Raw genomic sequence first — 55384 nt, forward strand, 5'->3', positions numbered from 1 at the left:
CTGGCAGTGTCTTCAATTACAACTGGCGCGGTGGCCTCAAATTGACGGGCTGCTGTAAAGAACATGGTGGGGTCGGGCTTACCGACGCCCAAAGTGTAGGCTGAAAACATCACATCCTTGAAGCGATCCCAAAGGCCATTCTGCCCCAGCGTGACTCGCATTTTGTCAGGCCCGCCATTGGACGCCACGCAGAAAGGAATTCCGCGCGCATCCAAGAGCGTCAGCAATTCCGCTACACCCGGAACCAAAGGAACACCCTGACGCAGTCGGGCGTCGGTTTCGGCATCGAATTCCATAATCCAGTTCTCGGGCAGGTTGGCCCCCAAATCGCGCGCGATATCCTGCACTTCCGGCATGGTCCTGCCGGTGAAAACCCTGTGGCACTCCTCCGCCGTCAAGGACAGTCCATGTCAGGCAAAGTTCGCAACCATCACCTGATTGGACAGGGGCTCACTGTCGACCAAAACACCATCGCAGTCGAAGATGACCAGGTCGTGCATGTCAGACCTCTGCCCGCCACATCAGCGAAATATGCGTGTCGCCGTATTTACGCGTATTGTGCAGGTCAAACCCTTCTGGCGCTTCCATGGGGGCGTTTTCTTCCCAGACGATCAAGGCGTCTTTTGCCAGCCACCCCCCTTGAGTGACCGTCGCAAGCGCCTTTTGTCCCAGGCTTTTGCCGTAAGGCGGATCAAGAAAAATCAGATCACAAGGCGTGCCCGTATTGTCACCCAACCGTGTCGCGTCGCGACGGATTAGATCGGTACGATCCTTGCTGTGGGTCAGATCAATGTTCTTACGGATCAGTCCCTGCGCGACACGCCCGTCATCCACGAACGTCACATGCGCCGCGCCGCGCGACAGCGCCTCAAGCCCCAATGCTCCGGTGCCGGCGAAAAGGTCCAGAACACGCAGCCCATCAAAGTCGATCTGATGGCTCAGCACATTGAACAGGCTTTCACGCACGCGGTCAGTGGTGGGACGCAGATGCGCCCCGGCATCGCCTTTGCCGACCGAGGCCAAGGCGCGGCCCCGGAATTCTCCGGCGATGATCCTCACGCTTTGAGCAGCGGTTTCAGGTCCGCATCTGGGTCCGCCACGACGGCCGGGTCGGCAGTTTTGCCTGCATCAATCAGGCGTTTGCCCACCATATAGGCACGTGGGTCATTCATCGCGTCGACCGCGATCAACTGATCGCCTTTGTAATACCAGAAGGACACCGTCTGCCCGTCGCCCTTGCGGGTAACCACGCGGTCATAGCCGGTGTTCAGACCTGCGATCTGTAGTTTGACGTCATATTGGTCCGACCAGAACCACGGCGTCGCCACATAATCCCTGGCGGCACCCAGCATGTTCTGAGCAACGATCTCGGCCTGATCGATGGCATTCGGTACGCTTTCCAGCCGGATACGGCCACCATCATGCGGGAACGACGCGCAATCGCCCGCCGCCCAGATAGCCGGATCAGATGTGCGACCATGGGCATCCGTTTTGATGCCGTTGTCCAATTCCAACCCGGCCATCTCGGCCAATTGGGTCGAGGGTGCGATGCCCACGCCAACCACGACGAAATCAACCTCAAGCTTGGTGCCATCAGTCAGAATGGCCCCGGTGACCTTGCCGCCTTCGCCGACCAGACGATCCAGCCCGACGCCTTCACGGATGTCGGCACCGTATTCGGAATGCAGAGCACGGAAATAGTCGCTGGTTTCCGGTGCCGCGACGCGTTGCAAAATCCGTTCCGCCATCTCGACCAGAGTAACCTTGACCCCGCGCTTGGCACAGACGGCGGCCGCTTCAAGCCCGATATAACCACCACCAACGATCAGGGCGCGGGCGCCGTCTTTCACGCGGGGCTCCATCTCGTCGATATGGGTCAAGTCGCGCACGACATGGACGCCTTTGAGATCACCGCCAATGGCAGCAGGCAGGTAACGCGGGTCGGAACCAGTGGTCAGGGCCAGTTCGTCATATGAAATCACCTCGTCACCTAGGGTCACGGTCTTGGCCTTGGGGTCGATCGCGGTCACGCGCTGACCCAGACGCAGGGTGATATTGTTTTCGGCGTAGAAACTTTCGGGGCGTAGGAACAGGCGTTCAAGCTCCATCTCTCCCAGCAGATAAGCTTTGGACAGTGGGGGGCGCTGATAGGGCAGATGCTGCTCGGCACCGATCAGCGTGATATCGCCTTCAAACCCGTCCTTGCGCAGCCTTGCAACAAGAGATGATCCCGCCTGCCCGGCTCCGATCACAACAATATGGCTCATGTTCGTCCTGCCCTGTCAAATTCCCGTGGTTTCATTCTCTGGCTCACCTATATTGCGGCTGAGGCCGACTCTGCAAATCCAATCGACAGGAGGAACAAGATGATTTCAACCGGTGATACGCTTCCCGACGCAACGTTGATTCAAATGGGCGCCGAGGGTCCAGAAGAAGTTCGTGTCTCAACAAAGACCAAGGGCCGCAAAGTCGTGATCTTTGCCGTTCCCGGCGCATTTACCGGTACGTGCACGACGGCCCATGTGCCAAGCTTTATCCGCACCAAAGATCAGTTCGACGCCAAAGGTGTGGATGAAATCATCTGCATTTCGGTCAACGATCCGTTCGTCATGGGAGCATGGGGCGACTCCACAGGTGCGACGGATGCGGGCCTGACCATGCTGGCCGACGCCGCATCCGAATTCACCAAGGCCATCGGAATGGATTTCGACGCCCCGCCCGTCGGCCTGCTTGCACGCTCAAAGCGCTATGCGATGTTGGTCGAAGATGGCAAAGTCGTTGCGCTGAACCTCGAGGAAAACCCCGGTGCGTGCGAGATTTCCGCGGGCGAAGGTCTGCTTGAGGCCATCTAGGTCACTCGGGCCCCGGTACAGCCGGGGCCACGTTAACCCTATTTCACTTGATGCGACTTCCTGATGGGTCGATACTTGCCCCATTCATTCAGGGAGTTTTTTTGATGAAGCTCAAAGTCATCACAGTCATTCTGGGTGCTGCAGGCTCGCTGGCAGCGTGTGGCCCGGCCCCGACACCTCAGCAGCAGCAAGCACGACAGCATGAGATCGCCTGCCTCGGCGGCACACTAGGCGGCGCACTGATCGGCGGGGCGATTGGCAATCAATTCGGTGGTGGCACCGGCAAGGACATCCTGACCGCAGCAGGGGCCGTCACGGGCGGTGTCTCGGGCCAGCGTTACGCGTGCTGAGGAGAGAATGATGATGAAAACAGCTATTCTAACGACAACGATCATTCTGGTGGCCAGTGCAACCTTGGCGGAAACAGTGTCTGAACTGCACGAAAAGGAACTGAACGCCATTGATTCCAACAACGATGGCTTCCTGTCCAAGGACGAGTTCAACGCCTTTTCGGACTATGCTTTTCAGGCCATGGACGAAGACAAGAACGGAACACTGGGTCTGGAAGAAGCCAAGCCGTTTCTGGACATAAAGCGGTTTCAAAACGTTGACCGCAACAACGACAGCTTTATTTCACGATCAGAGTATGACCAGCAGATGGGCGATGATTTTCTGGCCGCCGATCGGGACGGAAACGGCCAGTTGGATTGATCGCACGACCGGGTTGAACGATAGGAGCGTGGTATGAAAAAGTGGATAGCCCTCGGCATTCTGGGGTTTCTTGCCGCCTGTGATGCGCCGCAGGCCCCCGTGGTGACCGGACCGAACGGACAACCCCAGATCCAGATCAGTACTTCGGGCCTGACGTGCTATGATACGCGTTGTTTGGACATCAATCCGGCGGCGCGCAGCGTTCGTTCGGTTGGGAATCGGACAACCGGTATTCCACGAGACATCGACGTCAGCAACGGCACGGTCACACCCGCCGATTTCCGTCGTCTGGGTGAAATAGCTTCTCTGGCCGGCGGCATGGGATCCAGAGGAGACCGTTAAACGAGGCTGTCCATTTTACGCGCCAACTTGGCATCCAGCGCTGACAAACCGCCCACATCATGGGTGGATAGGACGACCTCGACCGTGCGGTACACGTTTGACCATTCGGGATGGTGGTTCCATTTCTCGGCAAAGATCGCCACCTGGGTCATCCAGCCAAAGGCATGAACAAAATCCTCGAATATGAAGGTCTTGGTAATTGCGTCCCGGTCGGTGACCATGGTCCAGCCGTTGTCGAACAGCGGATCAAGAAGAGGGCCGCGAGTTTCGGTCGACAATAGTTCCGTCATTGCTGTTCCTCCGGATTCGATTTTCTGAACGGACCGTAATCTGTCAGAATCTCGATCTCTTCTCCCACTGCGTGGGCCTCGGCGTCCAGATATTTCTTGATCGCATCGGCAAAGCCCGGGTCATTGACCCAATGCAAGCTATGCGTGCGCGTGGGCAAGTAACCGCGCGCCAGCTTATGTTCACCCTGCGCGCCTGCTTCTACCCGCGCCAGACCTTCCGCAATGGCAAAATCGATCGCCCTATAATAGCACAGTTCGAAATGCAGGCAGGCGTGGTGCTCAGTGCAACCCCAATACCGGCCAAAAAGCGTTTCGCGGCCGATGAAATTCAAAGCCCCGGCGATGGGGTATCCGTCCCTTTCAGCCAGCACCAAGGCCATGTCGTCCGCCATGGTTTCATGTGCAATATCAAAGAATTGGCGGGTCAGATAGGGCACGCCCCATTTACGGGATCCGGTGTCCTGATAGAACTGCCAGAAGGCATCCCAGTGTTCGGGACGCAGGTCATCCCCTGTCAGCGTGCGGATTTCGCCGCCAAAATCGATGGCCTGCGCCCGTTCTTTGCGGATATTCTTGCGCTTGCGCGATGACAACGCCGCAAGAAATTCGTCGAAATCTTGATATTCGTCATTCAGCCAGTGAAACTGCTGCGACTGACGCAGCATAAGGCCCATCTGTTCGCCCGCCAACGCCTCCGCTTCGGTGCAGAAGGTTGCGTGGACCGAAGACACCTGATTATCCGCAGCCAATTGCACCGCCCCCTGCACCAGCGCAGACATGCCAACCGAGTCATAGCCGGGGCGCACCAGAAAACGCCGACCTGTTGCGGGTGTGAACGGCACGGCGATCTGCAGCTTGGGATAATAACGACCCCCGGCGCCTTCATAGGCATGCGCCCAGTTGTGGTCGAAGATATATTCGCCTTGACTGTGGGATTTGGCATACATCGGCGCCGCCGCGATCAGCATCCCGTCCAGATAGGCCGTCAGGTATTGCGGTTGCCAGCCAGTTCCGCGCCCGACCGAGCCGCTGTGTTCAAGCGCAAGCAGGAACCGGTGGGTGGTGAACGGATCAAGCGGACGGCCGCCATCGGCAACCTCGGGACAGGCGCAGCTGTCCCATTCCGCCGCAGATATCTGCGACAACGAGCCCAGCACCCGAACCTCGATCTGTGCCTGATCCATTTGCCCTCCGCCTCTGATCTTTATCTGTGACGTTGCAGGGCTGGTTCAACCCGGTTGTACAGCCAGATACCCTTCGAAGGTCACATTGTCCGCAATTTCGCGGGCCTCTGCCTCTTGTTCAGGCGACCGCACGGTCCAGCACAGGATCGGTACACCGCGTGCCTTCAGTTCAACCACACGGGGGCGGTCAAGGTCTTCGACCTCATGGCTGATGAAACTGGCCCCGACACGGTCGAAATCCGGAATGTCGCGCAGGTGGTCACAAACACTCTGAGGTAAAAGCTCGACCTTGGGCTGGTACGATCCCGTCACGATGCCACGCGGCAGATGCGGTGCCAGCCGCGCCAGTTCAGCGACCGAGTTGGGGTTGAACGACATCAACGCCACCGGCCCATCGTAACCTGACAATGCACGCACGGCGTCTTGTTCCAGAGGGCCCACTGATGTGCCCATCGCGCCGTCCTGATCCTTGAATTCGATCAGCAGCGGTACTTTGCCTGACACGATGTGCAGCACCTCATCCAGCGTCGGGATGCCATCGTCCGCGTGCAACAGCGTGGTGCCTGATGCCTGAACCGACGTGATCAGCTGGATCGGGCCGGGCTGTCCGGTCAGGCGGGTCATGTCATAGTCATGAAACACCATGGCTCGGTTGTCCGAGGTTCGTTGCAGATCAATCTCAATCCCATACCCGGCGTCCACGGCGGCGCGAATGGCCGCCCGGCTGTTTTCCGGGCGGTTGTCCTGTTTATCGTGCAGCGCGCGATGCGCCAGCGGGACTTGAAGGAATACGTCAGGCAGCGCGGGCGTCATTGAACTTCGAAGATACCTTCGATCTCAACCGCGACGCCCAAGGGCAGTGCCGCCGCACTGACGGCCGAACGCGAATGGCGACCTGCATCGCCCAGCGCTTCGACCAGAAAGTCCGACGCACCGTTGATGACTTGCGGCTGCGAAGTAAAATCTGCCGTCGAGTTCACAAACCCGGTAAGCTTGATGACGCGCACCAGCTTTTCGATATCACCACCGCAGGCCGCTTTGACCTGCGCCAGAAGGTTGATCGCACATACCTTTGCTGCAGCAGCACCTGCTTCAACTTCCATGTCGTCGCCCAGCTTTCCAGTGATCAGATCATCCGCCTTCGAGATCTGCCCCGAGACATAGACGATATTGCCCACGCGCACGAAGGGCACGTAGTTGGCCGCCGGCGCAGGCGCGTCCGGTAGGTTGACACCCAGGCTTTCCAGTTTCGCCGCGATGCTCATGAGGTCTCCTCCCAAATTTGAGTCGGGGCGAAGCTAACCGGGAAGGCAAGGATCGAAAAGTGCGAAAACGGCGATGTGACCTGCACCGGTTGTGGGCGTAACTTTTCTTATTCTGAACTGTTGAACCTGTGTCACTTTACGTTGACCTATTCGGCAGGTTAAACGCTATCTGTTTCATATTGGTAGCGAAACGCCTATGTGACTTTGGGTAGGCCGGGCACAACGGCCGAAGCGAGTATTGATTAAGTGTTCGGGCACGGACTGTCCGAACGTTTTGGAGTGGCAAAGACCGTGTTGAGCAGAATCAGCCTAAAACCCCTGATCGTTGTGTCCGTATTGGCAGTTCTCAGCGCCTGCACCACACGCCCTCCGGAGGGTGTTCAGCAGGGTGAAGCATTTGATCCGTACGAACGCAACAACCGGGGCATCCACAAGTTCAACCTTGGTGTCGACCGATTTCTGTTTCGCCCGGCCTCGAAAGGGTACGTAAAGATCGTGCCCGACCCGATGGTGACCAGCTTTAACCATTTTGCCGAAAACCTGACGATGCCGGGCCAAGCCGTGGATTACCTGCTGCAAGGCAACCTTAAGCAGTCGGGCAACGCATTGCTGCAGTTTGTGATCAACACGACCGTTGGTGGTCTGGGGTTGTCAGCCCCTGCCGACGAACTGAACCTTCCGCCTGTGGATACCGATTTCGGTGAAACGCTGCACGTCTGGGGTTTTGGCGAGGGCGCTTATGTCGAGCTGCCGCTCTATGGTCCGTCAACGCAGCGGGACTCGATTGGCGTTATCGTCAACCTGTTCTCGAACCCGATCAACTTCTCTCCGGTCCGTCCGGTCGACAATATCGGTGTCTATGCCGAGGTCGTGCGCCGGATGGGGGATCGGGGACGTTTTTCGGACACGGTCGACTCGATCCTGTATGAAAGCGCAGACAGTTATGCGCAGGCGCGGACCATTTACCTACAAAATCGCCGCTTCGAACTGGCGAGAGACGACGAAGAAACCTATCTGGGTCTTTACGACGACCCTTATGCAGACAATGGGACCGACCCTGTCAGAGATCCCTATCTAGACCCATACGAGGACCCCTATGAGGACCCCTATGCCGAGTAACCATATGAACCGACGCGGTTTTGTCGCCACTGGCCTTGCCGGTCTGGCACTGACCGCCCTGCCTTTTTCCGCCTTTGCCCAGACTGAAGCCAGCGCCAAGGCTCTGGTCGTCAGTGTCGTGGATGACATCAACCGCATTATCGCCTCGGGCAAATCCGAAAAGGCGATGATCCGCGATTTCGAAAAGGTCTTTGTGCAATATGCCGATGTGCCGATCATGGCACGTTATGTGCTGGGGGCGGATGCCCGTTCGGCCAGCCCGTCGCAGCTGAAGCAGTTCACCAAAGCGTTTCAGGGCTATATCTCGAACAAGTATGGCCGACGTTTCCGCGAATTCATTGGTGGGCAAGTCACCGTCCGGAAGGCCCGGAAAATCAAGGCCGGTTACGAGGTACGCACTTCGGTTAAGCTGCAGGGCTCGTCCCCGTTCGAGGTGACATTCCTAGTTTCGGACAAATCAGGCCGCGACAAGTTCTTCAACATGTTCATCGAAGGGGTGAATATGCTGCTGACCGAACGAACCGAGGTTGGCGCGATGCTGGACGCCCGTGGCGGCGACTTGAACCGCCTGATCAAGGACTTGAGCTAGAACAAGGTCAGCTGACCCAGTTCAAACGCAAAGAAACGCCGCGCGAATTCAATCGCGCGGCGTTTTTTTCTTTTAATTCAGGCGCTCGCCGGTTTCTTTGGCGAAGTACGATACTTTGCTCATATCGAAGGCCAAGTTCAGCATCTTGCCCGCCTGCGCGCTGGTTTCGGCATGTAACCTTGCGGTCACCTGCTTGCCGCCCAGTTCTGATACGACATAGGTGTCGGCCCCTGCAGGTTCGACCATATCGACCATGCACGCCGCTTCCTGCACGCCATCACCCGCACGGAAACCCGCCTCGGCGATATCCTCGGGGCGCAGGCCCAGGATTACATCCTCGGGCAACGCCAGATCGCGCGCATCGTTCAGAACCAGCGTTTCGCCGGCATCGCGCGAGATGACGATTTGTGTACCCGACCCGTTTTTGGTGACCTGCGCAGGGATCAGATTCATCGCCGGCGAGCCCATGAAATCAGCGACAAACAGATTGGCCGGGTTGTTATAAATTTCGGCCGGGCTGCCGATCTGCTGCACGATACCGCCCTTCAAGACCACGATCTTGGTGGCCAGCGTCATCGCCTCAATCTGATCGTGGGTCACGTAGACGATGGAAGCGTCCAATGTCTGGTGCAGCTTCTTGATCTCGGTCCGCATCTCAACCCGAAGCTTGGCATCGAGGTTCGACAGCGGTTCATCAAACAGGAACAGCTTGGGATCGCGCACCAGCGCCCGGCCCATCGCCACACGCTGACGCTGACCACCGGATAGCTGGCTGGGACGACGGTTCAGCAGTGGCTCGATTTGCAACAGCGAGACCACATCGTTCAGCTTGGCCTCCTGCGTTGCCTGATCAACCCCGCGCACCTTCATGCCGAAAGTGATGTTCTTGGCCACGCTCATCGTCGGATACAGCGCGTAGGATTGGAACACCATCGCGATGTCGCGGTCCTTGGGGCTGACATGGGTCATGTCTTTGCCGCCAATCGCCAGTGTCCCGTCGGTGATTTCCTCCAATCCCGCAATGCAGTTCAGCAGCGTGGATTTACCGCAGCCCGAGGGGCCGACCAGCACCAGGAAATCACCCGGTTCGATCGAGATGTTGATGTCCTTCAGAATTTCGGTTGCGCCGTAATTCTTGTAGAGTTTGTTGATATCAAGGATGGGAGCCATGGGTTATCCCTTCACAGAGCCAGCGGTCAGGCCGCGGATGAAATACTTACCGGCAACGACATAGACGAGCAGCGTCGGCAGCCCCGCGATGATCGCGGCGGCCATGTCGACGTTGTACTCTTTGACGCCGGTGGTGGAGTTTACGATGTTGTTGAGCGCCACAGTCACGGGCTGCGTGCCCGCCTGGCTGAACGACACGCCGAACAGGAAGTCATTCCAGATCTGCGTGAACTGCCAGATCACTGTCACCACGATGATGGGCAGCGACAGCGGCAGGAAGATCGACCAGAAAATCCGCAGAAAGCCTGCCCCATCGACCCGAGCGGCTTTGGTCAGCTCGGCCGGAATGGTGACATAGTAGTTGCGGAAGAACAGCGTAGTGAAGCCAAGGCCATAGATCACGTGGACAAAGATCAGGCCCGGAATGGTTCCGGCGATCCCCATCATGCCCAGCAGCCGCGCCATTGGCAGCAGAACAACCTGAAACGGAATAAAGCAGCCAAACAGCATCAGCGAGAAGATGATGTTCGCGCCTTTGAACCGCCACTGCGCCACGACATAGCCGTTCAGCGCACCAATCAGGGTGGACAAAAACACCGCAGGCACCGCGATCAGGACAGAGTTCCAGAAGTAAGGCCGCAGACCTTCACACTGGATACCGGTACAAGCGCCGGACCACGCGGTTTTCCAGGCATCGAAGCTGACTTCGCGCGGCAGTGAGATCAAGGACCCAGTGCGAATTTCCTCAAGGCTTTTCAACGATGTGGTTAACATCACGAACAGCGGCATCAGGTAGTACAGCGCGAACAGGCCCAGCAGGACGTAAAGCAGCCAACGAAGGGCAATCTTGCCAGTGGCGCTCTGCGAGCGGGTTTGGGTTTGGGGCATCGACAGATCAGTCATTTTTCGCCCTCAGCTCTGAATAAAGATATGGAACCACGATGGCAAAGACGACCAGCATCATGATCATCGCGGAAGAGGCCGCCTGACCGATATCGCCGCGCGAAAACGCCATGGCATACATGTATGTGGCTGGCAGATCAGTCGCGTATCCCGGACCGCCACCTGTCAGCGCGATGACAAGGTCAAAGCTCTTGATCGCTAGGTGGGCCAGCACGATGAAGGCAGAAAGGAAAATCGGTGCCATCGACGGTATGATGATCGCCGTATAGATGCGCCATGTGGGGATACCATCGACTTGAGCGGCTTTGATGATTTCACCATCCACCGAACGAAGCCCGGCCAGAAACAGCGCCATAACAAAGCCCGAGCTTTGCCAGATCGCGGCAATCACAATGGTGTAGATAGCGTAATCGGGGTTCACCAGCCAATCGAATTCGAAATTCGGAAAGCCCCAGCCCTGCACCATGGATTCAATGCCCAGACCTGGGTTCAGGATCCACTTCCATGCGGTGCCGGTCACGATCATCGACAGTGCCATCGGGTACAGGTAGATGGTGCGAATAACCCCTTCGACGCGGATCTTCTGATCCAGCAGGATGGCCAGCAACAGCCCCAGCACCATCGCGATCACGATGAACAGCGCGCCAAAGATATACAGGTTGTTGATTGCCGTATCCCAGCGAGGGGAATCGAACAGGCGTTCATACTGAATGAAGCCATGGATCTCGTATTTCGGCAGTAGTTTCGATCGGGTCAGCGACACCCATGCGGTCCATCCGATAAATCCGTAGACAAAAATCAATACGGCGATGAACGACGGTGCCAGCACCACCTTGGGCAGGTGGTTTTCCAGCCATTCGGACATTTTTTCCTCCGGGGAAAAGTGCTCTGCCCCGCGGTATAGGGGGCAGAGCGTTTTGGATCAGTAGCTGTTGGCCACTGCGTCCGCCAGTTGCTGAACCGCGTCAGCCGAGGACATATCCGAGTTGAAATGTGCGGTCACAACATCCGTGATCGCACCAGACTGCGACCCGCGCAGCGCCATGCCATGGGCGTAAGACGGCAGCAGCGAACCACCTGCCGAGGTCGTACCCATGTCTTCTGCCGAGATTTTCGCACAGATATCAAAGGCATCCAGCGCTACGTCGGTCCGTGCAGGGATCGAACCCTTGTTCAGGTTGAACACTTCCTGGAAGTTCGGTGCGACGATCAGTTTGGCCAGCAGTTCCTGACCGGCGCGGTTGTCGTCACCTTCGACTTCGAACATGGCAAAGCTGTCGACGTTGTACAGATAACCGTCACCGGGGGTCGAGGCACACAGGAAATCTTCGCCGGGCTTCTTGCCAGCGGCCAGGAATTCACCTTTGGCCCAGTCACCCATGATCTGGAAAGCGGCCTCGCCATTCATCACCATGGCGGTGGCCAGGTTCCAGTCGCGACCCGAGAAGTTCTCGTCGACATATCCACGCATGGTACGCATCTGGTCAAAGACCTGTACCATTGTGTCGGACGTCAACGCTTCGGGGTCGAGATCGACCAGGGCTTTCTGGTAGAATTCTGGCCCACCAATACCCATGACAACCGCCTCAAACACGGTCGCGTCCTGCCAGGCCTGACCACCGTGGGCCAGCGGGATCACACCAGCGGCCTGCAGTTTTTCGGCTGCTGCGTTGAACTCATCCCATGTGGTGGGCATTTCGATGTCGTTTGCCGCCAGAACATCAGCATTCGCCCAGATCCAGTCGATGCGGTGCACGTTCACGGGTGCAGCGCACCAAGTGCCTTCGCACATCATATGGCCCGCGATCGACGCAGGCAGGACATCCGCCCAGCCTTCGGCCTCGGCAACGTTCGAAATGTCGGCCAGAACGCCTTCTTCGTACCATTCCTGAATGGCAGGGCCTTTCAGCTGAACGGCGGTCGGCGCATTACCGGAGAGAACCCGGGCACGCAGCGCGGTCATTGCCGCATCACCACCGCCACCCGCGACGGGCATGTCGGTCCAGGTGCCGCCGTTCGAGGCGAATTCTTCCTGCAGAACGGCAACCGACTTGGCCTCGCCACCCGAGGTCCACCAGTGCAATACTTCCGCCTGCGGCTCGGCCACAACGGACGATCCGGCCACAACGGCCAAAGTCGAAACGGTGGCAAATGCAAAACGCTTCATTTTTTGTCTCCTCCCTGAGAACTCAGTGACTGCCAAAGCAGCGATGGCGCTATTACTGTGGTCAGATCGCCGTCTGGCAAAGCGGAATTCATAGTAAAGTACGGAAACGGCCCAAATTTTCACCACTTCTGTTACAGCGTGTTACGTTGGCATTGAATCTGTTTCCATTCGTTACAATGGACGACGACAGAGGGAAAAGATCGGGAGGGAAGACAGAGTGAGCATTCCGCGGCTTCTGGTGGTGGATGACGACCCTGAGATGCGGTCGATGATGACGCAGCTATTGCAGCAAAACAGCTTCATCGCCCTACCCGCCAGTTCCGAGCGGGAAATCCGGGCGCACCTATCCAATGGCCGGATCGATCTGATTTTGTTGGACGTCATGCTGGGGGACGAGAACGGGATTGATATCTGCGCCCGGTTACGGCGCGAACAGGACGTCCCGATCATTCTGGTCTCTGCCCTGTCCGCCGACCATCAGCGCATGGCAGGGTACGAAGTTGGGGCAGACGACTACATTGCCAAACCGTTCAACCCCCAATTGATGCTGGCCCGTGTCAGGGCAGTGATGCAGCGCGCTCGGCGGTCGTCTTCGCTGGCGTATCGCCGAAGAACCCGCACCTTCCGTTTTGACGGCTGGGTCTTTGACGGAAAGCGTGATGATTTGCATTCGCCAGAAGGCTATTTGGTCGCGTTGTCACAGCGGGAAACCGCCCTGCTCAAGGTCTTGCTGGCCAATCCACATATTCCGCTTACGCGCGATGAAATCGTCACGGCACTGGATGTCACGGGGGACAGTGACAAGTCCGAAGCGCAGGGCCGCGCCATCGACATGCTCGTCGGTCGCCTGCGATCCAAGATCGAGACCAACCCGAAAGATCCGCAAATGCTGCGCACGGAACGTGGGGTCGGGTATATCTTTGCCGCCGACATTTCGGTCGAAGAATGACACTGCGCCTGCGCAATCTGGGGTGGCTTTGGACCCTTTCAGCCTTTGCTGCCGGTTTGCTGTCTGCAGGGTTATGGTTCGCTTCGGCGCGCGCCTGGAATGACTACCTGCTGCAATCTTTTGTAGCAGGGTTCACCGTCTACGAAGAATTGCGAACAGGCATGGCCCCCTCCGAAGGGTTGTCGATTACGCCCTTGCCGCCCCAGGATACGGCCCTTGCCGATAATGGTGAATTTCAGCGGTTGCCCGGGTTTTCAAACCGCCGCTTCGTCACCAACCTTTCGATCCTGACCGACAGTTCCTCGCCGCTCAGCGGGCGTGAATTAACCGTGGCGATCCTGTCCGACCGGTTGGTTTATCCGGTGTCGGACATTGTGTCAGGCAGTGATCAAACCGGGCCTGAAAAGATGGGAAACCTGACCCGGTTGCTGGCAACATATTGCAGTGAGCCGATCCTGATTGCGAAATTTGGACGCGAGGCCTGGCATCAGGTCGACGGGACACAGATATGGGGCTGTCAGGCGGCCCCAACGGATTTACGTCTGCCCGCAATACTTATGGGGATCGTCGCAATGGCGGTCATCTTATCCGCAGTCAGTAACGTCTCAGATACCTTCACCCGGTTTGCCCGCGCGTTGCGCGAACGGCAGCGCCTTGGGGGGCCGGAAAGCTACGAGGCGGATGGCCCGGATGAACTGCGCGATATCGTCTCGGCGGTGAACGCCCATCTTGAGGCCGAGCGCGCGCAGCTTGAAAAGCGGGCAACGGTTTTGTCCGGCGTCAGCCACGATCTGGGTACCCCTGCGACACGCGTGCGCCTGCGTGCCGCTCTGATCCCCGACGATGAACTACGCGAAAAGCTCGAGGCGGATGTGGATCAGATGACGGGCATGATCGAAAGTGTCCTGACCTATACGCGATCCGAACTGGATGTTGAGGAACCGCGCCAGATTTCTCTGACCTCTTTGGTGGAGGCTCTGGTCGCCGATTATCAGGATATGGACCTGCCCGTGACACTAAAAAAGACCGACCCCGTCGCGGTCGATGGGGTTACATCGGTTTTCATGTCCCGGCGCGGACACGGACAGCTGACCGAAACACGCCGCGTTCTGGTCATGGCGCGGCCCATATCGCTTAGGCGTGCGCTGACCAATTTGATCGACAACGCGTTGAAATATGGTCGACACGCCGAAGTGCAGTTGGCGACCGATGCGACCACCGCGACGATCACGGTCGAAGATAAGGGCACCGATCTGTCGGTGGAGGACATCGAAAACCTGATGGCCCCATTTCGTCGTGGGTCCAACACCGGATCTTCTGACGGCTATGGTTTGGGCCTGACAATTGCCGCCACCGTGGCCGAACAGCATGGCGGAGAAATGCGCTTTGAGGCCGGCGATTGCGGCCTGCGCGCCTGTCTGCAAATCGCCCGGCAGTAAAAAACTAGGTCGCATAACTGCGCACAAGCGCGCTGGCGATCAGGGACCACCCGTCGGCGATGACAAAAAACGCCAGTTTAAACGGCAAGGAAACTGTGGCTGGCGGCACCATCATCATCCCCATCGACATCAGCACCGCCGCAACCACAAGGTCGATGATCAGAAATGGCAGAAAGACCAGAAAACCGATCTGAAAAGCGCGCGCAATTTCAGACAGCATGAAAGACGGCATCAGGATGGACAGCGGCGCGTCGGGCGACAGCGTTGTGGCATCACCACCGGGGCGCAGGGCGGCCATGGCGTGAAACGTATCGGGGTCCAATCGCGCAGCCATGAAACCGCGAAACGGCTGTAATGCACGCTCTAATGCAGGCTCGACCTCCATAGTTTCATCGACCAACGGCTGAATTCCTGTTGTCCAGGCTTCGGAAAAGACCGGCTCCATGATGAAATAAGTCAGAAACAGCGCCAGACTGACAATCAGCATATTGGGAGGAGATTGCTGCAACCCGATACCCTGGCGCAGGATCGCCAAAACAGTGATCAAAAACGGAAAACAGGTGATCATGATCGCCAATCCCGGAGCCAGGCTGAGCACGGTGATCAACAGGATCAACTGAATCGTTCGCGCAGATATCGAACCGCCCTCGCCCAGCGAGACAGACAACTCCTGCGCCGTGGTCAAAGACGGGGTCAAAACCGCAAGCGCGACCGCCAGAATTAGAAATCGGCGCATCAGCCGATCCCGTTTTGCAGGTCCGCGATTTCGGTCAGACGCACAGCCAGCTGACCGGTCTGCTCGCCCTCCATCTCCTCTAGCAAACCGCGCGCGACAAGTTGGTCGCCGACATAAAGGTCAACCGGATCCTCGATGCGTTTGTCCAGCATCAGCACGGCGTTTTCCCCCATGTTCAGCAGATCACGGATCAAAGGGCGCGCCCGGCCAACCGATACGGTGACTTCAATCGGAACGGCCTCGAACGGGTTGGGCTTCTCGGATTTCGGGGTTTGCGGATCACTCATTGGTCACTGCCTCTTTTACCTGAAAAACATATGCCTGAAAGGCTTGATCGACCGCAGCAAGCAAGCCGCTGCAATCCACCTCGCGCTGGGAAACCCCGACCTTGAGCCGCGACTGCCCTACCTCAAGCGTCGGGTCTTCGATCACCTGCACAGGCGATGAAAGCTCGGCGGGGATCAGGTCCTCCACCTCGTTCACACGACCTGAGGGTACGAAGATTTGCATGGGCTGTCCGATCTGCCCGCGCGCCATATCGGTGAGCTGCTCGACAAGTCGAACGGCAAACCCTCGGTCCAGCATTTCAGGCAAAACCAGCTGTGTCAGGCTCTGAAACATCGGTTCCAGCGACAGGGCCATCCGGTTAACCGCTTCATGGTAGGTAAAAGACATATCTTCGAGCGATTTGGCCAATTCGGCCGAAACCTGCCCCCGGCTCTGCTCTTGCGCCTGGACCGCGTCTTCCCAGCCGGCGCTATAGCCTTGCTCGAACGAGGCCAGCCTTTGTTCCTCTAACGCGTCCTCATCCAGTACGTGCAGCTGTCCGCCGCCGACCTGTAAAGTGAAATCCTCAAGAAGATGGGCAATCGACATCACACACGCTCCTCACCTTCTTCCAGCCAGCTGCGCAGGATTTCGACCGTTTCTTCCTGCTTGTCGCCGATCATCGCCCTGAGCCGATCCACCGGGTCCGCCCCGGCATCGGTCGCAAGCGCCGGAACGTTCCCGGTGGGCCCCTGCCCCGGCAAGGTGGTGAATTGCCCGCCTTCTTCCGTCGCAATTTCGCCGGTCAGGTATGCGTCAGGTTCCTGGGCTGTACCTGCGGGCAGCAGTGCCGGAGCGGTTGCGGGTTGGGTCAGAATAGGGCGGATGACAAACACCCCAAGTACCAGGGAAACCAGTGCCAACACGGCCATCTGAATCAGCGACATCGCGTCGAAATGCACCTTCTGCCACAGCGAGGCGGTTGCCAGACTGCCCTGCGGCTCGACCGCCGGCAGATCCAGCGATTTCAGTGTTATAACGTCGCCCCGCTCGGCATCGTAGCCCACTGCCGAGGCCACAAGCTCCTGCAGTGCATCCATCTCGGCCTGCGGCATCGGCGTGAATGTTTCACTGCCGTTTGCGTCCACGGATCGCGTTCCGTTTACCAAAACAGCAACCGTCAGTCGCTTGATGGCGCCGGGGCCGTTGTGAACCTCAAGCTCGGTCTCGGAAACCTCGTAGTTGACCCGTTCTCGGGTCTGGGTTGCGTTAGAATTGGATTCGTCCCCGCCCGCGCCATCGCCATCGGGCAGGTTTGACGCAACCGTCACATCCCCGGATTGGTTGCGGGCACTGTCCGAACGCTCTTCGACATCGGTGCTGATGGCCACACGGCCATTGGGATCGAAACGCCGTTCGCGGATTGATTCTGTCTTGGTAACCGTATCGACACTCACCTCGACCACCGCATTTCCAGCTCCGACCCGGGCTTCGATCAGACGCAGAACCCGTTCGCGCAGCTGGCGCGATTTATCGTCAGCGGTATCTGCGGACACCGGGTTGTCCTGTGCTCCGATCACTGCGCCATTCGAATCGATGACGGTGACGTTCTCGGGCGCCAGTCCGCTGACTGCGGACGACACAAGAAACCGGATCGCCTTTGCCTGATCCGACGTGATGTCCGTGCCCGACGCGACCAGGTAGATCGATGCGGTTGGTGCAAAACTGCGTTGGAACGGATTGGCTGAACCGTTGGCAATATGCACACGTGCCTGGCTGATATGGGGGCTGCCGACAATAGTTCTGGCCAACTCTCCTTCTTTGGCGCGCCAATAGGCGGCGTCGAACATCTGCGACGTTGTGCCAAACCCGCTGAGCGAATCCAGCAGCTCGTAGCCCCGGTTTCCGGTTGCCGGCAGACCTTCGCTGGCCAGCGTCAAGCGCAGCTCATCCCGTTGTGATCCCGGCACATAAATGGAGCCGCCGCGAATCTCATACTGCACACCGCGCTGATCCAATGAACGGACAATATCCCCTGCAGCGCCGCTTTCTAAACCGGCGTAAAGCAGGGTCATCGACGGTGTTGTCACCAGACGCGACATCGCCAGGATCCCCAGAAACATCAGCACGACTGCACCCGCGACAATGATTTGTTTACGCCTGTCCAAACTTGCCCAGACAGTTCCGATCTGCTGCACGATCACCTCCGACTCGCCGACATTCTGTGCGACGCATCCCTTGTTTGGATGATTGCCCTTAACAATCGGTTAGTCCCTGTCGGGTTATGACGATTGCAGATTGAAGAAATGAGGACGTCATGACCGACGCGACTGCAGAACAGGCAGAAGTTCCGGAAAAATCTGGGAAAAAGGGAATGATAGTAGGCGCGGTTCTGGCGATAGCCGGTGCTGCGGGCGGGTATTTCCTGACCACCACCGGCCTGTTGCCGATAGGCGGAAAACCCGTCGTGCAGAACACCGAAGAAACAGAGAAAAGCAGGCCTGCCAAGGCTCTGCCAAAGGTTGGATTCGTTGACCTAACTCCGGTCGTCGTTTCGGTAAACACCAGCGACTCGCGACATCTGAAGTTTCATGCCCAGCTCGAGGTGAACGCGCCGTACATGGCGGATGTGGAAAAGATGAAACCGCGAATCATGGACGTGCTGAACGGATATCTATGCGCGATTGAGGTTTCTGATCTTGAGGATTCGCTCGCGCTCATGCGCATCCGAGGACACCTGTTGCGGCGTATCGAAATCGTCGTCGGCGAAGGCCGCGTTCGCGATGTTCTCGTCATGGAATTCGTACTGAACTAGGAGGCGAAGTTGGAGCTGATTGCAGATATTTTGCTGGTCGCAGGTGCCATGGGTGCGGGTCTTTATTGTTTCGTCCTGTCCAAGCGGTTGAAACGCTTTACCGACCTTGAAAAAGGCGTCGGTGGTGCGGTGGCCGTGCTGTCTTCGCAAGCGGAAGAGTTGAAAAAGTCACTGGAGGCCGCGCGGGAAGCCTCGGATCAGTCTGGCGTCGTTCTTAAGGAACTGACCGAGCGCGCCGAAACAGTGGCGCAGCGGCTTGAGTTGATGATGGCCTCGATGCATGACGTCGTGCCGGACGATGAAGAGGCGACCGAGATCCCTACACCAGAGCCTGAGCCGGTTGTTTCTGAAGAACAGTCCCAAGCCAACTCAGTGCCCGTCATTGAAGAAGACGCGCCAGCCGAGACTCAGGTCAAACGTCCGGGTGGGTTGATGTTCCTGCGTCACAGCCGCAGCGAGGCCACGACATGAGGCGGAAGCGGGCAGAAAACCGTCCCAAAGGCGGCGTTCTTGCGGTGATCGCGATGCTTATGATCGGTTCCGCCGCGATCAGAATAGGATTCGAGGCCGGGCCCGCGCTGGCTAAAGGATCCGATCCCGCCCCATCGCTGGCGAGGAGCAGCCAAGCCGAACAGCCCGGTGCGCAAGAATTGTTGACTGAATTGCTACGCCGCGAAGACGCGCTCAAGAAACGAGAGGCCGCGTTACAAGACAAAGAAAAGGCGCTGGATATCGCGGATCAGGCGATTGAAACGCGCCTGGCTGCCTTGCAGAAGGCAGAAGAATCGCTGCGACAGACACTGGCCTTCGCCGAAAAAGCCGCCGAGACCGATCTGACGCGCCTGACGGATGTGTATCAGAGCATGAAACCCAAGGACGCAGCCGCCCTGTTCGAAACCATGGACCCCGGCTTTGCGGCTGGCTTTCTGTCGCGGATGCCGCCTGATTCCGCCGCAGGTGTTCTGGCCGGTCTCAACCCCGAAGCCGCCTATACGATCAGCGTGATCATGGCCGGTCGCAATGCTGCGGCTCCGCAGGAGTAGCGCACATGTTTTTTACCCCCGCATCTGACTTTGCAGGAGACCACCCATGATCGGAATCATCGGAATCGTCGTCATTTTCGCCATGGTGTTTGGTGGCTATCTTGCCGCCGGTGGCAAGATGACGATCATTTTGAAATCGCTCCCGTTCGAGATGATGATGATCGGCGGCGCCGCCGTTGGGGCGTTCATGATCAGCAACGACTTGAGCGCTGTCAAACATACGATCAAGGACATGGGTAAAGTGTTCAAGGGCCCCAAATGGAAACCCGAAGATTACCGCGATCTGCTTTGCCTTTTGTTTTCTCTGATCCGCATTGCCAAGGCCAACCCGGTCGAGGTGGAACAGCATATCGAAGACCCCGAGAATTCGACCCTATTCTCAGCCTATCCGAAGATTCAGAAGGACAAGGAAGCTGTCGATCTGATCTGCGACACGATGCGATCCGCGTCGATGAATTACGACGATCCACATCAAGTTGAAGAAGTGCTGGAAAAACGGATGGAGACCAATTTTCACCACGCCATGCATTCCAGCCACGCGCTGCAAACCGTCGCCGATGGTTTGCCCGCACTTGGTATCGTGGCCGCCGTTTTAGGCGTAATCAAAACGATGGGGTCCATCGACCAGCCGCCCGAAGTACTGGGCAAACTGATCGGAGGCGCTTTGGTCGGGACGTTCCTGGGCGTGTTTCTCGCCTATGGCCTGGTTGGCCCGTTCGCTGGCAAGCTGAAAGCAGTTGTCGAGGAGGACAACCATTTCTACCAGTTGATCAAAGAGGTTCTGGTCGCTAATCTGCACAACCACAATGCAGCCATGTGCATTGAAGTTGGCCGCCAGAACACGCCGACGCATAACCGCCCAGCATTTTCTGAGCTGGAAGATGCGTTGAAGGAACTCAAACAGGCGGCGGCATGATCCGAACAGTTTTTCTTGCTTTGGCGCTAACCTCCGCGGCAACGCAAGTTCAAGCACAAGATGTGCAGGTACGCTCGGGCGAACATGAAGGGTATACACGGCTGGTCGCACAGGTTCCGCCGGGCACTAAATGGGCCCTGTCGCACAAGAAAAATGGTGCGCGTCTGACTGTCCAACTGGAAAAGGTTAACTTCGACACAGCAGCCGTGTTCCGGCGTTTGACGCAAAACCGCTTGGCCGCGATCTCTCAGTCCGAACCGGGCGCGGCACTTGATATGCAATTTGGCTGCGACTGTGTTGCCAATGCCTTTCTGTTCAAGGGCACGATGATCGTGGTGGATATTGCACCAGGCTCGGCGCTGCCCCCAATCAGCGCTGATATACCGTCGCCTGTTTTGCCCAAAGCGCCCAAAGAGAAAGACCCGTTGGTTGGGCAAAATTTACAGAGTCTCGAATTGCCACTGCTAAACCTGAACGCACAGCGCTTTGAAGAACAGCTCTCTACGCTGCTGCTGCGCGGCTCTGACCGGGAAGTCGTTGATTTGAGGATTGCTCCGGTTGGACCAAGGCTGTCGGTCCCCAAGAACGATCCCTTTAGCCCCTCAGACCTTAATGCCAATATTCATGTGACATCTGTTCTGGACGGCTTGAATGAACTTTTAGGGCCATCCCTGCCACAGCTTGAACAACGCCCACCCTGCATCTCAAGCGCTGAGCTTGGGTTTGACAGTTGGTCTGGGGCAACTCCCTTTCCAGAACAGGTGGCTTCGTTGCGCGCCGCCCTGTTCAAAGAATTCGATCATCTCGACGAAGAAAAGGCGCTGAAGCTGGCGCAGCTATACGCCTATTCCGGGTTCGGCGCAGAGGCTATTCGGACGCTTGAATTGCTTGGGCAGCATGCGCCAGACACAGATCGGGTTGCCTCGATAGCCCGGTATCTTGATGGCGCACAGCCGTCCCATCCGAACCCGTTTACCAATCTTCAGCGGTGTGAAAGCGACGCCGCGCTTTGGGCTCTTTTGATCGAAGGAGAGATGCAAGAAGAGGCCCAGTTGCAGTCGATCGAACAGTCATTTGCGCGCTTGCCCAACCATCTTCGCCGTCAAGTTGGGCCAACATTGGCGGAAATTCTGACCGATGCTGGGAAACTTGAACCAGCAAGGCGCGTGTTGCGCGCGGTCGATCGCGTTGCGACTGAGGACAGCGCCGATACGTCCCAAGCCAAGGCTAAAGTCGCGGCTGCCGAAGGCGACGGCCCGAAGTCAGAAGCATTGTTGAACGAGGTCATCGCTGCGTCGGGTGCAGAGTTGGAGGCACCGCTTGCACTTGCGCGACTGGTCGACAAGCGGTGGTCGGAACGTGGAGCAATATCCCCACAAGAGCTTGATCTTGCGGCCTCTTACGTCGTGGAGTTTCGACGGTCTGAAATCGGGCCGCGCATGCTGCAAACACAGATCGTCGCTTTGAGCCTTAGCCATGAGTTCGATAAGGCGATGGATCTGCTGGGCGCCCAAAATGCGCAGGACAATGCCGCCGAAACGTTGAACCGCGTCGCCCAGATCCTGACCGAACGCGCCGACGACGCGACATTTCTAAGGCGTGTCGTAACCCTGACACCAGAGCAGAAACTGGCTCTATTCACAGACACAAGCGTGGGATTGGCCGAGCGCTTGGTCACCCTAGGTTTTGCGGACGCGGCGCTGGAACTGGCCAGTCGGTCACAGGACAAGGCCCGGCGCGCAGAAAGGGCACGGTTACGTGCGCGCGCTGCCTTACTGCAACACCGACCACATCAAGCGATGTTGGAACTGGTCGACGATCCATCCGACGCGGCCCAGCTTTTGCGAGGGCAAGCATTGCAGATGACGGATGATTACGTGGCAGCTGGTCAGCTTTTGCGTGCTATTGGTGAGGATGAAGAAGCCGATCGGTTCTTTTGGTTGGCCGACCGTCCGGAAGCGGTCGAACCCGAACGCGATACAAAGTTCTTCGCAGTTCAGCAAACAACGCGGCTCCTGTCCGTGCCGCCAATACGAATGCAGGACAAACCCTTAGCTGACGCGAAGGGCTTGTTGGATGACAGCGCAAAAACACGCCAGCACATTCTGGATTTGCTTACGAAAGTGGACCAATAGCGGATCAGGTCGGCGCCACCTGCATTCACGATTTGTCTTTCATTAGGTGCCCACTGAGCGTCGGCCCGCAGCCCGCACCGGCCGCTTTTACGGATCAAAGACCAACGACATCAGGTCCGACAATCTGGATGTAGGTTCGACCCAACCCAATATGGCCGCGCGGATCGCGTCCGCGCGGTCCGAACCGACGACTGGCGCGGCAAACTCGGTGTACTTGGCGATCACATCTCCCCTGCTGAGCGGAGCCTCCGGCCCTCCGCGCGCGTGAGTGTCGCCGGATTCGAACACACGCCCATCGGTCGATTTCAAGATGACATCGGCCCACCGCCCCTGCGGGAAGCGTGCACTGTGGCGCGCATCTTCCAGAACGTGAATACGCGACACCAACTCTGCCACCGCCGGATCAGACAAACCCGAACCCGAGATATGTTCGACCCCGATCCGACCATGGATCGCCTGAACCGCCACAGCAAAAGGCAGAGAATACTGGGCCTGAGACGTGGTGTCAGGCATCCCTGCGTACAGGCAGGCCGCTTCATGAAAACTGTTGATATGGATGGATCGGATTTGGTCGTGGGCTAGGTCATTCTCCATCATCACAGCCCGAACGCCATCAATTGCCGCATGAGCCCAGCGACATATCGGATAAGGTTTTACGTATTGGTGTTCGACCTGCCAGAACTGACCTAAATCATCCCAAAACGACGCAACATCAGCATCTTCGATTGTGATGGCCGGGGCGCCCGTGAAACCACGTTCGGCCAGAATCGCAGATGATATGCCAACCATCGCGCCCCAACCCGATCCGTCGTGCAGCATCGTCGGATTCGCAATCTCGCGCATCATCTGGCTTCGGGGGCCGTGGTATTCTGCTATTCCCAACGCTTGTCGAAATTGCTCTGGCGTGTACCCGCGCATGCGCGCGGCCATGGCGACCACGCCAAGGGCATTCCAGGCGCCGGACGTGTGGTAATCGCTGACCGATGCGTGCAGCGACAGCCCGGCACGTCCTGCGATTTCATATCCCGTGACGACGGCAGCCAGGGCTTCGGGGCCGGACAAATCAGGGCAATGCGCACCAAGTGAAACTAACGCAGGCAGGACGACGACACCAATATGCCCCTTAGTCGGATTGTAGCCGTCATGCCCGTCCAAATTGTCGATTTGTGTGGCTGCTGCGTAGGCAGCGCCCGCCGTGCTGACGAGGCGGCCATCAAACATCATCGGAACGCTGAATGCCGCATCAGTGCTTGCATAGAGCAGCGCGGCAGTATCGCGGGCGATCACGCCGACCTCCATCGGGCCGGAGGCGATCAGGATGCCCATTGTGTCGAGCATCGTCAGGGCAGCGGCCTCTTTCGCGCTGTCAGGCATCTCGTGCGCTGAAAGGTTCAGGGCAAAATCCGTGACCCGATCCAGCGTGCCGGTCATTTGGCTGCCTCCATCACCTTGGGTTGGACATCGCGCAGCCGGAGACCCGATGGATCAAAGGGCGGTTCGGCCAAAACTCTGGCTTTATGCGGTTTGCCGAGGATGAAGATTTCCACCATATCCCCCGGCTTTACGACTGCCGGATTTGAATAGCCGATGGCCAGGGATTTGCCGACTGAATAGCCATAGGCCCCTGAGGTCACACGTCCGACCGGTGCGCCATCTGGTGTAAAGATAGGTTCGCCACCGGACGCGTCAGCATTCGTCACCTCGACCTCAAAAATCGACAGAACCTCGCGCGCGGCGTTGTCCTTGATCTGCACATAGGCGTCTTTGTGCAGGAAGTCCTTGTCCAGCTTGATCAGACCCGCCAGCCCGACTTCCTGCGGCCAGTATTCCTGAGAATACTCGCGGCCCCAAGAGCCATAGCCCTTCTCGATACGCAGTGATCCCAACGCGCGGCCGCCCACCGGACCACCGTCGCACTCCTTCGCAGCCTCAAGAAGCGCCGAATAGAGCCTGATCTGATCTTCTTCCGCGCAGTGCAGCTCCCACCCCAGATCGCCGGTAAAGCTGACGCGGATGGCAAGGCAGGTGACGCCTGCCACCTCGATCGTTTGTGAGCGCATAAAAGGGAACGCTTCGTTCGACAGGTCGGCATTTGTCAGTCGTTGCAACAGGTCACGCGACTTGGGACCCGCTACATTGAAACCCGCAATGCGATCCGTGGCCACTTCGAATGTTGTGCCTTCGGGCAGGTCGACCATGTTGAAGAACCGCTGATGATAACGCTCGGCCATGCCCGAGCCGATCATCATGTATTCGTCCTCCGCCACCTTGGTGATGGTGAAATCCCCGGCAACACCGCCCCGGACTGAGATCAGCGGTGTCAGGCACGACCGCCCAATCTCGGTCGGCACCCTATTCGCGACCAAACGGTCCAGCCAGTCATAAGCACCCGGGCCCTTAATGACGTAGTTGGCGAAGTTCGAGATGTCGATCACACCGACATTCTCGCGCAGCATCTTGACCTCTTGGCCAACCGGTTCCCACCAGTTCTGGCGGGTGAAACCGTTTGTATCAGTGGTGCCGGGCCGATCCGCAAACCAAAGCGGGTGTTCCCAGCCGCAGTTCAGACCAAAGACGCAGCCCATGTCTTTTTGCATCTCATACGCCGGGCGCACACGGGCCGGGCGGCCAGCGCTGCGTTCCTCGTTCGGGAAATGGATGGCAAAACGGTGAGTATACTGATCCTCAACCCGCGCCTTGGTGAATTTCTTGTCCGCCCAATCGCCAAACCGGGCCAGATCCCATGCGAACATGTCGTATTGCGGCTCACCCTCGATCATCCACTGCGCCGCCAGCAACCCCAGCCCGCCCGATTGCGAGAAGCCAGGGATCAAGCCCCCACATAGGAAGTAGTTCTTTAATTCCGGCACCGGGCCCCAAAGGGCGGAACTGTCCGGGGACCAGATCATAGGCCCGTTGATCACCCGTTTCACGCCAGCCGTCGCCGCGGCGGGCACGCGTTCGGTTGCGCGGATCACGTTCTCCATGATCCGGTCCAGATCGTCGGGGAACAGATCATGGGCGAAGTCCAGCGGCGTCCCGTCTTCGGCCCAGAACTTCATATCCTTCTCATAGGCCCCGATCAGCAGGCCGTTGCCTTCCTGTCGGAAGTAGTACTCACCGTCTCGATCGGCGATCGAAGGTAAACGGCGACCCAGGCTGGCAACCTCATCAATGGAATCGGTTACGAAATACTGGTGTTCAGTTGGTTGCAACGGCAGGTTCAGACCAGCCAGCGCCGCAACTTCGCGGCCCCAAAGGCCTGCGGCATTCACAACCCATTGCGTATGGACGTCGCCCTTTTCGGTACGCACGATCCACGACCCATCTGCCTGTTGCTCAGTGCCTAACACGGGGCAAAAGCGCTCGATCGTTGCACCCATGGCGCGCGCGCCTGCGGCATAGGCGTGCGGCACACCTGAGGGATCCACGTTGCCTCCTTCGGGTTCAAACATAATGCAGCGGATATCGTCGAACCGCGCCAGCGGATGAAGTTCCATCGCTTGTTCGCGGCTGACCTCGTAGAAATTCAGGCCATAGAACCGAGCCTTGGCCTCTTGCAGACGCAACTGGTGCTCGCGCTCTTCTGTCTGCGCCAGATACAGCGAACCGGGTTGGAACACGCCACAGCTTTGGCCCGTCTCCTGCTCCAGCTCCTTATACAGGTTCATCGTATAGTGCTGGATTCGGGTGATATTGTTATTGTCGTGCAGCCCGTGAATGTTGGCCGCCGCGTGCCAGGTTGATCCGCTGGTCAGTTCATCCCGTTCAAGCAGGACAACGTCCCGCCAACCAAGCTTGGCCAAATGGTACAGGATTGAACAGCCAGCCAATCCTCCGCCGATGACTACGGCCTGTGCATGCGTTTTCATGAACTTGATCTCCCACCGACGGAACCGAAAACGGCACCCTTTAGAGGAAGTCAGCCACATGTCTTATGTGGCTTATGCTCTGTTCCCGACGCAAAATGTCGGGAACAGATCTTGATTGGCCGGTTTTGATTAGTAAGGCGCTTCGACGTCGTTCATCGAAACATAGACTGTCTTCATCTCGCTGAAGTGATTGATCGCCAGTTTCGAGTTTTCGCGCCCGACACCTGACATTTTAGATCCACCAAAAGGGGCCTCGACCGGAGCCAGGTTATAGGTGTTGATATAGCAGGTGCCGGCCTCGAACCCGGCAACGATGCGATGCGCACGTGTCAGGTCGTTGGTGAAGACACCGGCGGCCAATCCAAACTCGGTGTCGTTGGCGCGGGCCATCACTTCTTCTTCGGTATCGAAATCCAGTACGGACATGACAGGGCCAAAGATTTCTTCGCGCGCGATGGCCATATCGTCCGTCACATCCGCAAACACTGTGGGCTGCATGTAAAAGCCGTCACCGTCGATCCGCTCTCCGCCATAGACCAGACGTGCACCTTCGGCTTTGCCTTTTTCGACATAGCTCAGCGCGATGTTCAGTTGGTTTTCGCTGACCATAGGGCCAAAGTTGACGTCCTCATCCAGCGGATCACCGATTTTCGCAGTGGCCAGACGTTCTGAGAGGCGTTTCAAGAAAGCCTCTTTGATGTCTTTCTGGACAAAGACACGGGTGCCGTTTGAACAGACCTGACCCGAGGAATAGAAGTTGCCCAGGATCGCACCCGAAACAGCGTTTTCGATATCGGCGTCGTCGAACACGATCATCGGGGACTTGCCGCCCAATTCCATCGTCACGTGTTTCATGCCGTCGGCGGCCGCGGCATAAACCTTGCGGCCGGTCGGAACGGACCCGGTCAGCGAAACCTTGGCCACGCGCGGATCGGTCACAAGCGATGCGCCAACATCGCCGTAACCCTGAACCACGTTATAGACGCCCTTGGGCGCGCCCGCCTCGATCAGGATCTCGGCCACCTGCAACGCTGATAAAGGCGTGGTCTCGGACGGTTTGAAGACCATCGTATTGCCGCAGGCCAGTGCAGGGGCCCCTTTCCAGCAGGCGATCTGAGTTGGGTAATTCCATGCGCCGATACCAACACAAACACCCAGCGCCTCGCGGATGGTGTAGACAAAGTCTCCGCCGCCCAGCGGGATATGCTCACCCGTCAATGACGCAGCCAGCCCCCCAAAGTACTCCAGCGCATCCGCACCCGATGTGGCGTCGGCCACCAGGGTTTCCTGCAAGGGTTTACCGGTGTCGTGGGTTTCGAGGATCGAAAGCGCGCGATTGCGGTCACGCATAATGTCAGATGCCCGTCTCAAGATACGACCACGCTCGGTCCCGGACATTGCCACCCACTCTGCCTGAGCGTTTTTGGCACTTGTTAGAGCCTGATTTACAATATCCGACGTGGCAGAGTGCAGCCGGGCGATGATTTCACCGGTGGCCGGGTAGATCACGTCGATAGGGGCGCCGTTGGTATCTTCAACATATGCGCCGTTGATGAAATGGCTCGCTTTGGGCTGAAACTTCATGCCGATTTCCTTCTCAGAAGTCCTTTCTTTCGCATTTATATTTTATTGATTGACCAGTCAATAAAAGCAATTCACGGCGGACTCCCGCTGATGTGAATCGGCTCCCTCTTGAATAAAAAGCTTAATGTTCCATTTATGTTCTACATAGTCAGAGGAACAATCCGATGTCTTACCACGCCCGCAACCCGGCCATGGATGGCCCATCGAACGACTATCACCTGTTGCCCGTCACAGACCGGCAAATGCGATACGCTCGTGCAATTGCCCAGCAGTCTGCCTTGGAAATCCCGGTCGAGGCACAACGGGATCGCAAGTTGATGTCTGCCTGGATTTCGGCGCACAAGCCAGCCGACCCTTCGCCCTTTGCGGACTATCCATCCGGCAAGCAGGTTGCCTTTGCCGAACGCATTTCCCGTAGCAGGCGCAGACCTATCCCATCCGAGTGTTTCCGCGACAAACAGATGATGTCCCGCTGGATTGATCAGAACAAATAGTGGCCGTCTAATGTTTATGGTGGCGGGTATAGAGCGCAACTGTAGCAGCAACAAACATACCCAAGAGGATGTAGCCGGTAACAGCCTCAGCGACGGCCAGCCCGCGACATAAACCTGTTGGGATCATGTCGCCATATCCCACAGTGGTGAAGGTGACGTATGAAAAATACAGAAAATCGGCTGGGGCATCTGCACCGACCACGCAATTGTCGGCGTAACCGAATGCGCCATACGCCGCCGCGAACAAGAACGGCACGACCTGAATGAATGACACACCCATCAGAAACAAGCGTCGATGCGGCAGCTTCACCTGTGTCATGTAGTACCAGGATTGCGATGCGACCCAAACCACCAGGCAGACCGACACAATAGTACCAATGGTTTCCCCTGCGGCCGCCTCACTCAGACGCGACAGACCATACCACGCGAAAAAACTGGCAATAACCAGTCCGACCGCTGCGATAAGCGTCGATTTCCACTCTTCCAGGGTTGTAGGTTCGCGGTGCATAAAACCTCCGATGGCCTAGGTTTTTCCGGGATCATCAGGATTCCAGCCTGTACCCGCAACCTTAATCATTCACCCATCATTCAATGCCTAGGTGTTCCTGCCCGCGCTGACGTGACAACAGGATCTGTTTCTGGCGTTCGCGGAACCGCGTTTTGTCCGCGTCTGATGTCTCGTTTATGCACCGATGGCAGGACACGCCGTGCTCGTATTCCGGGCGTTTCATATCCTCGGGCAGGATCGGGCGGCGGCAGCCATGGCACAGGTTGTGCGGCCCTTCGACCAGCCCATGTCCGACCGAGACACGATTGTCGAACACAAAACACTCACCCTGCCAGCTGCTGTCCTCAGCGGGCATCTCTTCGAGATACCGCAGAATGCCGCCTTTCAGGTGATACACATCCTCAACCCCTTGCCCCAGCAGGTAGTTGGTAGATTTCTCGCAACGGATGCCGCCGGTGCAGAACATGGCAACCCGCTTGTTGTGAAAGCGGTCTTTGTTTTCTTCCCACCAGACCGGGAAATCACGGAAACTGGCTGTTTCAGGGTCTACTGCGCCCTCAAACGTACCAATCGCCACTTCGTAGTCGTTGCGCGTGTCGATCACGACCACATCGTCAGACCGGATCAGATCGTTCCAGTCTTCGGGTTCGACATAGTTGCCGACGCGGGCGCGCGGATCGACGTCCGGCTGACCCATGGTCACGATCTCTTTCTTCAGGCGCACCTTCATTTTGCCAAAGGGCGGGTGATCGGATGTGGCCTCTTTCCACTCAAGATCCGCGCATCCGGGCAGAGCCTTGATGTGGGCCAGCACCGCATCGATCCCACTACGCGGGCCGGCGAAGGTTCCGTTGATCCCCTCGGCGGCCAGCAACAAGGTGCCTTTGACTGATTGCGCGCGGCATAGGTCCAGCAGCGGGTCGCGCAAGGACACGTGATCCGAAAAACGGGTAAAGTGATAGAGAGCAGCGATCGTATACATGCGCGCGGTCTAAACCTGCTGGACAAGAGTCGCAAGAGACCGGATTGACGCCCCCCGCCCTGCCCCCTACCGATAGAACAATGCGAGGAGATACCCGATGGCCCATGCCCTGATTGTAATCGACGTTCAGAACGATTTCTGCCCCGGTGGCGCGCTGGCGGTGCCCGGAGGTCACGAGATCGTGGACCCTATCAACGCGATGATGGCAGAGTTCGACGCCGTGATCCTGACGCAGGATTGGCACCCGGCGGGACATTCGTCCTTTGCCAGTGAACATGATGGCAAAGCCCCCTTGGACATGACCGACATGCATTATGGGCCGCAGGTCTTGTGGCCGGATCACTGTGTGCAGGGCACCGATGGTGCGGAATTCCACCCGGACCTGAATACCCATGCTGACCTTGTCATTCGCAAAGGCTTTCGGCGCGGCATCGATAGCTATTCCGCCTTTTTCGAGAACGACCAAAAGACACCGACCGGGTTGGAAGGTTACTTAAAATCACGTGGTATCACCAAACTGACCCTGGTTGGGCTGGCCACAGATTTCTGTGTTCATTATTCGGCCGTCGACGCAGCCCGGCTGGGTTTTGATGTCGCAGTGCGCATGGACGCATGTCGGGCGATTGATATGGGTGGATCATTGGCAGCCGCCGTGGCCGCGATGCGTGAAGCTGGCGTTGCGTTGGCCTAAGGCGTAGCGCCTTTTTCGGCAAGATACCTAAGCACTGCAAACAAGATCACCGCCAGTCCCAATGCGACGCCAATTCGTCCCGGCAATGTACGGCGCTCAGGCGTTGCGGGTGATTTGTAGCGTGGATTTGGCGTCCAATTCTCGACTTTTGGGCGTTGGTCGTTGCGTGGTTTGGCCGTTTTGACGTTGTCCAAAAAGCGATGGAAATCGAATTCACCGCAATATTCGCCCTCAATTCCCATTTCGCGAATATTGGCAAAAAGCGCGTGCAGAATGCGTTTGCGTTGGTCTACGTCCCGTGACGAATAGTACCCTTGCGACAGCTTGCTGTCGGTTGAATCCAGATCAAAGCCGGCTTCCTGGAAAATTTGTCGAATCTTCGGTGACGTCGCCCGAAGCGCGTCAGCCGTTTTCACATGACGGAATCGGGCACGCGCGACGGAAATGTCCAATCGCTCTGAACCGGCGTCATCTTCCAATTCTTCGTTAACAACGATGTCAAAATCGTACTCGAGAACCATTCACCAAATTAACCTCGTTCAACCATCCCTCTCTTTTCACTAAACTGTGAAAAGATCACACAATATGCTCGCAATGTGACCTGACCTTGTCATTGTTATCATTCTAGCGACTCTTGCCATTCCACGCACCGATTGATCTAACAACGGAAATCGCAGGAGTTCCCCATGGTCGATATTGCGACACGCGTGTACAATCATAAATGGAAGATTGACCCGATTGTACGGTCTTTAATCGACACGGATTTCTACAAACTGCTGATGTGCCAGTCAGTGTTTCGAAATAAGCCTCAAACGGATGTGGCTTTTTCCCTGATCAACCGGTCGAATCACATCCCTTTGGCCAAACTTATCGATGAAGGCGAGCTGCGCGAGCAATTGGATCATATCCGATCGCTTGGCCTGAGCCGGGGAGAAAGCACGTGGCTGCGGGGCAATACGTTCTATGGCAAGCGCCAGATGTTCCGTTCGGATTTCATGGAATGGTTCGAAAACATGCGCCTGCCGCCCTATCACCTGGAACGGAAGGGCGATCAGTACGAGCTGACCTTTGAAGGCAAATGGCACGAGGTCATGCTGTGGGAAATCCCAGCGCTTGCGGTTCTGATGGAGCTGCGCTCGCGCGCGGTGCTGAACAACATGCGGCGGTTCGAGCTGCAGGTGCTATATGCCCAGGCCATGACCCGCGTTTGGAAGAAGATCGAAAAGCTGCGGGATATTGACGGGCTTGGAATCGCTGACTTCGGAACCCGGCGTCGACACAGCTTTCTTTGGCAGGACTGGTGCGTGCAGGCCATGATCGAGGGTCTAGGACCGTCGTTCACTGGCACATCGAACTGTCTGATCGCCATGCGGCGCGAAGTTGAGGCCATTGGTACCAATGCGCACGAACTGCCGATGGTCTACAGTGCCCTTGCCAAAGACGATGCCGAACTGGCGCAAGCGCCTTATGACGTGCTGAGCGACTGGCACGAGGAACATGACGGCAATCTGCGCATCATTCTGCCGGACACCTATGGCACGCAAGGCTTTTTGGATCGCGCCCCTGATTGGCTGGCCGGATGGACCGGCATTCGCATCGACAGCGGTGATCCCGCAACAGGCGCAGAAACCGCGATCAAGTGGTGGCAATCCCGTGGGGAAGACCCCCTGGAAAAGCGCGTGATTTTCTCGGATGGTCTGGATGTCGACAAAATTCGGGAACTGCACACTCAGTTTTCGGACAGGACCAAAATCTCGTTTGGTTGGGGCACATTGCTGACCAACGACTTCCGCGGGCTCGTGCCAAACGACGCATTGGCGCCGTTCTCGCTGGTCTGCAAGGCTGTGTCCGCCAATGGCCAGCCGACCGTGAAACTGTCGGACAACCCGGAAAAGGCGATGGGACCGAAGGATCAGATCGAACGCTACAAACGAGTGTTCGGCGTAGGAGCACAAGAGGCGATCGAGGTGATTGTTTAGGCTCTAACCATGGTACGCCGCGACCGTTTTCAACTGTGAAAAGCCAAATAGGGCCTCGAACCCTTTCTCGCGGCCGTGTCCGGATTTTCCGACACCACCAAAGGGTAGCTCTACGCCACCACCCGCGCCGTAGTTGTTGATGAACACCTGGCCCGAGCGCAGTTGCTTTGCCAGCCGCATCTGCCGTGCGCCGTCGCGGGTCCAGATGCTGGCGACCAACCCGTAATCGGTGCCGTTGGCAATCTTCACCGCGTCTTCTTCGGAATCGAATGGGATCAGCATCTGCACGGGACCGAAGATCTCATCCTTGGCCAGACAGTGATCCGGCGGAACGTCCGCAAAAAGGGTCGGCACAACATAGGCCCCCTCGGACGGTGCACCGTCTACGATCTGTCCTTGCCCTGCGACGGTCAGGTCTGCGCCCTTGGCCAGAAAGCCCGAAACGATGTCCTTTTGACGGGCCGATATCAGCGGGCCGACGCGCAGATCGTCTTGCGCAGGGCCAACGGTCAAATCTGCATAGGCCGCTGCCATACGATGCTTGACCTGATCATAAACCCTGCGCTGCACCAAAATGCGTGACGAGGCCGAGCAGGTTTGTCCGGCATTCTGAATGCCCGCATTCACCAGAAAGGGCAGGGCCGCGTCCAGATCGGCATCGTCAAACACCAGTTGAGGTGACTTCCCCCCAAGCTCCAGCGTCACGGGCACCACATTTTGCCCCGCTGCCTGCTGCACCAGCGCCCCAGTAGCGACTGATCCGGTAAACGAGACATGGTGCACGCCCGTATGGCCCGACAAAGCCGCCCCCGCCTCGGCCCCCAACCCGGGTATGACATTCAGGGCACCGGCGGGCAAACCGGCCTCTTGCGCGAGGTGCGCAAAGGCCAGCGCGGTCAGGCAAGCTTCTTCCGCAGGTTTCAGAACGCAGGCATTGCCCATCGCCAGCGCAGCCCCAACCGACCGCCCGATGATCTGCATCGGATAGTTCCACGGCACGATATGCCCCGTCACGCCGTGCGGTTCCCGTAAAGTATAGACGGTGTAGCCATCCAGATACGGGATGGTCTCGCCCATGACCTTGTCCGCGGCCCCACCATAGAATTCGCAATACCGTGCCAACGCAACCGCATCTGCGCGTGCCTGCGTCAGGGGCTTGCCGACATCCATGGCCTCTAGCGTGGCCAGGCCCTCGACACGCTCCAAAACCATCCTTCCCATACGCGTAAGGATACGGCCCCGCTCCAGCGCAGTCTTTCGTCCCCAATCCCCGTCAATCGCAGTCTGAGCAGCCTTGACCGCAGCATCAACATCATGCGCGCCACCCCTTGCGATCTGGCAGATATCTGAGCCGTCAGAAGGATTGATCAAAGGCAATGTTTGTTCTGAGGCTGGCGGCACCCAATTGCCGCCGATCAGACACAGGCTTGGATCAAACCAAAGGGGGTTGGACATGAGATACTCCTATATTCGGCTCTAATATGTGGTTCACGCCACATCCCGACCAATGTCTGGCAGCACTGGCGCGGCATTAATCAGGTCTTTTGTGTATTGGTGTTGTGGGTCAGAGAAGACACTTTCGGTATCGCCTTCTTCGACGATCTTTCCGGCTCGCATCACCATAACGCGGTCAGTGATGGTGCGCACGACGCTCAGATCATGGCTGATGAACAGATAAGTCAGATCATAGGCCTCACATAGTTCGGCCAGCAGGTCGAGGATCTGGGCCCGGACCGACACATCAAGGGCCGAAACAGCCTCGTCAAACAAGATCAGCTCGGGCCGGATGATTAAGGCACGGGCGATGGCGATGCGCTGTCTCTGACCGCCAGAGAATTCATGAATATACTTACCAGCGTCATCCGGGCTGAGACCCACCGCAGTCAACATTTCAGCGATCCGGTCCTGCCTCTCGGACCCCATTACAGGAGCATCGAGCAGATGGAACGGTTCAGTGATCAGCCGGGCCACGCGGTGACGTGGATTGAAGCTGCCATAGGGGTCCTGAAAGACCACCTGCATCTTGCGCCGCACGGCGAGGTTGGGTTTGTGACCCGAAAAGACAGGCTGGCCATCCAGACGAATGTCACCACCCTGAACTTCTTCCAGACCCAAAATGGCCTTTGTTAGGGTCGATTTTCCACAACCCGACTCCCCAACCAGACCCAGACGTTCTCCGCTATTTAGCGTAAAGCTGACATGGTCAACTGCCCTGTGTTGCCCCGGTGTATCAAACAGCCCCTTGCGGGGCAGACGATAGTCGCGAATGACTTTTTCTACCTCAAGCAAGGGACGGGAATGCGTGGTTTCGGGCAGGGATACCTGATGCCCCGAAGCCTTGAACAGCATTCGGGTATATGGATGTTGCATGTGGTGTAGCAGGTAGTCAGTGGCCCCGGATTCGACGACTTCGCCATGGCGCATGACAACAATTTGGTCGGCCATATCTGCGACTACCGCAAGATCATGGGTGATCATCAACAGCCCCATGTCATATTCCGACACCAGCCCTTTTAGAAGCTTGAGGATTTGCGCCTGCGTTGTCACATCTAGCGCTGTAGTCGGCTCATCCGCGATCAACAGCTTGGGACGCAACGCGATCGCCATCGCAATCACGACACGCTGACGCTGCCCGCCGGACAGTTCGTGCGGAAAGCGGGACAGCGGGAAACGATCCGGCGGCAGGCCAACACGGGTCAGAACTTCCTCCGCCCGGTCTCGCGCCTGTCTGGGCGGCATGGCCTTGTGGATCAGGATAGTCTCCATCACCTGATCGCCAATGGTTTTGACCGGGTTCAGTGCGGTCATAGGTTCTTGGAACACCATACCGATCGCGGCACCGCGCAAGGCACACAAATCGTTTTCATCGCGGTCTAACATATCTGAGCCGTTCAGCCGGATGGCTCCGGTTGTCTTTGCTCCGTCCGGCAAAAGCTGCATCACCGCGAGCGCGGTCATCGATTTGCCCGATCCGCTTTCCCCGGTCACGGCCACGATCTGACCGGGCGCAATGGACAGATTGACCTGTTTCAGGATGTTCGTGCCGTGAATGGACAGCGTCAGGTTTTCGATCTCAAGCAAACTCATGCGCGCGCCACCCTGATCCGGGGATCCAGCCAATCGCGCAACCCATCTCCCAGCAGGTTCAACCCAAGCACCGTGACAATGATCGCCAGACCCGGAATCAGAGCCAAATGTGGGGCAAAACTGACCATTGTCTGCGCATCTGCCAGCATCCGGCCCCAACTTGGCGTGGGCGGTTGCGCGCCCAGACCGACATAGGACAGACCAGCCTCAGCCAGAATGCCCAGAGAGAACTGGATGGTGCCCTGAACGATCAGAAGGTTGGCGACGTTAGGCAGGATATGCTCAGCCGATATCCGTGCCGCACCTTTGCCCGAAACGCGCGCGGCCAGGATGAACTCCCGTTCCCATAGAGATAGCGCTGCGCCGCGAGTGATGCGTGCAAAAACCGGGATATTGAAAATGCCAATGGCGATGATCGCATTTATCGCGCCAGCACCGAACACGGCAGTGATCAGGATGGCGATGACCAGAGACGGGAAAGCAAATACCAGATCGTTGCCGCGCATGATCAGCTCGTCCAGCCACGACCCTTTGCGCGCAGCCGCTGTCAGGCCCAAAGGCACGCCCAGCGCCATGCCAATCCCCACCGCCACCAAAGCCACGGCAATCGAGGTACGGGCACCGACCATGATCATCGAGAACATGTCGCGTCCAAAATGATCCGTACCAAACCAATGCAACGCGTTGGGAGGCTGCAGTTTGTCGGGGATGTTCAGCGCAGCGTAATCATAGGGCGTCCAGACAAATGAAATCGCCGCCGCCAACAGCACCAGCGAGGACAGACAAGCCCCAAGGATCAGGCTCCGGCTCATGTCCGGCTCCTTAACCTTGGATCAACGGCTGCATAGGCCAGATCGACCAGAAAGTTCACGGTGATGACCGCAAAGACCAGCAGCATTACCACGGATTCCACCACAATCAGATCGCGGGCCGAGATTGCCTGAAACACCAATCGCCCAAGACCGGGCAGATAAAAGACTTGTTCGATAATAATAGATCCCGCCAGCAGGAAGGAAAACTGCAACCCGATGATTGTCAGAACCGGGATCAGCGCGTTGCGCACCCCGTGCCGCCACAGGACCTGACGACGCGAAAGCCCTTTGGCACGTGCGGTGCGCATGAAGTCTTCGCCCAATATGTCCAACAAAGACGACCGCATGACCCGCGCCAGAATGGCCGCCTGCGGTAGGGCCAGCGCGACAGCCGGCAGTGTCAGGGAATGTAGCCCTGCCCAAAGCCCCTTGTCCCAGCCTGCGAACCCTCCGGCATTGAACCAACGCAGGTTGATGGCGAAGACCAGAACCAGCATCATGGCGAACCAGAAATTCGGCACTGCAATGCCCAGCTGTGTTGCCCCCATTACCGTCAGATCGCCCGGTCTTCCCCGGCGCGCGGCAGCATAGATGCCTACCGGAAACGCAATCGCGGTGGACAGGGTAAGCGCATACAGCGCCAAGGGCAGCGAGACCCACAGCCGATCCGCGATCATCTGCGACACGGGCGTGCGATAGGTGTAAGAGGTTCCGAAATCCCCCACCATCATCCCGCCAACCCAATTGAAATACCGCTGCACCTTGGATACATCCAAACCCAACTCGGCCCGCAGAGCGGCAAGCGTATCCTCTTGCGCATTGACGCCCAACATGAATGACGCCGGATCACCGGGCGCCACCTCAATCACGGCAAATATAACGACCGAGGCGACGGCGAGGCTGATCACCAGCGATATCAGTCGTTTGAGGGCATAGCGAAGCATCGAGGCCACGTTAGGGGTGCGCGCCTTCCCGGTCCAGCACCTATGGAACCAGAAGATAGGCAAAAACTGCATAGCCAACGATTGCAGCGTAACCCAGCGGGTAAATCCACTTGATGGCGTAGTTATCCAACTTGCGCGCCCCGGATTCGCGACCCGAGACTTTGAGCCTGCGCAGGGCGACATTGAACACAATCAAAGCCCCGGTCATCAGGAACATGCACTGCAGAACGAAATCCAGAAATGTCAGGTATCCAAGCTTTGGCAGATCAGCAGAAATCGCCCAGTTGAAAGCTACGAATACCAGCAAGTTTCCTCCGGCAATTTCGATCCTTTTGCGGTATTCATCAAGAAAGAACAGTGCCCAGCCGACCGAGATCAGCACCAGCATCGGCAGAAACACCCGAATGACATAGTAGGTCAGATGCCGGTGGCCTTCGAAGATCAGCGCAACCTGATCGCTGTCCTGACCGGAAAGGCCCGTGACCTGAGAGGTTTCAAGCCGCGCATTGTCCAGAATCCACTCTTCTTCGCCCAGCAGGTCACCAAGGCCCGAGAACTCGTTCATCGGATGATAGGACACATATTGGGATGGAAAGATCGAAACGACCTCGAAATGAAACTCCTGTGTGTCGAAAGGGTATTTCCGAAAATCGAAATGTGGGGCCTGTAATGTCAGCGAGGATTTCTCGACATACAACACCCGCCCGTCATATCGCAGAGAGGCAGCGGCTTCGTGAATCCACTTGTTGGATTGTTGGTTGTGAATGACGAATGCTGGTACCACCGTCCCGATCTCAGCGGCATGATCGGCCAGCGCCGGGGGGTTGAAAACCCGGAAATCGCGCCCCAGCTCTTGCCGGTCAAAAGCCAACGCAGGGTCGGTCCACTCAACACGCAGCACAACCACGGCACCGTAGTTTTCGGCCTTCTGGTCAACGCTGGTGATCTGATCTATTCGAATACCGATACCAACATCCAGCGGGTTCTCTGGCGTCCCGATGGGCGTGTCCAACCGACTGTCCAGAATGTTCTGCGCCACAACCGGTTCCACAGTCGTTGCCGCCAGGGCAACGGTCACAAAACCCAGAAACAGGACACGAAACAAAATCATCCTTGGCTCACTCGACAACATTAAATGCAAGGGCCGTGAACCAGCGGCCCCTGCCTTGAGTCACTCGGACCAGCTGATCTGCGTCAGATCGATTGCGGCCGTGGGCGCGTTTTCCCACAGGCCCTGAACTCCAGCCTTGGCCACGCCCAGCTTGGCCAGTTGAAACAGGTACCCGTTGACGTAGTCGTCTGCGATCAGGCGCTGTGCCTCACCCAGCAGACGGGTGCGTTCTTCTGGGTCTGTCGTTGAATTCAGCGTGTCCATCAGCGCCTGGAAATCGGTGCTGTCATACTGGAAGTAATAGTCAGGGCGCGCATAGATCCCGATATCCATAGGCTCAGTGTGACTGACGATGGTCAGGCCGAAATCCTTGCCTTTGAACACCGATTCCAGCCACTGAGCCCATTCAACGTTGATGATATTGGCCGTGATCCCGACCTCGGCCAGTTGGGCGGCCACAATCTCACCCCCGCGGCGGGCATAGGATGGGGGCGGCAAATGCAGCGTCGTTTCAAACCCTTCCGCATATCCAGCATCGGCCAACATCTTAGCGGCCTTCTTGGGGTCGTAGGCCGAGTTCCCGGTCAGATCAACATAAGCCGGATTGTGCGGCGCGAAATGGGTGCCGATGGGCGTGCCGTAGCCAAACATCGCTCCGTCGATAATCGCCTGACGGTCAATCGCATGGGCCAATGCCTGACGCACTTGGATATCATCGAAGGGTGGCATCTTGTTGTTGGTGGACAGAATGGTTTCCCCTTCAGTCGAGCCGACGAGCACCTGAAAGCGCGGATCAGCCTCAAATTGCGGCAGGTTCTCTGGCGCGGGGAAATTGTCGAACACGTCGATATCCTCGGCCATCATGGCCGCAAAAGCCGCCGTCGGGTCCGAGATAAATTTGAATGTAGCAGTCTCTAACGCTGGCTGATCGCCCCAATAGTCCGGGTTGCGGTTCAGGGTGATACTGTCGCCCTGCACCCATTCACCAAAGGTAAATGCGCCGGTTCCGACGGGGTTGGTCTTGATGCCCTCGATACTATCGGGCGCGACAATAACCGCATCACCCCAGGCCAGGTTGAACAGGAAGTTCCCGTTTGGCTCAGACAGGGTCACCTTGACGGCCAGCGGGTCGACCACCTCGATGTTTTCAATCCCGGCAAACAGGGCTTTTTGCGCATTTGCGCTATCCTCGGATCGGGCGCGGTCCAGGCTGAACTTGACGTCCTCGGCATCCATCGTGGTGCCGTCGTGGAAGGTAACCCCATCGTGCAGTTTGAAGGTATAGACCTTGCCATCTTCCGAGATTTCCCAACTTTCAGCCAGACCGGGTACCACAGATCCATCACCCATAAACCGGGTCAGGCCTTCGAAGATATTGGTGTAAACCACCGAATCGATAGCCTGTGCTGCGGCACTGGTCGGGTCCAGATGCGGCGGCTCTAGTTGCAACGCTATAGTAATGTCGGATTTAGCGAAAACCTGTGTACCAAACAGGCTGGCGCTAACCGCCAGCACCGAAGCAAAGGACCGAAATGTCTGCTTTGTCATGTAAATTACTCCCCACTGAAAATGGAAACCTGCGATTTTTTGGGCCGTACTGCACCCAACTTCTCTTTAAACCTTAGGTCATTCAAGGAAATGTTCGCGCAACCGGGGTTTCTATAGCCCGCTCCCATCTGTTATGCCGCGCTGCAACATGACAACCGGAGGAGCGACAATGAGCGCCACCGCCCGCAAAAAAGCCCCGAATGCACAGGATATCCGCGCCCGCAAAGGCGGCGAGCCGCTGGTCAGTCTGACAGCCTACACCACGCCGATGGCGCGGTTGATGGATGATCATTGTGATTTCGTTTTGGTGGGCGACAGCGTCGGCATGGTGTTGCACGGGCTGGAATCGACGCTGGGTGTGACGATGGAGATGATGGTGATGCATGGTCAGGCCGTCGCGCGCGGTTTGGAAAGTGCGATGATGGTCATCGACATGCCCTTTGCCAGTTACGAGCATTCGCCTGCCGAGGCATTCCGGAACGCCGCCCGGCTGATGTCCGAAACCAGCGCGGGCGCAGTTAAGTTGGAAGGCGGCGTCGAAATGGCCGAGACCATCCGCTTTCTGGTCAAGCGCGGGATTCCAGTGATGGCGCATATTGGCCTGACGCCGCAATCGATCAACACACTTGGCGGCTACAAGGTTCAAGGTCGCGACGAACAGGCCGAGGCTGTACTGGCCGATGCACGCGCTGTGGCCGAGGCGGGCGCGTTCTCGGTCGTTCTTGAAAAAGTACCGCAGAAATTGGCCGATCAGATCACGGCTGAGATCGCGATCCCAACAATCGGAATCGGAGCCTCGGCGGGGTGCGACGGTCAGATTCTGGTTGTCGACGACTTGGTTGGCTTTTTCACCGCCTTCAAACCGAAATTCGTCAAACGCTATGCTGAGCTTGGTCCATTGGCCGAAGCCGCCATTGCAGAATATGCCACAGAGGTGCGCGCACGAACCTTCCCGGCGGACGAACACGTCTTTTCCGATCAGGCCCCGACCAAAGGACCCAAGGCATGACCGCCCCAATCTTTCGCCGTCTGGCCGACCTGCGTGCCTTGACTTCGGAATGGAAGCGGAAGGGTGAAGAGATCGGCGTGGTTCCGACCATGGGCGCGCTGCATCAGGGTCACCTGTCACTGGTTGAGGTCGCCAAGGTGGGTTGTGACCGGGTGATCGTCACGATCTTTGTGAACCCCAAACAGTTCAACAACCCCGAGGATTTGGCAAAGTACCCGCGCACCGAGAACGAGGATGCGCAGAAACTGGCCCCCTACGGCGTTGATGCGATCTACGTGCCGGAACCCGAAGAGATTTACCCGGAGGGCTTTGCCACCACCGTTTCCGTCGCGGGCCTGACCGATGTGATGGAAGGTGAATTCCGTCCCGGCCATTTCGACGGCGTTGCCACAGTTGTGGCCAAACTGTTCCTGCAAACGCAGGCGGACAGAGCCTATTTTGGGGAAAAAGACTATCAGCAGCTGATGATCGTGACCCGAATGGCGCGCGATCTGGACATTCCGACCGAGGTTGTTGGATGCCCCACAGTGCGCGAGCCCTCGGGTCTGGCCATGTCATCGCGCAACCTGCGACTGTCGTCCGAAGGGCTGGATATTGCCGCCCACAAAAACCGGATCATGCGGGAATTGGCGGCCGCCCTGAAAGACGGCGCGCCGTTTGATCTTTTGGCTGCACAAGCCGAGATCGATCTGCTGGCCGCGGGCTTCACGCAGGTGGAGTATTTTCAACTGCGGTGTGCCGAAACGCTGGACCCAATAACCCACGCAAACCGGCCTGCCCGCCTGTTCGCAGCAGCCTGGGCGGATGGTGTGCGGCTGATCGACAATATTCCTGTCTGAACACACTGGCACGTTCGTCATTGTTTGCGCTAAAGTCCCGCAAAACCAAACGACGGGGGGCGCAGGCGTGACCTACATTCTTGCCATTGATCAGGGCACCACATCATCGCGGGCAATTCTGTTCGACGCTGAGATGCAGCGCGCAGGCACCGCGCAGCACGAATTCACTCAGCACTTCCCGCAGGAAGGCTGGGTCGAACACGACGCCGAGGAAATCTGGGACAGCGTCCTGCGGGTTTGCCGCGAAGTTATGGATAGCGTCGGGGTAACCTCTGATCAAATCGCGGGTATCGGCATCACCAACCAGCGGGAAACCACCGTGGTCTGGGACCGCACAACCGGCGAACCCATCCACAACGCGATCGTCTGGCAGGACCGCCGTACCGCCGAGATCTGCGCGCGCTACAAGCAGGCCGGGTGCGAGGATGACGTGACCGCCCAGACTGGGCTGCTGCTGGACCCCTATTTCTCGGGCACCAAAGTTAAATGGTTGCTGGACACCGTGCCGGGTGCGCGGGACCGGGCCGAGGCCGGAGAGCTGATGTTCGGCACCATCGACAGCTTTCTGATCTGGCGCCTGACAGAAGAGCGCAGCCACGCGACAGACGCCACAAACGCGGCGCGCACGCTTCTGTTCGACATCCACAAAGGCGAGTGGAGCGCCGAGATTTGTGATCTGCTGGACGTCCCAATGAACATGCTGCCCGAGGTGCGAGATTGTGCCTCGGATTTTGGAAATACGACCCTATTCGGAGGAAATATCCCGATTCTAGGTGTTGCCGGTGATCAACAGGCCGCCACAATCGGGCAGGCCTGTTTCCAGCCGGGCATGATGAAATCCACCTATGGCACCGGTTGTTTTGCTCTGTTGAACACAGGGGATAAGCCGGTCGAGTCGAAGAACCGCCTGTTGACCACCATCGCCTATCAATTGGACGGCAAACGGACGTATGCGCTGGAAGGGTCAATCTTTGTGGCCGGGGCAGCCGTGCAATGGCTGCGCGACGCGTTGCAGATCATCGAGAACGCCCCGGAAAGTGGCGAGCTGGCCCAAAAGGCTGACCCGAACCAGCATGTCGTGCTGGTGCCGGCCTTTACCGGCCTCGGCGCGCCCTATTGGAAACCCGATTGCCGTGGCGCGGTGTTCGGTCTGACCCGGAATTCAGGCCGTGCCGAATTTGCCAAGGCCACGCTGGAAAGTATCGCATACCAGACGCGCGATCTGTGGCACGCCATGCAGGGCGACTGGGGTGCAGATACCGACGTTATCCTGCGTGTCGACGGTGGCGCCAGCGCGTCGAACTGGGCGATGCAGGGATTGTCGGACTACCTTGGCGCCGAGGTCGACCGGCCGGTAATGCAGGAAACCACGGCATTGGGCGCGGCCTGGCTGGCCGGTATGCGCGCAGGCGTTTATCCGGATCAACAGGGATTTGCGGAAACCTGGGCGCTGGATCGCCGGTTCGAACCGGAGCTTTCTGCCAAAGAGCGTGATGCCGCCTATGACCGCTGGAAACGTGCGGTGTCAGCTGCGATGGCGTTCTGAGAGGTATGAAGGATCAGCTATGATCCTTCATCAACCGCTGCTTTTGACGTGACCAGTCACGCTTGGCTTGGGTTTCGCGCTTGTCATGGTTCTTCTTACCCTTGGCGATACCGATCTTGATCTTGGCCTTGCCCTTGTGGTTGAAATACAGAACCAGCGGCACCAGTGTCATGCCTTTGCGCTGGGTCGCGTTCCACAGGTTCGACAATTCCTTGCGTGACACCAGCAGTTTGCGCCGGCGGCGTTCCTCGTGCTTGAACGATTTAGCCTGCTCGTAGGGGGCGATATAGCTGTTGACCAGCCACAGCTCGCCATCATCGACCGAGGCATAGCTTTCGGCGATGTTCGTCCCACCTACGCGCAGAGATTTGACCTCGGACCCTTCCAGCATGATGCCGCACTCAAGATCGTCCTCGATTGCGTAATCGAAGCGGGCGCGCCGGTTTTCGGCGATGACTTTGTAATTCGGGTCTGTCTTTTGCTTAGCCATGACGCGTTGATCTATGCGGCTTGGGCGGCCCTTGCAAGGCGTAGCCGTCAGGAGGTGGCGGAGATAATCAGATCAGGTCCGAAAATAGTGTCGGCGTGATTGTGCAAATAGATCTTGAGCCACGGTGTAAATCGCTCGGGATAGCGCTGCACTTCGGCCAGAAGATCGTGGTAATCGACCCAGCGAATTTCCATGACCTCTTCCGGGTTGGGCTCAATCTTCAGCGGGCCGCGCACATGGGCCAGAAAGATGTCGACCACTTCGTGCTCGATCATATTGTTGCCGACATCGGCGTGATACTCCAGCCGGTGACGGTATTCCGGGTAAAGTCCGGTAATTCCCAATTCCTCGCGCAGCCGGCGCACCGCGCAGACAGACGGTGTCTCACCCCAGTCGGGGTGGGTGCAGCAGGTATTCGCCCAAAGGCCAGGGGTATGATATTTGCCCAAAGCCCGACGCTGCATCAAAATTTCGGTCCCACGCACGACAAAGACAGACACCGCCTTGTGCCGCAGGCCTTTTTCATGCGCCTCAAGCTTGTCCACTGGGGTCAACTCGCCATCAACCCAGGCCGGGATCATGATTCCCATCTGTCGTCTCCTGCTGCCGATCCACCCGAAGGGCCGGAAATTCGAAATTGGCTGCCACCGGGTCGGCTTGGCTCTGCGAATTTATGCGTGCAATGCATGAAATACCGCGCGCTTTCAAATTGGCGCTGTTCAACGCGGTTATCAAGCGCACGAAAGGCCGCAGGGGCTGCGGCCTTTTGTAACCTCAAACGGTGTTTGGTCTGCGGTTTTATTCGCCAGAAACACTTACGATATAGGCGTAAACATCCTCGGCACCCTTCTTCAGCTTGAAGGTCATCTTGGATTTGGCCGAAGTTTCACCCAGATAGTCTTTCAGAAACGCCTTAGGGTCCTTTGCGTATTCAACGAATGTCGTTTCGTCCCAGACCAAACCGTTTTCACCAGCGGCAACGATGCTGTCACCATATTTGAACTCTTCAACGGTGCCTGCGGTCCGGCCTGCAATCCCATACAGGTTCGGACCGGTTTTACCTCCCTTTACGATGACTTCACCCTCAGGATCGGCAATCTGGTGACAGGATTTGCACTTGTTAAAAGTCTTCTTTCCGGCTTCGGCGTCACCTTCGGCATATGCGGGAAGGGCCAGAAGGCCGACGATTGCGGTCGCGAGAATGCGATTCATAGCTTTTGCTCCGATACGAATTGGCTGCACCGAATGGACCGTCGGCGCAAAAAAGAGTCAACGCGCAGATTGCCGCGCGAGGGCACTGTGCCACTGCGGCATATAGGCCGTCCTTAACTTAAGTCATGTAAGCCAGACCAACAGGGTAAAAGATCCCCCGCCGCTGGCGAGGCAAGAAATACGGCCCGCGCGATGGCCCGCGACAGACAGATCGAAGCCACATGACCAAGAAGCCCCAGTTCAGCCTCTGGAAGGTCGTGATTGCCTGTGCTGACGCCGAACACCAGATCGCCATCGCCTGGTGTGTGCGCGGGAACAATCGCCCGTGCGATCCCGTCATGGGCAGCCACCGCCAACCTATGGCATTGCGGCTTGGACAGCGCCGCGTCAGTGGCAACAATTGCGATGGTGGTGTTGGCCTTGTCCGGCTGGGCGGGTCGCATTGCTTTGGCCTTGCGACTGGTCAAGACACGACCAAGACCCGTGTTGGAATCAGGCCCTAATCCTCCGAATTCGTCGCCGATTTCAAACGGAGCGGCCCAGAAATGACGTTCACCCGGCGTGGTGACACTGCCGAGCGGATTGGCGGCAACCAATGCGCCAACCGTGACCCCGTTTTCCATCACAAACGAGGCGGATCCGAGCCCACCCTTTTGCATGGCAGCCAAGGCACCAGTCCCTGCGCCAGCAGTACCCAGATCGAACTGATCGGACGCTCCATCGAATGCGTGACGCCCCAGCGCGCGATAGGGGTTCTCGGCCCAGGCTTTGTCGCCACCGTTAAGCAGGTCAAACAGGATCGCCCCCGGAACGATAGGGACCACGACATTGCCAACCTCAAACCCGCGGTGTTGCGCCCTTAGCGCGTCAGCTACCCCGGAACAGGCGTCCAGACCAAAGGCCGAACCACCGGACAGAACGATGGCATCTACGCGCGACACGGTTTTGTCAGGCGCAAGCAGGTCGGTTTCCCGCGTGCCCGGCGCACCGCCCATCACGTGAACGGAGGCCGTAAAGGGATTGGGTGCCGTCAGAACGGTTGCGCCGGATTTGAGCGCGTCATCCTGAGCGTTTCCAACCAAAAGGCCGGGAACATCAGTGATCAGGTTTCTGGGTCCGGAGGTCATTGCATTTTTAGATGCTGGAGCAGAAGAGCGCGCAGGCGCGCTGCATCCGGCGGGGATATTTCTTGCCAGATGAAGAGCGGATCAGATGCAGCGGCCACCGTCGACCTCCAAAGCTGTGCCGGTGATCATGCTGGCCTCGTCGGAACATAAGAAACAGGCGGCGTTGGCCATATCCTCGGGTGTCGAGAAACGACCCAATGGGATGGTCGATAGGAACTTGGCGCGAACCTCGGGCGTATCCTCGCCCATGAAAGACTTGAGCAAGGGCGTTTCCCCTGCAACCGGGCAGATGGCGTTTACCCGGACACCCGATGGGGCCAGTTCGACCGCCATAGTCTTGGTCGCGGTGATCATCCACCCCTTGGAGGCGTTGTACCAGTTGAGATTCGGACGCGGCGACAGCCCCGCCGTCGAGGCCACGTTCAGGATCGCGCCAGTACCACGCGATTTCATATGCGGAACCAATGCACGGGCCGTTAAATAGACAGATTTCATGTTCACGTTGAAAACGCGGTCGAAATCCTCTTCGCTCACATCCTCCAGCGGGGTGGGAAGGTGGGTGACGCCGGCGTTGTTGACTAGAATATCGAGATGCCCCAGTCGATCAAAGGCTGCGTCTGCCATCGCCTCAACCGATGCGCCGTTGGCCAAATCGACCTGATGTGCAAAGGCGTTCGGGCCCAATTGATTGGCCTGAACCTCGGCTGCATCACCGTTGATATCGGCGATCATGACGCGGGCGCCCTCGGACAAGAACTTGCGAGCGATCCCGGCACCAAAACCTGATGCGCTACCGGTCACGATTGCGGTTTTACCCTCTAACCTCATGATCTTGTCCTTTTGCAGCTGCGCAAAATCAGAGTAGCGATGCGCCGTAAAGATACCAGATCAATCTTCGGGTATCTTACCGCGCAGGGCTTTGACGTCTGAGCGTGCCTTTTTGGAAGCCAGACGTCGCTTGACCGAACCGTAGGTGGGTTTGGTGGCGATACGGCGCTTGGGTTTAACCATAGCGCGGGTGATCAAGTCGGCCAGCCGGTTGCGCGCTATTTCGCGGTTGCGCGCCTGGCTGCGGGTTTCGTCGCATTGAATGATGATCGCGCCCTCTTTGGTCCAGCGTCGCCCCGCCAGTCGCTTGAGCCGCGATTTGACGGGGTCAGGCAAAGAAGGTGAGCGCGCCGCCTCGAACCGCAATTCGACGGCGGTGGATACCTTGTTCACGTTCTGCCCGCCGGGACCGGATGAGCGAACAAAGCTCTCGGTCATTTCCCAGTCTTGCAGGGTGATATCGTCGGTGATGCGCAACATGAGGCTGACCTTACAGGCCTGATCCGAAAACAAAAAGGGCCGCCCCGCATGGGACGGCCCTTCGAAAGCTCAGGAGGTTGGGTCGGTTAGATCAATCGACCAGCCGGAGCGAGCGCTCCGCCAAGGGCTGCCTTAACAGGCGATCCCCCCGGTTGTTCCAACACCTCTCTCCAATCCCTTTCTCGACATTGGATCACCTCCTTTCAAACTGTTTCGGTTGCTGGAATCGTGCCACGAGTTGCACGAAACTCAAAACGTTTTTTTTACGCCGGCTGAGCGGTCAGTCGCGCCACGATCACCTTGAACGGGATCAGCGCGATCATCGCCAGCGACAATTTCACCAGCCAATCCGCAAAGGCCAGCGTTACCCACAGGGGCGCCATCGGACCGGTCAGCATGAAGGGTACAGGCTCCCACGCCCAGCTGATTGCGGCGTCGGCGTCGGCACCAAAGAGAGTAATCGAAGCCGAGAATGCGATGGTGAAGAACAAAGTGGTGTCCAACGCCGATCCGATCAGGGTCGAGACCAGCGGCGCGCGCCACCAACGGCCGCCACGCAATGAGTTGAACACGGTGACGTCCGTAAGCTGCGCGAGCAGGAAAGCGGTCCCGGACGCAACGGCGATTCGCAGCGGCACAGCGGCATAAGTGAAACCGTCACCTTGCAGCATGATCTGGCTGCCGATCAGCGAGCAGATGATACCGGTGATAAACCCGGCAAACACGACTTTGCGGGCGGTCGCCACGCCATAGACGCGGTTCATGATGTCGGTGACCAGAAAGGCCAGCGGATAGGTGAAAGCACCCCAGGTAAGCAGCCCGTCAAAGATCAGGAACTGAACCAGAAAATTCGAGGCCACAACAATGGCAGCCATGGCAATAATGCCGGGTATATAAGCGCGTTGCATTTTCAGATGCCCGTTTTGACAAGGTAGCGGCGACTTGGCCAAGGGACAGTCCCAAGGCAAGCCGCGCTTCTAGACCTTTGCTTTGGACGTGTCAATCGGGCAGAGCATACTCGACCAGTTCAGTACGCTGAAGCGCCAGAAAATTATCATCTGACACCATAGTGGCCCGCAAACGGCCCTCGTCGTCGCGCCAGACAGACAAACCCTCGAGGTTGTCATGTGCACCGGTCCCAGTTTGGAAAAGAACCTCTTCGGCGCTTGGGGTGTCACCGTCCAACTCCCATCGCCGCAGACGCGAACGGAACCCGATCCAACCGACATCCCGTTCCAAAACGTAAAGCCTGCCATCCGGTCCGAAATCTGCTGCAACTGGCAGAAAGTCCCCCCGTTGCGGCAAAACGAAAGGCGTCGACCACGCCTGACCGTCCCACCGATAGACAGGGATATCACCCGTCGCTGTTCGGTTTTCCTCGGGCATTGTGAAAAGGTGACCGCGTTGATCAATGGCCAACGCCTCGAGCGAGCCGTTGAGCTCAAAGCCATCAAACGCCTTGGGCCGCGGCAAAACCTGGGCTTTGGTCCCTGGCGCTAGGTAATAGGCCACCCGGTGCGTGTTTTCGAACGAGACGTACAAGCCGCCATCGGGGGCAATGGCTATGCCTTCAGAATCCCCGGCCCCACCTATCAGAGGGCGTCCTCTGCTGGAAATGAGAGGCCAATTTTCAGTGATCTGAATGTCAGAAATTTCGTCATCATTACGCTCGACCCGTGCGGCAATCAGTGTCGAACGATCGGTCATTCCAATCAAATGGCGGCCATCATCCGAGATGTGGATGGCAGAAATCCCGCCAAACCACTCGGCCGTGTGACGCCATGTAAAACTACCAAGGTGGTTGGGTGTCTTGAGATCAACTGCCCAAGCCGCTCCGGCCAGTAATACCGCGACGATCAGTTGGATTGCAGAACTTGTGTGCATTGCTGAGGAAGATCGGCCAATCGAAATTCACGCCGTTTCTTGGGCGCTGGGGCATTTGGGTCGGGTGGGGGTGGGTTAAGGATATTGTTCACCCATTGTTGCGCCTCGGCACAGCCATCCCCTTTTGGCGGAGGATCCTGATTAACGCAACCTTTAGAGCCGCGTGGGCATTTCAGACGGACATGGAAATGATAATGATGTCCCCACCAGGGCCTGATCTTGCGCAAATAGGCACGATTACCCTTCTCGTTTTTGCACATTTCCGCCTTGGCACCGGGAAAGACGAAAATTCGCGCAACTCGCTTGTCCTTTGCGGCTTGGCGCAGCACGGCATGGTGTTGTTTCGTCCAGTTTCCGTTGACAAACGCGCCATTCGACCGGCGCAGGGAAATCGACGAGATATTCTCACGCGCCTTGCGGCTTAAGCGCATGTTGTCGCCGGGCAGCATCCAGATATCGATGTCCAGACCCAGCTGATGGCTGCGGTGCCCGGATGTCATCGGCCCACCGCGCGGCTGGCTGATATCGCCGACATATAGCCCGTTCCATCCGGGCTGCTTTGCCGCGAACTTGCTAAGGTCCTGCACATAATCAATCGCCTCAGGATGCCCCCAATTTCGATTGCGTGACAGCCGCATCGCCTGCCATGTCGGTCCCGTTTCGGGCAATTGCACCGACCCTGCAGCGCATCCACGCGAATAACTGCCGAAGGCTGCGGATTTTTGCTGCGAACTTGCTTTCTGCGCCCCAAACAACTGCTTTGCCAGAGGCTGCGCCGTAGCAGTGTTCGTCAGAAATATCGCGGCCAGTATCGTCAAAAAACGTAATAAAATCATCTGCTCTGATCCCCTTCCGGTTTCACCCAGCGCATCAGTATTAACCCCAGAATAAACAACAGAACGATGGGTGACACCCCCAGTCTTGCACTGCCGGTTACAGTTGTGGCTATTCCGATCAGCAAGGGGGCGGCAAAGGCTGTGGCACGCCCCGACAAACCATAAAGCCCAAAGCTTTCGACCGGGGCCTTGGGGTCGGTGTGACGCACCATCATCGAACGGCTGGCGGATTGCAGAATACCGCCCATGCCGCCGATCAGAACCCCGCAGCCAAAGAACACCAGATCAGGCAGGCCGGATCCTTCGGGTAAAGACATGCCAAAGATCTGTGTGCGGTCCATCGACACGATGGTGATGCAAACAAAGATCAGCACCCAGATAGCCACCAAAATCACTGGTTTAGGGCCGTATTTCTTGTCCAGCTTACCGCCGACCCACGAAAACGCAGCCGCAGCCAGAACGCTGACGATACCAAAGACACCGATCTTGATCAGGTCCCATTCCAGCACCAGTCGCGCATAAACACCGCCAAAGGTGTAAAGCCCGTTCAACGCGTCACGATAGAACATGGATGATCCAAGGTAGGTGGCCAGGCTGACCCGGTGGCGCAGATTGGAAATCGACTTGACCAGAAGGCGCAGGGCGTCGCCCACATTGCCTTTTTTGTCGGTCGGCGCATCATCCCGGACCCAAAGGAAGTAGGGGATCATGAACAGAACGAACCAAACCGCCGTGAATGGCCCCACGAAACGTGTGCCCTGCTGCATTGAGGCATCCAGCCCAAACAGCGGATCCATCCCGATCAGGGTCTTGCCGTTGGCCTGCTCGACGAACAGCGCCAGCATGATCGCAAGTGAGATCAGCCCACCAAAATAGCCAAAGGCAAATCCTGACCCCGAAATCTCACCAACCTCATTTTCGTCCCCCAAATCGGGCAGCTGCGAATTGATGAAGATCAGAGCGTATTCCGCGCCAACAAAGCCCAGACCAAAGGCCGACAACATCAGCCACATATTCGACCCGTCGGGCATCGTGTACCAAAGCGCGGCGGACCCCACCGCATACATCACCGAAAACGCGAAAATCCATGGCATTCGACGACCCGAAACATCCGCCATGGCCCCCATCAACGGTGCGCCAAAGGCGATGATCAACCCAATGATGGTCATGCAATTCGCCCACACCGTCTGCGCCCGCGCATCGGCCGCATCAGCATCCAGACCAGACGTCAGATAATACTCTGCCGCAACTCCGGCGAAGTAGGGACCAAAGACAAAGGTAACCAGCAATGTATGATACGGTTGACTGGCCCAGTCGAAAAACCACCAACCCCAAATGCGCTTGCGCTTGGAAATTTCTGCCATGACTGCCCCTGTTTATCGTTGTTTTCATAAGACGGGTCTTTGGCCTATTTCGCAAGGGTTCTGTTAGCGCACACTTGCTCTTTGCCGCGCTAGCTACTACCTCTCGCGAAACGTGACTTGGAGAATACGAAAATGATGGCAATTTTCGGCCCGATCGACTTGGTATTGAGCATCGCCTATTGGTTCGTCTTGATTCAGGTCATAATGAGCTGGCTGATCAACTTTCAGGTTCTGAACCTTCACCAGCAATTCGTTGCCCAGATTTGGTACGGGTTGAATCGGATTCTGGAGCCGATTTATCGCCCTATTCGCAAAGTGCTGCCCGATCTTGGCGGCATCGATCTGACGCCTCTGGTCGTGTTGATCATCATCATTTCACTGCGAAGCTACGTCCTGCCGGAACTCTTTCTGGCCCTGAGCTGAGGCTGATCCCTCTTGTTCACCGAATCTTAGTATGTGATTGTCCTGTCTTAAGAGCAGATAAACCTTAAAACAGGGCAACCCCGCACATGTTCGACGCCGCACCGATGCTGCGAGATGTCTTTGGATTCGACGACTTCCGCCCCGGGCAGGAAGAGATCGTCGATGCCGTGACCGCAGGTGAAAACGTGCTGGCGATCATGCCGACGGGTGGCGGTAAATCCCTTTGTTTCCAACTACCTGCGTTGATGCGGGATGGCGTGACGGTGGTGATTTCCCCGCTGATCGCCCTGATGCGCGATCAGGTTCGCGGGCTGCAAGAGGCCGGCGTTGAAGCAGGTGCTCTGACCTCGGGCAACACGCCCGAAGAAACAGATGCCGTGTGGGAAGCGCTGGAGGACGGGCGGCTCAAGCTGCTTTACATGGCCCCCGAACGTCTGGCGGCAGGATCGGCGCTGGGGATGCTGCGCCGGATCAACGTCAGTTTGATTGCCGTGGATGAAGCCCATTGCGTCAGCCAGTGGGGCCATGATTTCCGCCCCGATTACCTGCGGATCGGTGAGCTGCGGCGCGCGTTGGGCGTTCCTTTGGCCGCCTTCACCGCCACCGCGGATGCCGAAACGCAGGACGAGATTGTCGAAAAACTGTTCGACGGCACGCCCCCCAACAAGTTTCTGCGCGGGTTCGACCGACCCAATATCCACCTTGCCTTTGGGGCCAAGGATGGCCCCCGCAAACAGATCCTCGACTTTGCCAGTGCCCGAAAAGGGCAATCTGGCATCGTCTATTGCGGCACGCGCAACAAAACCGAGGTGCTCGCGCAAGCCTTACGCGCGGAAGGTCACTCTGCCTGCCACTATCATGGCGGAATGGAGGCCGAGGATCGCCGTATCGTCGAAACCCGCTTTGCCCGCGAAGACGGGTTGATCGTGGTTGCCACCGTGGCTTTTGGCATGGGCATCGACAAGCCCGACATTCGATGGGTCGCCCATGCCGACCTGCCCAAATCCATCGAGGCCTATTATCAGGAAATCGGCCGTGCCGGCCGTGACGGTGGCCCTGCCGAAACGCTGACCCTGTTTGGCCCCGACGATATTCGCCTGCGCCGCTCGCAAATCGACGAAGGGTTGGCCCCGCCAGAACGTCGCATGGCCGACCATGCACGCCTGAATTCTCTATTGGGTCTGGCCGAAGCATTGGTATGCCGCCGTCAGACTCTGTTGGGCTACTTCGGTGAACAGGCCGAACCTTGCGGCAAGTGCGATCTGTGTGACACCCCGCCCGAAGTGTTCGATGGGACCACGCCCGTCCGCATGGCCTTGTCTGCAATCCTGCGCACCGAGGAATGGTTCGGCGCCGGCCACCTGATCGACATCCTGCTGGGCAATGAAACCGACAAGATCCGCGCGCGACGTCATGACCAACTGTCGACCTATGGGATCGGCAAAGAGTGGTCGCGCCCGCAATGGCAGGCCATCTTCCGGCAGATGATGGGGCATGATCTGGTCCGCCCGGACCCCGAACGCCACGGCGCACTGCAAATGACCGAGGCTGCCAAGCCCATCCTGAAGGGTGAGGCCCGGATCAACCTGCGCAAGGACACATTGCGCAAGGCCGGACGCCGCCCGGCGGTCAAAATGATGGTGTCCGAAGAAGACGCGCCGCTGCTATCGGCCTTGAAAGCCAAACGGCGCGCTTTGGCCGAAGCCGCGCGGGTACCGGCCTATGTCATCTTCCCTGACCGCACGCTAATCGAAATGGCTGAGAAACGCCCCCTGTCGCTGGACGATATGGCCCGAATTGGCGGGGTCGGCGCGAAAAAGCTGGAACGTTATGGTGACACGTTTCTTGAAGTCGTCACCGGTGAGGTTGAAGCCGTTCATCCCGCGCGCCGCAAATTGGCTGGCCGCGATCAGGGCGATATCTATGATCAGTTGCTTGAAGTGCAGTCGCAGCTGTCACGCGGTCCGGAGGGGATCGACAAGCCGCTAACTTGCTCGGCCTCGCAACTGGCCAAGGTCGCACAGTTGCGGTCAGGTGACCCGCGCGCGATCGAACATGTTCTGGGTGACCGCCGTCACGAAAGGTTTGGAGCGGCCTTTCTGGACGTGCTGCGACAGACGGACTAGATACGGCCCAGAACAGGCAAGGAAAGAGAGCGGATATGCTGGTAGTTATTTCCCCGGCCAAGCGGCTGGACTGGGCAGAACGGGATGTCGAAGTCACGCAGCCAGACTTTCAGGACGATGCCATTCGCCTGTCGAAAACCGCCCGCAATCTGACGTTGGGTGATCTGAAAAAACTGATGGATCTAAGCGATGATCTCGCGCGCCTGAACCGCGACCGGTATCGCGCATTCTCAGACGCGCCCGAGGAGGATGTGACACGCCCCGCCGCGCTGGCCTTTGCGGGCGACACCTATCAGGGGCTCGAAGCTGCGTCGCTGGATGCCGAGGAGATGGCCTGGGCGCAGGATCATCTTCGCATTCTGTCCGGTCTTTACGGTGTGCTGCGCCCGCTGGATTCCATTCAGGCCTATCGGCTTGAGATGGGCAGCAAGCTTAAAACCCGCCGCGGAAAGAACCTGTATGAGTACTGGCGCGATCAACTGAGCAAAGCGCTTAATGCGCAAGGTGCTGAGGTTGGATCAGAAGTCCTGGTGAACTGCGCCAGCCAGGAATATTTCGGCGCAGTAGACCTTAAAGCACTGAAGCTGCGCGTTATCACCCCTGTTTTCATGGAAGACAAAGCAGGCACGCCTAAGATCGTGAGCTTTTTTGCCAAAAAAGCGCGCGGTGCGATGGCACGGTATGTCATTCAGCACAGGCTGGACGCCCCCAAAGGA

58 protein-coding genes and 1 pseudogene (2 of these 59 running past the window's edge) are annotated in these 55384 nt (G+C 57.7%); 22 read left to right on the top strand and 37 right to left on the bottom strand.

Features of this window, described 5'->3' with window-relative positions; genetic code table 11:
• The 3 genes and pseudogenes from AC2FJE_RS04625 to AC2FJE_RS04635 all read right to left on the bottom strand — a co-directional run.
• Positions 1 to 500: pseudogene (locus AC2FJE_RS04625) on the bottom strand (HAD family hydrolase) (it extends 136 nt beyond the left edge of the window).
• A 1-nt stretch (position 501) separates the two neighbouring features.
• Complete coding sequence (rsmD, locus tag AC2FJE_RS04630; RefSeq protein WP_496755369.1) at positions 502 to 1059, bottom strand: 16S rRNA (guanine(966)-N(2))-methyltransferase RsmD; 558 nt, start codon at positions 1057 to 1059, stop codon at positions 502 to 504.
• Positions 1056 to 2267: an NAD(P)/FAD-dependent oxidoreductase gene (locus tag AC2FJE_RS04635; RefSeq protein WP_282152278.1), complete on the bottom strand. Its 1212-nt coding sequence runs from the start codon at positions 2265 to 2267 to the stop codon at positions 1056 to 1058. Before AC2FJE_RS04635 ends, rsmD begins: the two co-directional genes overlap by 4 nt.
• Before the next feature lie 99 nt (positions 2268 to 2366).
• Here AC2FJE_RS04635 and AC2FJE_RS04640 point away from each other — a divergent pair, with 99 nt between their 5' ends.
• The 4 genes from AC2FJE_RS04640 to AC2FJE_RS04655 all read left to right on the top strand — a co-directional run bounded on the left by AC2FJE_RS04640 (position 2367) and on the right by AC2FJE_RS04655 (position 3905).
• Positions 2367 to 2852 (top strand): peroxiredoxin, encoded by a 486-nt coding sequence (locus tag AC2FJE_RS04640; RefSeq protein WP_282152277.1) that lies wholly within the window; start codon positions 2367 to 2369, stop codon positions 2850 to 2852.
• A 104-nt stretch (positions 2853 to 2956) separates the two neighbouring features.
• On the top strand, positions 2957 to 3202 hold the full coding sequence (locus AC2FJE_RS04645) for a hypothetical protein (RefSeq protein ID WP_282152276.1): 246 nt from the start codon (positions 2957 to 2959) through the stop codon (positions 3200 to 3202).
• Between the two features lie 10 nt (positions 3203 to 3212).
• Positions 3213 to 3563 carry an EF-hand domain-containing protein gene (locus AC2FJE_RS04650; protein ID WP_496760686.1) on the top strand — a complete coding sequence of 117 codons (351 nt, stop codon included), beginning with the start codon at positions 3213 to 3215 and terminating at the stop codon, positions 3561 to 3563.
• Between the two features lie 33 nt (positions 3564 to 3596).
• Positions 3597 to 3905 carry a hypothetical protein gene (locus tag AC2FJE_RS04655; RefSeq protein WP_058279069.1) on the top strand — a complete coding sequence of 103 codons (309 nt, stop codon included), beginning with the start codon at positions 3597 to 3599 and terminating at the stop codon, positions 3903 to 3905.
• On the opposite strand, the gene AC2FJE_RS04660 is transcribed toward AC2FJE_RS04655, so the two are convergent.
• The 4 genes from AC2FJE_RS04660 to AC2FJE_RS04675 are packed head-to-tail and all read right to left on the bottom strand — an operon-like array spanning position 3902 to position 6644.
• The gene (locus AC2FJE_RS04660; protein WP_058275007.1) at positions 3902 to 4195 is read right to left on the bottom strand and encodes a 4a-hydroxytetrahydrobiopterin dehydratase; all 294 of its coding nucleotides are present in this window, start codon (positions 4193 to 4195) and stop codon (positions 3902 to 3904) included. The two genes, AC2FJE_RS04655 and AC2FJE_RS04660, sit on opposite strands and share 4 nt — an antisense overlap.
• Positions 4192 to 5379, bottom strand: coding sequence for a GNAT family N-acetyltransferase (locus AC2FJE_RS04665; RefSeq protein ID WP_496755372.1), 1188 nt, complete (start codon positions 5377 to 5379; stop codon positions 4192 to 4194). Before AC2FJE_RS04665 ends, AC2FJE_RS04660 begins: the two co-directional genes overlap by 4 nt.
• A 45-nt stretch (positions 5380 to 5424) precedes the next feature.
• Positions 5425 to 6192, bottom strand: a complete 768-nt coding sequence (locus tag AC2FJE_RS04670; RefSeq protein WP_496760687.1) for a glycerophosphodiester phosphodiesterase family protein — start codon at positions 6190 to 6192, stop codon at positions 5425 to 5427.
• Complete coding sequence (locus AC2FJE_RS04675) at positions 6189 to 6644, bottom strand: RidA family protein (RefSeq protein ID WP_496755374.1); 456 nt, start codon at positions 6642 to 6644, stop codon at positions 6189 to 6191. The genes AC2FJE_RS04670 and AC2FJE_RS04675 overlap by 4 nt, the downstream gene beginning before the upstream one ends.
• A 291-nt stretch (positions 6645 to 6935) precedes the next feature.
• On the opposite strand from AC2FJE_RS04675, the gene AC2FJE_RS04680 reads away from it, so the two are divergent.
• Together AC2FJE_RS04680 and AC2FJE_RS04685 are read left to right on the top strand one after the other, a co-directional pair.
• Positions 6936 to 7763: an MlaA family lipoprotein gene (locus AC2FJE_RS04680; RefSeq protein WP_082649379.1), complete on the top strand. Its 828-nt coding sequence runs from the start codon at positions 6936 to 6938 to the stop codon at positions 7761 to 7763.
• Positions 7753 to 8352 carry an MlaC/ttg2D family ABC transporter substrate-binding protein gene (locus AC2FJE_RS04685; RefSeq protein ID WP_058275011.1) on the top strand — a complete coding sequence of 200 codons (600 nt, stop codon included), beginning with the start codon at positions 7753 to 7755 and terminating at the stop codon, positions 8350 to 8352. Before AC2FJE_RS04680 ends, AC2FJE_RS04685 begins: the two co-directional genes overlap by 11 nt.
• Positions 8353 to 8424: 72 nt before the next feature.
• On the opposite strand, the gene AC2FJE_RS04690 is transcribed toward AC2FJE_RS04685, so the two are convergent.
• The 4 genes from AC2FJE_RS04690 to AC2FJE_RS04705 are packed head-to-tail and all read right to left on the bottom strand — an operon-like array spanning position 8425 to position 12592.
• Positions 8425 to 9522, bottom strand: coding sequence for an ABC transporter ATP-binding protein (locus AC2FJE_RS04690; RefSeq protein ID WP_496760688.1), 1098 nt, complete (start codon positions 9520 to 9522; stop codon positions 8425 to 8427).
• Between the two features lie 3 nt (positions 9523 to 9525).
• Entirely contained in the window at positions 9526 to 10425 is a 900-nt protein-coding gene (locus AC2FJE_RS04695) for a carbohydrate ABC transporter permease (RefSeq protein WP_058279072.1), read from the bottom strand.
• Positions 10418 to 11290, bottom strand: coding sequence for a carbohydrate ABC transporter permease (locus AC2FJE_RS04700; RefSeq protein WP_058275014.1), 873 nt, complete (start codon positions 11288 to 11290; stop codon positions 10418 to 10420). The genes AC2FJE_RS04695 and AC2FJE_RS04700 overlap by 8 nt, the downstream gene beginning before the upstream one ends.
• Positions 11291 to 11347: 57 nt before the next feature.
• Positions 11348 to 12592, bottom strand: a complete 1245-nt coding sequence (locus tag AC2FJE_RS04705) for an ABC transporter substrate-binding protein (protein ID WP_058279073.1) — start codon at positions 12590 to 12592, stop codon at positions 11348 to 11350.
• A 217-nt stretch (positions 12593 to 12809) separates the two neighbouring features.
• On the opposite strand from AC2FJE_RS04705, the gene AC2FJE_RS04710 reads away from it, so the two are divergent.
• A complete protein-coding gene (locus AC2FJE_RS04710) occupies positions 12810 to 13541 on the top strand; it encodes a response regulator transcription factor (RefSeq protein WP_058275016.1) in 732 nt (243 codons plus the stop codon).
• Positions 13538 to 14980: a sensor histidine kinase gene (locus tag AC2FJE_RS04715; protein WP_282119611.1), complete on the top strand. Its 1443-nt coding sequence runs from the start codon at positions 13538 to 13540 to the stop codon at positions 14978 to 14980. The genes AC2FJE_RS04710 and AC2FJE_RS04715 overlap by 4 nt, the downstream gene beginning before the upstream one ends.
• Before the next feature lie 4 nt (positions 14981 to 14984).
• On the opposite strand, the gene fliP is transcribed toward AC2FJE_RS04715, so the two are convergent.
• From fliP to fliF, 4 genes are read right to left on the bottom strand one after another with little or no spacing between them, the layout of a single operon-like run.
• Positions 14985 to 15716 (bottom strand): flagellar type III secretion system pore protein FliP, encoded by a 732-nt coding sequence (fliP, locus tag AC2FJE_RS04720; protein WP_282119612.1) that lies wholly within the window; start codon positions 15714 to 15716, stop codon positions 14985 to 14987.
• On the bottom strand, positions 15716 to 16003 hold the full coding sequence (locus tag AC2FJE_RS04725) for a FliM/FliN family flagellar motor switch protein (RefSeq protein ID WP_496760689.1): 288 nt from the start codon (positions 16001 to 16003) through the stop codon (positions 15716 to 15718). Before AC2FJE_RS04725 ends, fliP begins: the two co-directional genes overlap by 1 nt.
• The gene (locus AC2FJE_RS04730; RefSeq protein ID WP_496760690.1) at positions 15996 to 16592 is read right to left on the bottom strand and encodes a FliH/SctL family protein; all 597 of its coding nucleotides are present in this window, start codon (positions 16590 to 16592) and stop codon (positions 15996 to 15998) included. The genes AC2FJE_RS04725 and AC2FJE_RS04730 overlap by 8 nt, the downstream gene beginning before the upstream one ends.
• The gene (gene fliF, locus AC2FJE_RS04735) at positions 16592 to 18181 is read right to left on the bottom strand and encodes a flagellar basal-body MS-ring/collar protein FliF (protein ID WP_496760691.1); all 1590 of its coding nucleotides are present in this window, start codon (positions 18179 to 18181) and stop codon (positions 16592 to 16594) included. The genes AC2FJE_RS04730 and fliF overlap by 1 nt, the downstream gene beginning before the upstream one ends.
• 119 nt (positions 18182 to 18300) lie before the next feature.
• On the opposite strand from fliF, the gene AC2FJE_RS04740 reads away from it, so the two are divergent.
• The 5 genes from AC2FJE_RS04740 to AC2FJE_RS04760 are packed head-to-tail and all read left to right on the top strand — an operon-like array spanning position 18301 to position 22892.
• Positions 18301 to 18798 (top strand): flagellar basal body-associated FliL family protein, encoded by a 498-nt coding sequence (locus tag AC2FJE_RS04740; RefSeq protein WP_496760692.1) that lies wholly within the window; start codon positions 18301 to 18303, stop codon positions 18796 to 18798.
• A gap of 9 nt (positions 18799 to 18807) precedes the next feature.
• Entirely contained in the window at positions 18808 to 19269 is a 462-nt protein-coding gene (locus AC2FJE_RS04745; RefSeq protein ID WP_496760693.1) for a hypothetical protein, read from the top strand.
• Complete coding sequence (locus AC2FJE_RS04750; protein ID WP_496755378.1) at positions 19266 to 19841, top strand: MotE family protein; 576 nt, start codon at positions 19266 to 19268, stop codon at positions 19839 to 19841. The genes AC2FJE_RS04745 and AC2FJE_RS04750 overlap by 4 nt, the downstream gene beginning before the upstream one ends.
• A 46-nt stretch (positions 19842 to 19887) precedes the next feature.
• A complete protein-coding gene (gene motA / locus AC2FJE_RS04755; protein WP_282119619.1) occupies positions 19888 to 20757 on the top strand; it encodes a flagellar motor stator protein MotA in 870 nt (289 codons plus the stop codon).
• On the top strand, positions 20754 to 22892 hold the full coding sequence (locus AC2FJE_RS04760) for a hypothetical protein (protein ID WP_496760694.1): 2139 nt from the start codon (positions 20754 to 20756) through the stop codon (positions 22890 to 22892). Before motA ends, AC2FJE_RS04760 begins: the two co-directional genes overlap by 4 nt.
• A gap of 87 nt (positions 22893 to 22979) precedes the next feature.
• On the opposite strand, the gene AC2FJE_RS04765 is transcribed toward AC2FJE_RS04760, so the two are convergent.
• The 3 genes from AC2FJE_RS04765 to betB form a co-directional block, all read right to left on the bottom strand.
• A complete protein-coding gene (locus tag AC2FJE_RS04765; protein WP_496755380.1) occupies positions 22980 to 24323 on the bottom strand; it encodes an MmgE/PrpD family protein in 1344 nt (447 codons plus the stop codon).
• The gene (locus AC2FJE_RS04770) at positions 24320 to 26764 is read right to left on the bottom strand and encodes a GcvT family protein (RefSeq protein WP_496755381.1); all 2445 of its coding nucleotides are present in this window, start codon (positions 26762 to 26764) and stop codon (positions 24320 to 24322) included. Before AC2FJE_RS04770 ends, AC2FJE_RS04765 begins: the two co-directional genes overlap by 4 nt.
• Before the next feature lie 129 nt (positions 26765 to 26893).
• Positions 26894 to 28348 carry a betaine-aldehyde dehydrogenase gene (gene betB / locus AC2FJE_RS04775; protein ID WP_496755382.1) on the bottom strand — a complete coding sequence of 485 codons (1455 nt, stop codon included), beginning with the start codon at positions 28346 to 28348 and terminating at the stop codon, positions 26894 to 26896.
• A gap of 164 nt (positions 28349 to 28512) precedes the next feature.
• Here betB and AC2FJE_RS04780 point away from each other — a divergent pair, with 164 nt between their 5' ends.
• On the top strand, positions 28513 to 28842 hold the full coding sequence (locus AC2FJE_RS04780) for a hypothetical protein (RefSeq protein ID WP_496760695.1): 330 nt from the start codon (positions 28513 to 28515) through the stop codon (positions 28840 to 28842).
• Between the two features lie 7 nt (positions 28843 to 28849).
• On the opposite strand, the gene AC2FJE_RS04785 is transcribed toward AC2FJE_RS04780, so the two are convergent.
• Together AC2FJE_RS04785 and trhO are read right to left on the bottom strand one after the other, a co-directional pair.
• On the bottom strand, positions 28850 to 29350 hold the full coding sequence (locus AC2FJE_RS04785) for a potassium channel family protein (protein WP_058275022.1): 501 nt from the start codon (positions 29348 to 29350) through the stop codon (positions 28850 to 28852).
• Positions 29351 to 29426: 76 nt separating this feature from the next.
• Positions 29427 to 30332: an oxygen-dependent tRNA uridine(34) hydroxylase TrhO gene (gene trhO / locus AC2FJE_RS04790; RefSeq protein WP_496760696.1), complete on the bottom strand. Its 906-nt coding sequence runs from the start codon at positions 30330 to 30332 to the stop codon at positions 29427 to 29429.
• 97 nt (positions 30333 to 30429) lie between these two features.
• Here trhO and pncA point away from each other — a divergent pair, with 97 nt between their 5' ends.
• Positions 30430 to 31023, top strand: a complete 594-nt coding sequence (pncA, locus tag AC2FJE_RS04795; protein ID WP_496755385.1) for a bifunctional nicotinamidase/pyrazinamidase — start codon at positions 30430 to 30432, stop codon at positions 31021 to 31023.
• On the opposite strand, the gene AC2FJE_RS04800 is transcribed toward pncA, so the two are convergent.
• Positions 31020 to 31544 carry a hypothetical protein gene (locus tag AC2FJE_RS04800; protein WP_496755386.1) on the bottom strand — a complete coding sequence of 175 codons (525 nt, stop codon included), beginning with the start codon at positions 31542 to 31544 and terminating at the stop codon, positions 31020 to 31022. The two genes, pncA and AC2FJE_RS04800, sit on opposite strands and share 4 nt — an antisense overlap.
• Positions 31545 to 31709: 165 nt before the next feature.
• Here AC2FJE_RS04800 and pncB point away from each other — a divergent pair, with 165 nt between their 5' ends.
• Positions 31710 to 33002, top strand: coding sequence for a nicotinate phosphoribosyltransferase (gene pncB, locus AC2FJE_RS04805; RefSeq protein ID WP_496755387.1), 1293 nt, complete (start codon positions 31710 to 31712; stop codon positions 33000 to 33002).
• Between the two features lie 3 nt (positions 33003 to 33005).
• Here the strand turns inward: pncB and AC2FJE_RS04810 are convergent, their stop codons facing one another.
• From AC2FJE_RS04810 to AC2FJE_RS04835, 6 genes are read right to left on the bottom strand one after another with little or no spacing between them, the layout of a single operon-like run.
• Complete coding sequence (locus AC2FJE_RS04810) at positions 33006 to 34457, bottom strand: aldehyde dehydrogenase family protein (RefSeq protein ID WP_496760697.1); 1452 nt, start codon at positions 34455 to 34457, stop codon at positions 33006 to 33008.
• Positions 34458 to 34490: 33 nt separating this feature from the next.
• Positions 34491 to 36089 (bottom strand): ABC transporter ATP-binding protein, encoded by a 1599-nt coding sequence (locus AC2FJE_RS04815; RefSeq protein WP_496755389.1) that lies wholly within the window; start codon positions 36087 to 36089, stop codon positions 34491 to 34493.
• Positions 36086 to 36901, bottom strand: a complete 816-nt coding sequence (locus tag AC2FJE_RS04820) for an ABC transporter permease (protein ID WP_282170150.1) — start codon at positions 36899 to 36901, stop codon at positions 36086 to 36088. Before AC2FJE_RS04820 ends, AC2FJE_RS04815 begins: the two co-directional genes overlap by 4 nt.
• On the bottom strand, positions 36898 to 37845 hold the full coding sequence (locus tag AC2FJE_RS04825) for an ABC transporter permease (protein WP_496760698.1): 948 nt from the start codon (positions 37843 to 37845) through the stop codon (positions 36898 to 36900). The genes AC2FJE_RS04820 and AC2FJE_RS04825 overlap by 4 nt, the downstream gene beginning before the upstream one ends.
• Before the next feature lie 40 nt (positions 37846 to 37885).
• Positions 37886 to 38956: a ligand-gated ion channel gene (locus tag AC2FJE_RS04830; protein ID WP_496760699.1), complete on the bottom strand. Its 1071-nt coding sequence runs from the start codon at positions 38954 to 38956 to the stop codon at positions 37886 to 37888.
• A 60-nt stretch (positions 38957 to 39016) separates the two neighbouring features.
• The gene (locus tag AC2FJE_RS04835) at positions 39017 to 40504 is read right to left on the bottom strand and encodes an ABC transporter substrate-binding protein (RefSeq protein WP_496760700.1); all 1488 of its coding nucleotides are present in this window, start codon (positions 40502 to 40504) and stop codon (positions 39017 to 39019) included.
• Between the two features lie 169 nt (positions 40505 to 40673).
• On the opposite strand from AC2FJE_RS04835, the gene panB reads away from it, so the two are divergent.
• The 3 genes from panB (at position 40674) to glpK (ending at position 43898) form a co-directional block, all read left to right on the top strand.
• Positions 40674 to 41513 (top strand): 3-methyl-2-oxobutanoate hydroxymethyltransferase, encoded by an 840-nt coding sequence (gene panB, locus AC2FJE_RS04840; protein WP_496760701.1) that lies wholly within the window; start codon positions 40674 to 40676, stop codon positions 41511 to 41513.
• Entirely contained in the window at positions 41510 to 42352 is an 843-nt protein-coding gene (panC, locus tag AC2FJE_RS04845) for a pantoate--beta-alanine ligase (protein WP_496760702.1), read from the top strand. Before panB ends, panC begins: the two co-directional genes overlap by 4 nt.
• A gap of 67 nt (positions 42353 to 42419) precedes the next feature.
• Complete coding sequence (gene glpK / locus AC2FJE_RS04850) at positions 42420 to 43898, top strand: glycerol kinase GlpK (protein ID WP_496760703.1); 1479 nt, start codon at positions 42420 to 42422, stop codon at positions 43896 to 43898.
• 13 nt (positions 43899 to 43911) lie between these two features.
• On the opposite strand, the gene smpB is transcribed toward glpK, so the two are convergent.
• The 10 genes from smpB to AC2FJE_RS04900 all read right to left on the bottom strand — a co-directional run bounded on the left by smpB (position 43912) and on the right by AC2FJE_RS04900 (position 52119).
• Positions 43912 to 44388: an SsrA-binding protein SmpB gene (gene smpB, locus AC2FJE_RS04855; protein ID WP_058272887.1), complete on the bottom strand. Its 477-nt coding sequence runs from the start codon at positions 44386 to 44388 to the stop codon at positions 43912 to 43914.
• Between the two features lie 47 nt (positions 44389 to 44435).
• The gene (gene idi, locus AC2FJE_RS04860; RefSeq protein WP_058272886.1) at positions 44436 to 44978 is read right to left on the bottom strand and encodes an isopentenyl-diphosphate Delta-isomerase; all 543 of its coding nucleotides are present in this window, start codon (positions 44976 to 44978) and stop codon (positions 44436 to 44438) included.
• Between the two features lie 208 nt (positions 44979 to 45186).
• Entirely contained in the window at positions 45187 to 45600 is a 414-nt protein-coding gene (locus AC2FJE_RS04865; protein ID WP_058272885.1) for a c-type cytochrome, read from the bottom strand.
• A 113-nt stretch (positions 45601 to 45713) separates the two neighbouring features.
• Positions 45714 to 46727, bottom strand: coding sequence for a P1 family peptidase (locus AC2FJE_RS04870; protein ID WP_496755396.1), 1014 nt, complete (start codon positions 46725 to 46727; stop codon positions 45714 to 45716).
• Between the two features lie 81 nt (positions 46728 to 46808).
• Positions 46809 to 47555 carry an SDR family oxidoreductase gene (locus tag AC2FJE_RS04875; protein WP_109313665.1) on the bottom strand — a complete coding sequence of 249 codons (747 nt, stop codon included), beginning with the start codon at positions 47553 to 47555 and terminating at the stop codon, positions 46809 to 46811.
• A 60-nt stretch (positions 47556 to 47615) separates the two neighbouring features.
• Complete coding sequence (arfB, locus tag AC2FJE_RS04880) at positions 47616 to 48035, bottom strand: alternative ribosome rescue aminoacyl-tRNA hydrolase ArfB (protein WP_282170143.1); 420 nt, start codon at positions 48033 to 48035, stop codon at positions 47616 to 47618.
• Positions 48036 to 48298: 263 nt separating this feature from the next.
• A complete protein-coding gene (locus tag AC2FJE_RS04885) occupies positions 48299 to 48943 on the bottom strand; it encodes a queuosine precursor transporter (RefSeq protein WP_058279096.1) in 645 nt (214 codons plus the stop codon).
• Between the two features lie 91 nt (positions 48944 to 49034).
• A complete protein-coding gene (locus AC2FJE_RS04890; protein ID WP_496755397.1) occupies positions 49035 to 49919 on the bottom strand; it encodes an esterase-like activity of phytase family protein in 885 nt (294 codons plus the stop codon).
• Complete coding sequence (gene mepA / locus AC2FJE_RS04895) at positions 49892 to 50755, bottom strand: penicillin-insensitive murein endopeptidase (protein ID WP_496755398.1); 864 nt, start codon at positions 50753 to 50755, stop codon at positions 49892 to 49894. Before mepA ends, AC2FJE_RS04890 begins: the two co-directional genes overlap by 28 nt.
• Positions 50752 to 52119, bottom strand: coding sequence for an MFS transporter (locus tag AC2FJE_RS04900; RefSeq protein ID WP_282170140.1), 1368 nt, complete (start codon positions 52117 to 52119; stop codon positions 50752 to 50754). Before AC2FJE_RS04900 ends, mepA begins: the two co-directional genes overlap by 4 nt.
• 132 nt (positions 52120 to 52251) lie before the next feature.
• Here AC2FJE_RS04900 and AC2FJE_RS04905 point away from each other — a divergent pair, with 132 nt between their 5' ends.
• The 3 genes from AC2FJE_RS04905 to yaaA all read left to right on the top strand — a co-directional run.
• Positions 52252 to 52542, top strand: a complete 291-nt coding sequence (locus AC2FJE_RS04905; protein ID WP_108860000.1) for a YggT family protein — start codon at positions 52252 to 52254, stop codon at positions 52540 to 52542.
• Between the two features lie 86 nt (positions 52543 to 52628).
• The gene (gene recQ / locus AC2FJE_RS04910; protein WP_496760704.1) at positions 52629 to 54668 is read left to right on the top strand and encodes a DNA helicase RecQ; all 2040 of its coding nucleotides are present in this window, start codon (positions 52629 to 52631) and stop codon (positions 54666 to 54668) included.
• Between the two features lie 35 nt (positions 54669 to 54703).
• Positions 54704 to 55384: the 5' portion of a peroxide stress protein YaaA gene (yaaA, locus tag AC2FJE_RS04915; RefSeq protein ID WP_496755400.1), read on the top strand. 90 nt of this gene lie beyond the right edge of the window; the window shows 681 of its 771 coding nt (coding positions 1–681); the start codon lies at positions 54704 to 54706; its stop codon lies beyond the right edge, outside the window.

The organism is Ruegeria sp. CDSC002, from assembly GCF_059610905.1.

Bases quoted from the DNA above. Each gene is read 5' to 3' on its own strand.
- AC2FJE_RS04650 (WP_496760686.1), top strand. From the start codon at position 3,213: ATGATGAAAACAGCTATTCTAACGACAACGATCATTCTGGTGGCCAGT.
- AC2FJE_RS04655 (WP_058279069.1), top strand. From the start codon at position 3,597: ATGAAAAAGTGGATAGCCCTCGGCATTCTGGGGTTTCTTGCCGCCTGT.
- AC2FJE_RS04765 (WP_496755380.1), bottom strand. From the start codon at position 24,323: ATGACCGGCACGCTGGATCGGGTCACGGATTTTGCCCTGAACCTTTCA.
- AC2FJE_RS04635 (WP_282152278.1), bottom strand. From the start codon at position 2,267: ATGAGCCATATTGTTGTGATCGGAGCCGGGCAGGCGGGATCATCTCTT.
- AC2FJE_RS04640 (WP_282152277.1), top strand. From the start codon at position 2,367: ATGATTTCAACCGGTGATACGCTTCCCGACGCAACGTTGATTCAAATG.
- mepA (WP_496755398.1), bottom strand. From the start codon at position 50,755: ATGATTTTATTACGTTTTTTGACGATACTGGCCGCGATATTTCTGACG.
- AC2FJE_RS04715 (WP_282119611.1), top strand. From the start codon at position 13,538: ATGACACTGCGCCTGCGCAATCTGGGGTGGCTTTGGACCCTTTCAGCC.
- AC2FJE_RS04685 (WP_058275011.1), top strand. From the start codon at position 7,753: ATGCCGAGTAACCATATGAACCGACGCGGTTTTGTCGCCACTGGCCTT.
- AC2FJE_RS04690 (WP_496760688.1), bottom strand. From the start codon at position 9,522: ATGGCTCCCATCCTTGATATCAACAAACTCTACAAGAATTACGGCGCA.
- AC2FJE_RS04675 (WP_496755374.1), bottom strand. From the start codon at position 6,644: ATGAGCATCGCGGCGAAACTGGAAAGCCTGGGTGTCAACCTACCGGAC.
- panC (WP_496760702.1), top strand. From the start codon at position 41,510: ATGACCGCCCCAATCTTTCGCCGTCTGGCCGACCTGCGTGCCTTGACT.
- AC2FJE_RS04815 (WP_496755389.1), bottom strand. From the start codon at position 36,089: ATGAGTTTGCTTGAGATCGAAAACCTGACGCTGTCCATTCACGGCACG.
- AC2FJE_RS04785 (WP_058275022.1), bottom strand. From the start codon at position 29,350: ATGCACCGCGAACCTACAACCCTGGAAGAGTGGAAATCGACGCTTATC.
- AC2FJE_RS04825 (WP_496760698.1), bottom strand. From the start codon at position 37,845: ATGCTTCGCTATGCCCTCAAACGACTGATATCGCTGGTGATCAGCCTC.
- AC2FJE_RS04750 (WP_496755378.1), top strand. From the start codon at position 19,266: ATGAGGCGGAAGCGGGCAGAAAACCGTCCCAAAGGCGGCGTTCTTGCG.
- trhO (WP_496760696.1), bottom strand. From the start codon at position 30,332: ATGTATACGATCGCTGCTCTCTATCACTTTACCCGTTTTTCGGATCAC.
- AC2FJE_RS04905 (WP_108860000.1), top strand. From the start codon at position 52,252: ATGATGGCAATTTTCGGCCCGATCGACTTGGTATTGAGCATCGCCTAT.
- AC2FJE_RS04865 (WP_058272885.1), bottom strand. From the start codon at position 45,600: ATGAATCGCATTCTCGCGACCGCAATCGTCGGCCTTCTGGCCCTTCCC.
- AC2FJE_RS04770 (WP_496755381.1), bottom strand. From the start codon at position 26,764: ATGAAAACGCATGCACAGGCCGTAGTCATCGGCGGAGGATTGGCTGGC.
- AC2FJE_RS04830 (WP_496760699.1), bottom strand. From the start codon at position 38,956: ATGATTTTGTTTCGTGTCCTGTTTCTGGGTTTTGTGACCGTTGCCCTG.
- AC2FJE_RS04705 (WP_058279073.1), bottom strand. From the start codon at position 12,592: ATGAAGCGTTTTGCATTTGCCACCGTTTCGACTTTGGCCGTTGTGGCC.
- AC2FJE_RS04875 (WP_109313665.1), bottom strand. From the start codon at position 47,555: ATGAGGTTAGAGGGTAAAACCGCAATCGTGACCGGTAGCGCATCAGGT.
- AC2FJE_RS04740 (WP_496760692.1), top strand. From the start codon at position 18,301: ATGACCGACGCGACTGCAGAACAGGCAGAAGTTCCGGAAAAATCTGGG.
- AC2FJE_RS04835 (WP_496760700.1), bottom strand. From the start codon at position 40,504: ATGACAAAGCAGACATTTCGGTCCTTTGCTTCGGTGCTGGCGGTTAGC.
- recQ (WP_496760704.1), top strand. From the start codon at position 52,629: ATGTTCGACGCCGCACCGATGCTGCGAGATGTCTTTGGATTCGACGAC.
- betB (WP_496755382.1), bottom strand. From the start codon at position 28,348: ATGAAGTTTCAGCCCAAAGCGAGCCATTTCATCAACGGCGCATATGTT.
- motA (WP_282119619.1), top strand. From the start codon at position 19,888: ATGATCGGAATCATCGGAATCGTCGTCATTTTCGCCATGGTGTTTGGT.
- pncA (WP_496755385.1), top strand. From the start codon at position 30,430: ATGGCCCATGCCCTGATTGTAATCGACGTTCAGAACGATTTCTGCCCC.
- AC2FJE_RS04670 (WP_496760687.1), bottom strand. From the start codon at position 6,192: ATGACGCCCGCGCTGCCTGACGTATTCCTTCAAGTCCCGCTGGCGCAT.
- AC2FJE_RS04725 (WP_496760689.1), bottom strand. From the start codon at position 16,003: ATGAGTGATCCGCAAACCCCGAAATCCGAGAAGCCCAACCCGTTCGAG.
- AC2FJE_RS04695 (WP_058279072.1), bottom strand. From the start codon at position 10,425: ATGACTGATCTGTCGATGCCCCAAACCCAAACCCGCTCGCAGAGCGCC.
- smpB (WP_058272887.1), bottom strand. From the start codon at position 44,388: ATGGCTAAGCAAAAGACAGACCCGAATTACAAAGTCATCGCCGAAAAC.
- AC2FJE_RS04870 (WP_496755396.1), bottom strand. From the start codon at position 46,727: ATGACCTCCGGACCCAGAAACCTGATCACTGATGTTCCCGGCCTTTTG.
- arfB (WP_282170143.1), bottom strand. From the start codon at position 48,035: ATGTTGCGCATCACCGACGATATCACCCTGCAAGACTGGGAAATGACC.
- pncB (WP_496755387.1), top strand. From the start codon at position 31,710: ATGGTCGATATTGCGACACGCGTGTACAATCATAAATGGAAGATTGAC.
- AC2FJE_RS04730 (WP_496760690.1), bottom strand. From the start codon at position 16,592: ATGTCGATTGCCCATCTTCTTGAGGATTTCACTTTACAGGTCGGCGGC.
- AC2FJE_RS04890 (WP_496755397.1), bottom strand. From the start codon at position 49,919: ATGCACACAAGTTCTGCAATCCAACTGATCGTCGCGGTATTACTGGCC.
- AC2FJE_RS04665 (WP_496755372.1), bottom strand. From the start codon at position 5,379: ATGGATCAGGCACAGATCGAGGTTCGGGTGCTGGGCTCGTTGTCGCAG.
- AC2FJE_RS04780 (WP_496760695.1), top strand. From the start codon at position 28,513: ATGTCTTACCACGCCCGCAACCCGGCCATGGATGGCCCATCGAACGAC.
- AC2FJE_RS04760 (WP_496760694.1), top strand. From the start codon at position 20,754: ATGATCCGAACAGTTTTTCTTGCTTTGGCGCTAACCTCCGCGGCAACG.
- fliP (WP_282119612.1), bottom strand. From the start codon at position 15,716: ATGCGCCGATTTCTAATTCTGGCGGTCGCGCTTGCGGTTTTGACCCCG.
- AC2FJE_RS04800 (WP_496755386.1), bottom strand. From the start codon at position 31,544: ATGGTTCTCGAGTACGATTTTGACATCGTTGTTAACGAAGAATTGGAA.
- idi (WP_058272886.1), bottom strand. From the start codon at position 44,978: ATGGGAATCATGATCCCGGCCTGGGTTGATGGCGAGTTGACCCCAGTG.
- AC2FJE_RS04645 (WP_282152276.1), top strand. From the start codon at position 2,957: ATGAAGCTCAAAGTCATCACAGTCATTCTGGGTGCTGCAGGCTCGCTG.
- AC2FJE_RS04820 (WP_282170150.1), bottom strand. From the start codon at position 36,901: ATGAGCCGGAGCCTGATCCTTGGGGCTTGTCTGTCCTCGCTGGTGCTG.
- AC2FJE_RS04885 (WP_058279096.1), bottom strand. From the start codon at position 48,943: ATGCAACGCGCTTATATACCCGGCATTATTGCCATGGCTGCCATTGTT.
- AC2FJE_RS04700 (WP_058275014.1), bottom strand. From the start codon at position 11,290: ATGTCCGAATGGCTGGAAAACCACCTGCCCAAGGTGGTGCTGGCACCG.
- AC2FJE_RS04660 (WP_058275007.1), bottom strand. From the start codon at position 4,195: ATGACGGAACTATTGTCGACCGAAACTCGCGGCCCTCTTCTTGATCCG.
- panB (WP_496760701.1), top strand. From the start codon at position 40,674: ATGAGCGCCACCGCCCGCAAAAAAGCCCCGAATGCACAGGATATCCGC.
- AC2FJE_RS04810 (WP_496760697.1), bottom strand. From the start codon at position 34,457: ATGTCCAACCCCCTTTGGTTTGATCCAAGCCTGTGTCTGATCGGCGGC.
- AC2FJE_RS04900 (WP_282170140.1), bottom strand. From the start codon at position 52,119: ATGGCAGAAATTTCCAAGCGCAAGCGCATTTGGGGTTGGTGGTTTTTC.